The sequence below is a fragment of the Burkholderia sola genome (genome assembly GCF_905400185.1).
Classification (GTDB): Bacteria; Pseudomonadota; Gammaproteobacteria; order Burkholderiales; family Burkholderiaceae; genus Burkholderia; species Burkholderia sola.
This window is the reverse complement of sequence record NZ_FR989677.1, coordinates 514715-572385: the sequence shown is the minus strand read 5'-3', so window position 1 is coordinate 572385 and position 57671 is coordinate 514715. Positions and strand designations below refer to the sequence as shown.

Here is a 57671-nt window from a genome sequence, read left to right as displayed (position 1 = left end):
CCGGCCGAACACGGTCTGCGTCGCGATCCACGAGAACACGCCGAGCAGCACGAGCAGCAGCAGCACGGGCACCGGAATGCCGCCGTAACGGTCGAGCGTCGCGACGAACGCGAACAGCACGGCGCCCGCGCCGACGATCTTCGCGACGTCCTGCCACAACGGCGCGACCGAAAGCCGGTAGCGCCGCCGCGTGCCGCGCTGCCGCACCACCAGCAGCGTCGCGACCACGAACAGCAGCACCGCGAGGCCGTCCCCGGCGAGACGCGGTAGATAACCCTGCCCGATGAACACGAAGCCGTCCGACACGGGCGCGATCGTCGAGCCGCCCGTCACGCCGAGCAGGATGCCGCGAAACGCGAGCATCCCGCCGAGCCCGACGATGAACGACGGCACGCGCCGATAGGTCGACCACCAGCCGTTGAAGAGTCCGATCAGCACGCCGAGCGCGAGCACGGCCGGGACCGTCGCCGCAACCGGCCAGTGGCGGTTGACGTCGAGGATCGCGGCGACGCCGCCGAGCAGCCCGAGCAGCGAGCCGACCGACAGGTCGATCTCGCCCGCGATGATGACGAACACCATCCCGCACGCGAGCATGCCGGTGATCGACATCTGCCGCAGCAGGTTCGATACGTTGCGCGGCGTGACGAACGCGCCGTCCGTCAGCACCGAGAAGAACGCCCAGATCGCGACGACCGCGAACAGCAGCGCGAGCACCTTGTAGCGCGTGAAGACGTGGCGCAATGGCAGCCGCGGCGCGCGGCCGGCGCCTGCATCCGGCGTCGCCGGGGTCGAGGAAGAAAGTTCGGAATTCATGTCGCACTCGCTGCGGTGGGTTCGGCCGGCAGCCGCGCGGGCTTCAGCGCGGCGCCGAGAATCTGTTCCTGCGTGAGGCCCTGGTTGACGAAATCGCCGCGCAATTCGCCTTCGCCGATCACCAGCACGCGATCGGCGAGGCCGAGCACTTCCGGCAGTTCCGACGACACGACGATCAGCGCGACGCCGCGCTTTGCGAGCGCAAAGATCAGCCGGTAGATCTCGGCCTTCGCGCCCACGTCGACGCCGCGCGTCGGTTCGTCGAGGATCAGCACCTGCGGCTCGGTCAGCAGCATCTTCGCGAGCACCGCCTTCTGCTGGTTGCCGCCCGACAGGCTCGCGATCGACAGGAACGGGTGGGCGGCGCGCACCGACAGCCGCTGCATCTCGGTGCGGATCGCGTCGAGCTCGGCGGCCGCGTCGATCCGCCCGCGCGCCGCGAAGCGCTGCAGCACCGCGAGCGTGATGTTGTGGCCGACGCCGAGCTGCGGCACGATGCCGTGGCGCTTGCGGTCCTCGGGCACCATCGCGATGCCGGCGCGGATCGCGTCGGCCGGCGAGCGGATCGACAGCGGCCGGCCGTTCATCGTCACCGTCGCCGTGCACGCGCCCGGATACGCGCCGAAGATCGCCTGCATCAACTCGGTGCGCCCAGCGCCGACGAGCCCGGCCACGCCGACGATCTCGCCGCGCCGCACGCTGAACGACACGTCGTCGACGCGCTTGCGGCGCGCGTTCGTCACGTCGCGGCACGTCACGTGGCGTACGTCGAGCACGACGTCGCCGATCTCGTGCGGCTCGCGCGGATACAGGTCGCGGATCTCGCGGCCGACCATCATCGCGATGATCCGGTCGGTGGTCAGCGCGGCCATCGGTTCGGTCGCGACATGGCGGCCGTCGCGGATCACGGTGACCGTGTCGCACACGGCCGCCACCTCGTCGAGCTTGTGCGAGATGTACACGCACGCCACGCCGCGCCGCTTCAGGTCGCGCACGATGTCGAGCAGGATCCGCGTTTCCGACGCGCTCAGCGACGACGACGGTTCGTCGAGGATCAGCAGCTTCGCGCGCTTGTTCAGCGCCTTCGCGATCTCGATCAGCTGCTGGTGGCCGCCGCCGTAGTTCATCACCGGCTGCGCGACGTTGATCGAGTCGATCCGTAATTCCTGCAGCAGTTCCTCCGCGCGCTGGACCATCGCCGCGAAGTGCATGCGCCCGCCCGGCAGCGTGATCTCGTTGCCGAGGAAGATGTTCTCGGCCACCGACAGTTCGGGCACGAGCATCAGTTCCTGATGGATGATCGCGATGCCCGCGCGCTCGGTGTCGCGCACGCCGGACGCCACGAGCGGCGCGCCTTCCCAGCGGATCTCGCCGTCCCACGTGCCGTGCGGGTACACGCCCGACAGCACCTTCATCAGCGTCGACTTGCCGGCGCCGTTCTCGCCGCACAGCCCGACGCATTCGCCGGGGCGCACGGTCAGGTCGATACCGTCGAGCGCCTTCACGCCGTCGAATGCCTTGACGATGCCACGCATCGTCAGCAAGGGTTCCGTCATTCGTTCATTGCCTCGCAGTAAGCGGCCGCCGTCGCGGCGGCCGCGCGTCGCGTCCGTCGTACGCTTACTGGCTCGCCAGCTGGGCCTGGGTATAGAAGCCGTCCTTCACGACGACGTCGACGTTGCGCTTGGTCAGCAGCGTCGGCTGCAGCAGCACCGTGTCGACCTTCTTCTTGCCGTTGTCGTACTGCGCGTTGAACGCGGGCTTCGTGCCCTTCGCGAGATCGACCGCCAGCTTCGCGGCTTCGCTCGCGATCAGCTTCAGCGGCTTGTAGACGGTCATCGTCTGCGTGCCGGCGATCACCCGCTTGACCGCGGCCAGATCCGCATCCTGCCCGGACACCGGCACCTTGCCGGCCAGATGCTGCGCGGCGAGCGCCTGAATCGCGCCGCCGGCCGTGCCGTCGTTCGACGCGACGATCGCGTCGATCTTGTTATTGTTCGCGGTCAGCGCGTCCTCGACGATCCGCAGCGCGGTCGACGCGCTCCATTCGGGCACCCACTGCTGGCCGACGACCTTGATGTCGCCGCGGTCGATCGCGGGCTTCAGCACCTTCAGTTGTCCTTCGCGCAGCATCTTCGCGTTGTTGTCGGTCGGCGCGCCGCCCAACAGGAAGTAGTTGCCCTTCGGCTTCGCGTCGAACACGCCCTGCGCCTGCAGCTCGCCGACCTTCTCGTTGTCGAACGAGATATACGCGTCGACGTCCGCGTCGAGAATCAGGCGGTCGTACGACACGACCTTGATGCCGGCCTTGCGCGCTTCGGCGACGACGTTGCCGAGCGTCTTCGAGTTGAACGGCACGATGACGATCACGTCGACGCCGCGCGAGATCAGGTTCTCGATCTGCGAAATCTGCCGCGCCTCGCTTGCGTCGGCCGACTGCACCGACACCTTCGCGCCGAGTTTGGTTGCGGCTGCAACGAAATAGTCGCGATCGCGCGACCAGCGCTCGACGCGCAGGTCGTCGATGCAGAAACCGATCTCGGGCTTGTCCTTGCTCGCATGGGCGAGCGGCGAGCCCAGTGCGAGGATCGCCAGCGCGGCGGCGCCGGCAAGCGAACTCAATACGGTACGACGCGTCACGGATTTCATGTCTCCACTCCTTGTTATGGAACCACTCACGAACCGCGGGCGGCCGCCGGATTGCACCGCCCGCATCGATTCACTGCAACGTGCGTGTCAAGCGCCCGTCGCAAACACCGGTTCGAGCGCCCGATACAGCGCGCGAAACGTCGGCCGGCGCACGTCGCGATACCACGCGTGCCGCTCGGGATCGGGCTCGCGCACCGCGACGACGGGCGGTTGCGGGCACACGTCGTCGAGCCGCGCACGCGGTTCGACCGCGAGGTGCGCGAGGCGCGCGGCGCCGAGCGCCGGCCCCACTTCGCCGCCTTCGCGCAGCGTCAGCGCGCGGCCGCTCAGGTCGGCGAGCATCTGCGTCCAGTACGCGCTGCGCGAGCCGCCGCCGATCACGGTGATGCTGTCGGGGGCGAGCCCGGCCGCATGCAGCGCGTCGATGCCGTCGAGCAGCGCGAAGCCGACGCCTTCGAGCGTCGCGTTCGCGAGATCGGTACGGCGCGTGTCGGGCGTGAGCCCGTAGAACACGCCCTTCGCGTTCACGTCGTTGTGCGGCGTACGCTCGCCGCTCAGGTACGGCAGGAACCACGGGCGGCTCGCGCGGGCGTTCGTCTCGGCATCGTCGAGCAGCGCCGCGACGCCGTCGTAGCCGGCCAGTTGCGCGGTGAAGTCGACGCAGCCGGCCGCGTTCAGCATCACGGACATCAGGTGCCACGTATCGGGCAGCGCATGACAGAAGCTGTGCACCGCCGATTCCGGATTCGCGCGAAACCCGTCCGACACCGCGAAATACACGCCCGACGTGCCGAGCGACAGCAGCGCATCGCCGGGCCGCACGATCCCGACGCCCACCGCGCCGGCCGCGTTGTCGCCGCCGCCCGCCACCACCGGAATCTCGCGCAGGCCCAGCGCCCGTGCGACGGCCGGCAGCAGCGTGCCGGTGATTTGGTTGCCCTCGAAGACGGCCGGCATCTGCGTGCGCGACAGCCCGCAGGCGGCGAGCAGCGTGTCGTCGTAATCGCGCTTCGCGACGTCGAGCCACAGCGTGCCGGCGGCATCCGACGAATCGGTCGCGAACGCGCCGGTCAGCCGGTAGCGCAGATAATCCTTCGGCAGCAGCACGTAGGCGATGCGCGCGAACACGTCGGGCTCGTGACGCCGCACCCACAGCAGCTTCGGCGCGGTGAAGCCCGGCATCGCGATGTTGCCGGCCACCGTGCGCAGCGCGGGCGCGAGCCGTTCGAGTTCGTCGCACTCCGCGTCGGCCCGGCCGTCGTTCCACAAAATCGCGGGGCGCAGCACGTCGCCGTGCGCATCGAGCAGCGTCGCGCCGTGCATCTGGCCGGTCAACCCGAGCGCGTCGATGTCGCGCGGATCGATGCCGGCCGTACGCGCCTCCGCCACGAGTGCGGCGAGCGCGTCGCAGGCGGCCTCCCACCAGTCGCGCGGCGCCTGCTCGGACCAGCGCGGCTGCGGCCGGCTCACGGTGAGCGGACGGCTCGCGCTCGCGCGCACCGCGCCGTCACGGTCGAGCAGCACCGCCTTCATGCCCGACGTGCCGAGATCGAGTCCGATGTACATGGCGTCAGCGCAGCCCGTAGATCGCCTGGTTCACGATGTTCTCCAGCCGCTCCTGCGCGCCGCTCGCATGCCGCGGGTCCACACCGCGCGCGAGCGCATCGGCCGCCAGCGACTCCAGCGTGTAGCCACCCGACAGGATCTTGCGGCCGAATTCATCGTCCCACTGCGCATAACGCTGCCGGCGCAGCGCGTCGAGCCGGTCGTTCTCGACCAGCACCGCCGCGCGTTCGAGCGCGAGCGCGAGCACGTCGATCGCGCCGACGTGGCCGTAGAACAGGTCTTCCGGATCGATGCTCTGGCGACGCACCTTCGCGTCGAAGTTCATCCCGCCGGTCGTGAAGCCGCCGTGGCGCAGGATCTCGTAGAACGCGAGCGTCAGCTCCTCGACGCTGTTCGGGAACTGGTCGGTGTCCCAGCCGTTCTGCGGATCGCCGCGGTTCGCGTCGACGCTGCCGAACACGCCGAGCGCGAACGCGTTCGCGATCTCGTGATGGAACGAATGGCCGGCGAGCGTCGCGTGGTTCGCCTCGATGTTCACGCGGATCTCGTCCTGCAGCCCGTACTGCACGAGAAAGCCGTGCACGGTCGCGACGTCGTAGTCGTACTGGTGCTTGGTCGGCTCCTGCGGCTTCGGCTCGATCAGCAGCGCGCCCTTGAAGCCGATCCGGTGCTTGTGCTCGACGACCATCGACAGGAAGCGGGCGAACTGGTCGCGCTCGCGCTTCAGGTCGGTATTGAGCAGCGTCTCGTAGCCTTCGCGTCCGCCCCACAGCACGTAGTTTTCGCCGCCGAGCCGGTGGGTCGCGTCGAGCGCATGGCACACCTGGGTCGCGGCCCAGGCGAACACGTCGGGGTTCGGGTTCGTCGCGGCGCCGGCCGCGAAGCGCGGGTGCGAGAACAGGTTCGCGGTACCCCACAGGAGCCGCACGCCGCTCGCCTGCTGGCGCTCGCCGAGATAGTCGACCATCCGCGCGAAATTGCCCGCGTATTCGCGCAGGCTGTCGCCTTCCGGTGCGACGTCGGTGTCATGGAACGTGTAGAACGGCGTGCCGAGCTTCGTGAAGAATTCGAATGCGGCATCGGCCTTCATTCGCGCGCGTTCGAGCGCGTCGCCGGGCTGGTGCCACGGCCGCTGGAATGCGGCCTGCCCGAAGATGTCGTTGCCCGGCCACACGAACGTGTGCCAATAGCAGACCGCGATCCGCAGATGCTCGGCAAGCGTCTTGCCGAGCACGCGCTTCTCGGGGTCGTAATGGTGATACGCAAGCGGATTGTCCGACTGCGGGCCTTCGTAGCGAATGGCGGGAATGTGTTCGAAATACGACATGGCGTCTCCGTGCAGGTTCTTGTTGCAGCGCAACGCGCGTCGCGGCGACGCACGCGGCCGAATTCGGTTGGCTGGATCGTGCCCCCGCGCCTGCCGGCCGGCAATTGCGAAATTGCGCAGCGCGCTTGATGTTTCTTGCCAGTCGTACGCGTGCGGCCTGCGTTCCGTCCTACAATCGCCGTACACCAGACAACCGCGCGCCGCCGTCGAGCGCGCCCCGGAGACAACGGCACGGCGCCCCGACGCGCTCACCCGACACCGAGATGACACGCGCCCCATCCGCCCAGACACCGCACCGCATCGCGCTGCTGTTCAACGCGAACAAGGTCTACGACCGCGAGATCATCAGCGGCATCGGCCAGTACCTGCACACGACGCGCGTCGTGTGGGACCTGTTCCTCGAAGACGATTTCCGCTGCCGGCTCACCGGAATCGAGCGTTTCGACGGCGACGGCATCATCGCGGACTTCGACGACCCGGCCGTCGCCGACGCGCTCGCCGGTTCGCCGCTGCCGATCGTCGCGATCGGATCGTCGTACGAGGACCCGGCGCAGTACCCGGACGATGTCCCATATATTGCGACGGACAACCCGAAGCTCGTGTCGCTCGCCTATACGCACCTGATCGGGGCCGGCCTCGCGCATTTCGCGATGTACAGCCTGCCGGTCGCGCAGGAAAACCGCTGGGCGCAGCAGCGCGAGCTGGCGTTCGACCGGCTCGCGCGCGCGGACGGGCTCGACGCGCCGATCTATCGTGGGCTGTCGACCAGCGCGTCGGGCTGGAATCACGCGATCGAGCAATTGATCGACTGGCTGCATGCGCTGCCGAAGCCGGTCGGCGTGATCGCGGTGACCGATGCGCGCGCGCGGCATCTGCTGCAGGCGTGCCTGATCGCCGGCATCGCGGTGCCGGAACAGGTCGCGATCATCGGCATCGACAACGATCCGCTCACGCGCACGCTGACGCGCATTCCGCTGTCGTCGGTGATCCAGGGCACCGAGGAAATGGGCCGCACCGCCGCGCACCTGCTGCACCGGATGCTGCGCGGCGCGCGCTTTCCCGGGCAGCGCATTCTCGTGCCGCCGGTCGGCATCAACGTGCTCGAATCGACGCGCCACCAGCCGCTGGCGAGCCCGCACGTGATGCGCGCCCGGCATTTCATCCGCCAGTACGCGTGCCAGGGGATCAAGACCGAACAGGTCGCCGACTATGTCGGCGTGTCGCGCTCGCTGCTCGAGGAGCACTTCCGGCGCGAACTACAGCGCACCGTGCACCAGGAGATCCTGCGTCACAAACTCGAGGCCGCGCAGGCGCTGCTCGCCAGCCGGCAGGCGTCGAGCGCCGAAGTCGCGATCCGTTGCGGGTTCACGTCGCTTCAATACATGTACGCGGTGTTCCGGCGCGAACTCGGCTGCACGCCGCGCGAATATCAGGAACGCGCGGCCGCCACGAACTGACGCCCGCCGCCCATTCGACATCCACTCATGCACATCGATACCGATTCCTCACCTCTGACACCCGGCGTGGCACGCGTGCTGGCCGAGCCGTGGGGCGCGTTGCCCGACGGCGAGCCCGTGCGGCGCTATACGCTGCGCAACGCGCACGGGATGCGCGTCGTCGTCAGCGATCTCGGCGCGACCGTCGTGTCGTGGCTCGCGCCCGACCGCACGGGGCGCCTGGCCGATATCGTGCTCGCGCACGACACGCCGGCCGAGTACCTCGAATCCGGCGCCTATCTCGGCGCGACGGTCGGCCGCTGGGCGAACCGGATCGCCGGCGCGCGCTTCACGCTCGACGGCGTCGACTACCTGCTCGACCGCAACGAGAACGGCAACCTGCTGCACGGCGGCGCGAACGGCTTTCATCGCGCACGGTGGGACGTGGTCGACGACAGCGGCGGGCTGACGCTGCGGCTCGATTCGCCGGAAGGCGATGCGGGATTCCCCGGCAACGTGAGCGTGCAGGTGCGCTACACGCTCGACGACGACGGCACGCTGACGATCTACTATTCGGGGTGGACCGATGCGCCGACGCCGCTGAACCTGACGAACCACAGCTACTTCAACCTGAACGGGCGCGCGGGCAGCGACGTGCGCGGCCATCTGCTGCACATCGACGCTGACGCATTCCTCGAAGTGGACGACGCGCTGATCCCGACCGGCACGGCCGACGTGACGGGCACGGCGTTCGATTTCCGGCACAGCGCGCCGATCGGCGCGCGCCTCGACTGGCCGCATGCGCAACTGGCGCGGGCGCGCGGTTTCGATCACTGCTACGTCGTCGGCAACGGCGCGCGCGAGGTCCGGCCCGTCGCGCGGATCTACGATCCGGAAAGCGGCCGCGAGTTGATCGTGTCGACCGATCAGCGCGGGCTGCAGCTCTATACGGGCAACTATCTCGACGGCCTGCGCGTAAGCGGCGGCACGCGCTGCGTGCAGCACGCGGCGCTGTGCGTCGAGGCGGGCGGGTTTCCGGACCAGGTCAACATGGACGGCCTGCGCGACGACGTGATCGTTCGTCCGGGCGACGTCTATCGGCAAACCACGCGGTATCGGGTCGCGGTTCACGCATAGCGTGCGGGCGTGAGGCATCGCCGGCACGCGAGCCGCGCCGGCGTCGACCGTAAGCGGAACATCGGCTGACGCGAATTACCGCTGCCTGTCAACCGAGGCCGCCCTCGACCCGCATTCCCGCCGCAGTGATTCAGATCAAGGGGGCGCGCGGCAATCGTCGGATATAAGTGAACCCGAAGCGGCGTCGCCACGAGCGCGGCGCCATCCCGTGTTCGTGTAGCCGATGAGGAACCCCATGCGCGCCGTCGCGCTTCCGCCGCTGTTTCAGCCTGCCGCCGCGCGGCGCGTTCGTCTCGTTGCGCTGGCAGCCTGTGCGGGCCTGCTGTCGGGATGCCTGTCGCTCGCGCCACCCGACGAACGTCCCGCCGCGCCGATCCCCGCCGCGTTCCCCGATCCTGCCGCCCGCAGCGCCGCCATTGCGCAGGCGCCGCCCGCCTGGCAAGACTACTTCGTCGACGGACGTCTGCGTGCGTTGATCGAGCAGGCGCTCGCCAACAACCGGGATCTGCGCGCAGCGGTTGCACGCGTCGAACAGGCGCGCGCCGTCTATGGCATCCGCAGCGCGGATCAGTGGCCGACGATCGGCGCCGGCGCGGCCTACGCGCGGTTTCGCACACCGGGCGGCTTCCTGACGCCGACGCCGGTCATCGGCCAGGTCTACCAGGTCCAGCTGGCGGAGACGCAATGGGAGATCGATTTCTGGGGCCGCGTGCGCAACCTGAAAGCGTCGGCGCTGCAGCGCTATCTCGCGAGCGATGCGGCCCGGCAAGCGGTGACGCTGAGCGTGATCACCGGCGTGGCGGACGCCTATCTGACCCTGTGCGAGATCGATGAACGGATCGCGCTGACGCGCGCGACGATCGACACGCGACGCGAATCGCTGCGGATTTTCCGGCTGCGTCACGCGGCCGGCGCGATCTCGCGGCTGGACCTGACGCAATCGGAGATTCTGCTGCAGCAGGCCGAGTCGCTTGGCATCCAGTTGCAGCAGGCGCGTGCATCGGCGGCCGATGCGCTGGCATTGCTCGTCGGTGCGACGCCGGCGCTGGCCGACGCGCCGCTGACGCTCGACGACGGCGCCGTGATGCCGTCGCTCGCGCCGGGCCTACCGTCGTCGCCGCTCGCGCGGCGTCCGGACGTAATCGCGGCCGAGCACGAACTGCAGGCCACGCGCGCGAACATCGGCGCGGCGCGCGCGGCGTTTTTCCCGCGTATCGCATTGACGAGCGCGATCGGTTCGGGGAGCACCGCACTGCGCGACCTGCTGTCGTCCGGAACGGGCGTGTGGTCGGTGATTCCGAACGTCACGCTGCCGCTCGTCGACGGCGGCCGCAATCGGTCGAATCTCGCCCTCGCGCACGCCCAGCGCGACGAGGCGCTCGCCCAGTACGAGAAGACCATGCAGCGCGCGTTTCGCGACGTGTCCGATGCACTCGCCGCACGCTACTGGCTCGCCGACCAGGTCGCGATCGAACGAGCGACGCTCGCGTCCCAGGCCGAGCGCGCACGTCTGGCGAAACTGCGCTACGACAGCGGCGCCACCCGCTTCCTGGAAGTACTCGATGCGCAACGGGACCTGATGAACGCCGAGCAGCAATGGGTGATGACGCGTCGTGCGCTGCTATCGAGCCGCGTCGCGCTGTACGGCGCGCTCGGCGGCGGGACCACCGATACCGACAGCGCCGCCGCGGCATCGAACCACCTTTCCATCGATTCGGGTTCCAGACCATGAAGACCATCAAGCGCCCTCTTCTGATCGGTGCCGGTGCGGCCGTGCTCGCGATCGGCCTCCTTTACTACGGCTGGACGCGCTGGCGTGACGCACAGACGGACGCCGGGCTCGTCAGCGGCAACGGCCGCATCGAGGCGACCGAGATCGACGTCGCGACCAAGCTGCCGGGGCGCGTCACCGCCATGCTCGTCGACGAAGGCGATTTCGTGAGTGCCGGTCAGCCGCTCGCCCGCATGGACGTCGTCGTCCTGCGGGCGCAGCTCGACGAGGCGCAGGCCCGGGAACAACAGGCGGTGAACACCGCGGCGAGCATCGACGCGCAGGTGGCCCAGCGTCGCAGCGACAAGGCCGCGGCGGCCGCGCTCGTCGTGCAGCGGGAAAGCGAGCTCGACGCGGCCACGCGCCGGCTGGCGCGCTCCGAAACGCTGTCGCGGGACGGCGCGTCGTCGCTGCAGGAACTCGACGACGACCGCGCGCGCGCCGGCAGCCTGCGGGCGACCGTGAACGCCGCGCGCGCCCAGGTCGAAGCCGCGCAGGCCGGAATCGACGCCACCCGGGCCCAGCTCGTCGCCGCCCGCTCGGCGGTGACGGCCGCGCAAGCGACCGTCGCGCGCGTGCAGGCCGATATCTCGGACAGCGAGCTGACGTCGCCGCGCGACGGGCGGGTCCAGTATCGCATCGCCGAATCGGGCGAAGTCCTGCCGGCAGGCGGCAAGGTGCTCAATGTCGTCGATCTGTCCGACGTCTACATGACGTTCTTCCTGCCCGAAACGGTTGTCGGCAGAGTCCCGCTCGGCGCCGACGTGCGGATCGTGCTCGATGCGGCGCCGGAATACGTGATTCCGGCACGCGTGTCCTACGTGTCGAGCACGGCGCAATTCACGCCGAAAACGGTCGAGACGGCCACCGAACGGCAGAAACTGATGTTTCGGGTCAAGGCGCGCATCGACCGCGATCTGCTGCAGCGCCATCTGAAGCTCGTCAAGACCGGCCTGCCGGGTGTCGCGTGGCTGAAGACCGATCCGAACGCGGGCTGGCCGGCGCGCCTCGCGATCAAGGTGCCGCAATGAACGCGACGTTGCCCGTCGCTAGCGGTGCCGGTGCGGGCGAAGGTCCGCCCGCATCCGTTGAATCGGGCGTGGTCGCCCGGCTGTCGGGCGTCTCGTTGCGCTACGGCGATACCTGCGCGCTCGACGACGTGACGCTCGATATCCCGGCCGGCCGCATGGTCGGGCTGATCGGACCGGACGGCGTCGGCAAGTCGAGCCTGCTCGCGCTCGTGTCCGGCGCACGGGCGATCCAGCTGGGCCGCGTATGGGCGCTCGATGGCGACCTGTCGTCGCGCGGCCACCGCGCACGCGTATGCCGGCGCATCGCCTACATGCCGCAAGGGTTGGGTCGGAACCTGTACGCGACGCTGTCGGTCGAGGAAAACCTGCAGTTCTTCGCCCGACTGTTCGGCCACGATGCGGCCGAGCGACGCCGCCGCATCGACGCGCTCACGCACAGCACCGGGCTGCATGCGTTTCTCGACCGCCCCGCCGGCAAACTGTCCGGCGGGATGAAGCAGAAACTCGGCCTGTGCTGCGCATTGATCCACGATCCCGACCTGCTGATCCTGGACGAACCGACGACCGGCGTGGATCCGCTGTCGCGCGCCCAGTTCTGGGAACTGATCGACCGTATTCGCACCGCGCGTCCGGCGATGAGCGTGCTCGTTGCGACCGCGTACATGGACGAGGCCCGGCGTTTCGACTGGCTGATCGCGATGGACGCCGGCCGCGTGCTCGCGACGGGCAGCCCCGGCGACCTGCTCGCCCGCACCGGCTGCGACACGCTGGAAGCCGCGTTCATCGCGTTGCTGCCGGAAGCGCGCCGGCACGGGCACCAGCCGATCCGGATCACGCCGTTCCAGCCCGACGCGACCGACGGCTACGCGATCGAGGCCGACGGCCTGACGATGCGGTTCGGCGATTTCGTCGCGGTCGACCATGTGAGCCTGAAGATCCGCCGCGGCGAAATCTTCGGCTTTCTCGGCTCCAACGGCTGCGGCAAATCGACGACCATGAAGATGCTCACGGGCCTGCTCGCCGCGTCCGAAGGCACGGCGACGCTGTTCGGCCGGCCGGTCGCCGCGAACGACATCGATACGCGCAGGCGCGTCGGCTACATGTCGCAAGGGTTTTCGCTGTACGGCGAACTGACCGTCCGGCAGAACCTCGTGCTGCATGCGCGCCTGTTCGGCGTGCCGGAACCAGACCTGCCCGCGCGCATCGACGAAATGGTCGGGCGCTTCGGTCTCGCGGACGTACTCGATGCGCTGCCCGAACGCCTGCCGCTCGGCATGCGGCAGCGGCTGTCCCTTGCCGTCGCGATGGTGCACAAGCCCGAACTGCTGATCCTCGACGAACCGACGTCGGGCGTGGACCCGGTTGCGCGCGACGACTTCTGGCGATTGATGATCGAGCTCGCGCGCAACGACCGCGTCACGATTTTCATTTCGACGCACTTCATGAACGAGGCCGCCCGCTGCGACCGCATCTCGCTGATGCATGCGGGCCGCGTGCTGGCGAGCGCCGCGCCGGACGAACTGGTTCGCCTGCGCGGCGCCGCCACGCTCGAGGACGCGTTCATCGGCTACCTGACCGACGCGCAACGCGGCGACAGCGCACCGACGGACACGTCACCTGGCGCCGGCTGGCTCGCCGCGTCGCTCGACGCGAGCGACGCCGGCCGCGGCGCCGCCTGGTTCAGCCCGGCGCGCGCCGGCAGCTACCTGTGGCGCGAAGTGCTGGAGCTGCGCCGCGACCCGCTGCGCGCGACGCTGGCGCTGTTCGGTTCGCTCGTGTTGATGTGCGTGATCAGCATCGGCATCAGTCTGGATGTGGACAACCTGACGTTCGCCGTGCTCGATCGCGATCAATCGATGCTGAGCCAGGACTACGCGCAGCATCTCGCGGGCTCCCGCTACTTCGTGCCGCGCGCCCAGCTTGCCGATGACCGCGATATCGATCGCCGCATGCGCAACGGCCAGCTGTCGCTCGCGATCGAGATCCCGCCCGGCTTCGCACGCGACGTCGCCCGCGGCCGGCACGTGGAGATCGGCGCGTGGGTCGACGGCGCGATGCCGATGCGCGCGGAAACGATTCGCGGCTACGTGGCCGGCATGCACGAGAACTGGCTGCGCGATCAGGCGAAGCGCCGGCTCGGCGTGTCGCTCGTCCCGGCAGTCGACGTCGCGATCCGCTATCGGTACAACCCGGACGTCAAGAGCCTGCCCGCGATGATTCCCGCGATCATGCCGATGCTGCTGCTGATGCTGCCCGCGATGCTGACGGCGCTCGCCGTCGTCCGGGAACGCGAGCTCGGATCGATCGTCAACCTGTACGTGACGCCCGTGACCCGCGCCGAATTCCTGCTCGGCAAGCAGGCGCCGTACGTGATGCTGGCCATGCTGAATTTCCTGCTGATGGTCGTGCTAGCCGACGTCGTGTTCGGCGTGCGGATCAAGGGCAGCTTCGCGACGCTGGCCGCCGCGGTGCTGATCTTCAATGTCGTCGCCACCGGCATCGGGTTGTTTGCGTCGACGTTCACGCGCAGCCAGATCGCCGCGATCTTCATGACGATCGTCGGCACGCTGATCCCCGTCGTGCAGTTCTCGGGCCTGCTCACGCCGCTGTCGTCGCTCGAAGGCAGCGGCAAGTGGATCGGTACGATCTATCCGGCCACCTACATGCTCGCGATCAGCCGCGGCGTCTACAACAAGGCGCTCGGGCTCGCCGACCTGTCGTCCCAGTTCTGGCCGCTGCTCGCCGCCGTGCCGGTCATCATGGTGACGACCGGCGTCCTGCTGCGCAAACAGGAGCGCTGACCATGTCGCGCGTGCTCGCCATCTACCGGCTCGGGATCAAGGAACTGTGGAGCCTCGCCCGCGACCCGATCCTGCTCGCGCTCATCGTGTATACGTTCAGCGCGTCGATCTACGTCGCCGCGACCGCACGCCCCGAAACGCTGCACAAGGTGCCGATCGCGCTCGTCGACGAAGACGCGTCGCCGCTGTCGGCACGGATCGCGGCGGCGTTCTTTCCGCCGCAGTTCGCGCCGCCCCCGGTCGTCGACGCCGGCGCGGCCGATCGCGGGCTCGACAACGGCGACTACACGTTCTCGCTCGACATTCCGCCGAACTTCCAGCGCGACGTGCTGGCCGGCCGTCATGCGACGATCCAGCTCAACGTCGATGCGACACGCATGACGCAAGCCTTCACCGGCAGCACCTACATCCAGCAGATCGTGTCGGGCGAGATCGACGCGTTCGTGCGGCGCTATCGCGGCACGCCGCCACCGCCGGTCGATCTCGCGCTGCGGATGCGCTTCAACCCGAATCTCGACGAAGTCTGGTTCGGCGCGCTGATGGAACTGATCAACAACGTGACGATGCTGTCGATGATCCTCACCGGCGCCGCGCTGATTCGCGAGCGCGAACACGGCACGATCGAGCATCTGCTCGTGATGCCGGTGACCGCAGCGGAGATCATGCTCGCGAAGGTCTGGTCGATGGGGCTCGTCGTCACGGTGGCGGCCGTCGCGTCGCTGACGTGCGTCGTTGGCGGCGCGCTGCACGTGCCGATTCCCGGCTCCATCCCGCTGTTCGTGGCCGGGATGGCGTTGCACCTGTTCGCCACGACGTCGATGGGGATCTTTCTCGCGACGCTCGTGCGCAGCATGCCGCAGTTCGGCATGTTGCTCGTGCTCGTGCTGCTGCCGCTGCAACTGCTGTCGGGCGGACTGACGCCGCGCGAAAGCATGCCGCCGGCCGTGCGGGACATCATGCTCGCCGCGCCGACCACCCATTTCGTCGAACTCGCGCAACGCATCCTGTACCGGGGCGCCGGCTTCGATGCGGTGTGGCCGCAGTTCGCGGCGCTGTTCGCGATCGGGGGCGCGCTGTTCCTGCTGTCGCTGATGCGGTTCCGCAAGACCATTGGTCAGATGACTTGATCGCCCCACTGCCTGATTGCCCGATTGCGCGCGAGGCCGGGATTCGCCGGTTGATACAGATCAACCGCGCCGGAAGCCGGTACGCGATCATGACGCCATAGCTTGCGAAATCGCAAACTGCCGCTGCGTGCCAACGCGGACGAACACCGGCCGCTCCACGGGAGAACGTCATGATTCGCCATTCGTACCGGACCACGCTCGCCACGCTGGGCGTGTTCGTCGCGCTCGCGTCGCTACTGGGCGTCGTGCACGCGATGCTGGTCGACGCGCACGTGCTGCCGTACGCGATCGTCGCGCTGGTGTCGGGCGGCGTCGCGTTCGTCGCGCAGCTCGATCCCGCGCCGAGCGAGCGCTAGCGAAACCGCCGGACGCGCCGCATTCGACATCATGCTTGATGCGGGAATCGCTGATTTCCGTCAATCGCCGCGCGCCGCTTCGCGATGTAATCGACGCACCGAACCCCTCGACTTCCAGTGAGACGAGCGATGAAACTGACTTTTCTCGGTGCGACCGAAACCGTGACCGGCTCGAAGTATCTGGTCGAGCACGGCGGCCGGCGCGTGCTGATCGATTGCGGCCTGTTCCAGGGCACGAAAAACCTGCGCTTGCGCAACTGGAGCCCGCTGCCGCTCGCACCCGACTCGCTCGACGCGGTCGTGCTCACGCATGCGCATCTCGACCATACCGGCTATCTGCCGGTGCTGGCGCGCGAAGGCTATCGCGGCCCGGTGTACTGCACGGCGGCCACGGCCGAACTCTGCGACATCATGCTGCGCGACAGCGCACGGCTGCAGGAGGAAGAAGCCGACTTCGCGAACCGGCACGGCTACTCGAAGCATCATCCGGCGCAACCGCTCTATACGCTCGACGATGCGCAGCGCGCGCTGCGGCTGCTGAAGCCCGTCGCCTTCGACGAATGCACGGCGCTCGGCGATGGCCTCGCGTTCCGCCTGCTGCCGGCCGGGCACATCCTCGGCGCGGCGAGCGTCGTGATGCACTGGGATCACAAGGTGCTCGCGTTCTCGGGCGACCTCGGCCGCTATCACGACCCGATCATGCAGCCGCCGCGGCCGCCGGCGCATGCCGACTATCTCGTCGTCGAATCGACCTACGGCGACCGGCTGCATCCGGATTCGGATCCCGAGAACGAGTTGGCCACGTTGTTCGACACGACGTTCGCGCGCGGCGGAGTGGTCGTGATGCCCTGCTTCACCGTCGGCCGCGCGCAGGAGATCCTGCACTACATCGCGCGGCTGAAGGCGTCCGGCCGCATGGCGCGCGTGCCCGTGTTCGTCGACAGCCCGATGGCGACCGACGTGACCGACATCTATCGCCACCACATCCTCGAACACCGGCTGACGCTTTCCGAAGCAAACGCGCTCGGCCACGCGGCGACGATGATCCGGTCGGTCGAGCAGTCGAAGGCGATTGCGGAACACCACGGCCCGATGGTCATCATCGCCGGCAGCGGCATGGCCACGGGTGGCCGCGTGCTCCATCACCTGAGCCGCTACGCGCCCGACGCGCGCAACACGATCGCGCTGGTCGGCTATCAGGCGGCCGGTACACGCGGCGCGGCGCTGGCCGCGCACGAACCGACGGTCAAGATTCACGGCGAATACGTGCGCGTGCGCGCGCAGGTCGAGTCGATCGCCGCGCTGTCCGCGCATGCCGACTACGAGGAGATTCTCCGGTGGCTCGGCACGATGCAGCCCGCGCCCGCACGGACCTTCATCACGCACGGCGAACCTGCATCGGCGGACGCACTGCGGCGGCGCATTTCGGAGCGATTGCACTGGCCGTGCGAAGTCCCGACCTACGCGAAGACCGTCGATCTCGACGCAGTCGAATCGGACGATGCGCGCGAGCCGGCCGGCGTTTCGTCCTGACTACGGCGCCGGCGAAACGCCGGTAGACACCGGTCGGGCGCGGCAAGAACCGGGCGACGTTGCGTACCGGCCTCCGTCACGCGCCACCGGCCCGTCAGCCGACTTCGATGATGACCTTCAGCGCATGGGTCTGCGCCGCGCGACCGAACGTGTCGTACGCACGCTCGACGTCGTCGAGCGAAAACCGGTGCGTGATCAGGCGTGTCGGATCGAGACGCCCGGCGCGCACGGTCTTCAGCAGCATCGGCGTGCTGACCGTGTCGACGAGCCGCGTCGTGATCGAGATGTTGCGATCCCACAGCTTCTCGAGGTGCAGGTCGGCCTTCACGCCATGCACGCCGACGTTCGCGACCGAGCACCCGGGCTGCACCTTGCCGTTCAATACCCCGCATTCGAACCCGGTCGGCAGGATATCAGACAGCATCACGAGCGCGTCCTCGTCGGCGCCGCCCGGAATCCGGTACAGGCTGGTCGCCGCATGCGGGATACGCACGTACTCGGCCTGCGTGCCGTCGATCCGGTTGCCGAGAATCCAGCCGCCGGTCGTGCAATGCGAATACAGGCCGCGGCGGCAGTATTCGCAGCGGCCGCACGACGAGATGCACGAAATGAGCACGCGATCGCCCGGCTTCAGCGAATCGACCGCGGCGCCGACCTGCTCGACGACGCCGACGCCCTCGTGGCCGAGAATGCGGCCCGGTTCGCAGGTCGGTACGTCGCCCTTGAGGATATGCAGATCGGTGCCGCAGATCGTCGTGCGCGTCACGCGGACGATCGCGTCGGTGGGCGACTGCAGTTCCGGCCTGGGCCGTTCCTCGAGCGCCTTGCGCCCCGGCCCGTGGTAGACGAGTGCTTTCATTGTGGTTTCTCCATTCATGTTTCGAGTACGTAGGCGCCGGGCGCCGCCGCGAAGCCGTCGGGCGGCGTACGGGCCGGCACGTCGCCCGACGAGCGCGCGTGCAACCAGTCGCGCCAGCCTGTCCACCACGATCCGTCGACCGCCGGCGTATCGCGCACGAAGTCGTGCGGGCTGCGGTAAGCCACCCCGGGTTCGCGCGTCGCGCACCGATAGTGGCGTCCCGGATGGCCCGGTTCGGACACGATGCCCGCGTTGTGCCCGCCCGACGTCAGCACAAAGGTCAGCGCATGGTGCGTGAGCAGATGGAGCTTGTAGACGGACCGCCAGGGCGACACGTGATCGCGCTCGGTGCCGACCACGAACGTCGGCACGTCGATATCCGACAGCGCGACAGGCCGCCCGTCGACGCAGTAGCGGCCGGCCGCCAGATCGTTGTCGAGAAAAAGTCGCGTCAGGTATTCCGAATGCATGCGGTACGGCATGCGCGTGGTATCCGCATTCCACGACATCAGGTCGTTGGGCTTCGTGCGCGTGCCGAGCAGGTATTCGCTCATCATCCGCGACCAGATCAGGTCGCGCGCGTTCAGCAGTTCGAACGCGGCGGACATTTGCGCACCGTCCAGGTAGCCTTGCCGCCACATCAGCGCGTCGAGCGCGGACAGCTCGCTCGCATCGATGAACAGGCCGAGTTCGCCGGGTTCGCTGAAATCGGTCTGGGCCGCGAGCAACGTGACCGAGCGCAGCGCGTCGTACTGCTTGCCGTCGCGCGCCAGCGCCGCCGCGGCGATCGCCAGCAGCGTGCCGCCCAGACAATAGCCGACCGCGTGGACCGCTTCGCCGCCGATCGACCGGGCGGCGTCGAGCGCCGCGATGCAGCCGTCGCGCAGATAGTCGTCGAGCCCGAGGTCGCGCGATTCCGCGCCGGGGTTGCGCCACGACACCGCGAACACCGTATAGCCCGCATCGACCAGGAAGCGGATCAGCGAATTGTGCGGCTGCAGATCGAGGATGTAGTACTTCATGATCCACGACGGCACGATCAGGATCGGCTCGCGCGCCACGCGGGCCGTCGTCGGCGCGTATTGCAGTAGCTCGCACAGCGCGTTGCGCCAGACGACGCGACCCGGCGTGATCGCCACGTCGCGACCCGGCAGGTAGGTGCGCGCATCGTGGGCCTGCGTGCCGCTCGCCCGCTCGACGAACGCGTTCGCGTCGTCCAGCCAATGCCGCAAGCCCGCCGCGAGGTTCGCGCCGCCGCTGCGCATCGTCGCGTCGAGCACGACCGGATTGGTCGCCAGGAAATTGCCCGGCGAACAGGCGTCGAGCCACTGGCGGGCGGCGAATCCGACCAGTTCCTCATGATGGCGTTCGACGCCCGGCACACCGCGGGTCGCGTCGCGCCACCAGCGCTGGATCGACAGGAAGCCGTCTCGATACGCGCGAAACGGCCAGCCGCCCCATGCGGGCGCGGCGAAGCGCGGATCGGCGCCCCCGGCGTGCACGGCCAGGCCGCTCGACTCCGCATCGTCGGCCTCGCCGTCGCGCCCGCTTGCCGTCGGCGCCACGGCGCCCAACCACGCCTGTGCGGCGAGCTCGAAGCCTTTGCCCGGCGCCACCGCCAGATGCGCGCCCCAGTCGAGCATCGCCAGCGCCAGCGACACCGGCGACAGCCCGAACGTCAGCGCGGCCACGTTCGCGTGCGCGGCACGGTTCCACTGTTCGGCAGCGCTCATCGGGGAAGGCGCGCATCGCGTCGCCGCCGGCGCATGCCCGTCGTCGCCCGGCGTCGGCAGCGATGCCGGCGCGAGCGCCGCGCGCAGCACGGACGCGTTCATCGCAGGTACATTCCGCCGTTGACGTCGAATTCCGCGCCGGTGGCGAACGCACCGGCGTCGGAGCACAGGAGCGCGACGAACGCGGCGATCTCGTCGGGGTCGCCGAGCCGCCCGGCCGGAATCTGCGGCAGGATCTTCGCGTCGAGCACCGCCTTCGGCACCGACTCGAGCATCGCGGTCGCCAGATAGCCGGGCGACACCGTGTTGACCGTCACGCCATGCCGCGCGAGTTCGAGCGCGAGCGTTTTCGTGAAGCCGTGGATGCCGGCCTTCGCGGCCGCGTAGTTGGCTTGCCCGTACGCGCCTCTCGAACCGTTGACGGAGCCGATGTTCACGATCCGCCCGAAACCGGCGTCGATCATGCCCGGCACGAACGGCTTCGTCATGTTGAACATGCTGTCGAGATTAGTGCGCAGCACCGCGTCCCACATGCTCTTCGTCATCTTCACGAAGGTGGCGTCGTGCGTGATGCCGGCGTTGTTCACGAGCACATCGACGCGCCCGAATTCGGCGAGCACGCGTGCCGCGCAGTGCTGGCACGAATCGTAGTCGGCCACGTCCACTTCGAACGCATGAAACGTGCGGCCCGCGTCGCGCTCGTGCGCGAGCCACGTCGCGACGTGGTCGTTGTGTTCCGTGTACGACACCGCCACCGTCATGCCGGCGTCGTGCAGGCGACGGCCGATCGCGGCGCCGAGCCCGCCCATCCCGCCGGTGACGAACGCGACGCGCTTAGCGGACATGATCGTGCTCCCGTTCGCCTGCGATGCCGTTCAGGCGGCGCGCCGCGAGCGCCCCGTTCGTCGCGCCGCCCGCTTCCTCGATCCCGCGCTCCAGCGCGGCCATCCAGTCGGCCCACGGCATGCTGGCTTCGTTGACCACCGCGAGTCGCTCGAGGTCAGGCAACCAGTCGGTCTGATAACGCGTCAGCGCGCCCGAGCCGTATTCGCGCAACCAGGTACGCCACGCACTGGCATGCTCGAATTGCGCACGCATGCACAGCTCGGCGGCGTCCTGCCAGATCTCGACGCTCGCGATCGCGTAGTCGCTCGTCACCTGCCGGCCGGCCTCGGCGAAGGCCGTCCACTCGTTCGTTTCCGCCAGCGCCTGCTGCAGGCGGCGCACCGCGGTGCGGTCGCGCTCGATGCGCCGCCCTGCCAGCGCATGCCATTCGTGTTGCCAGTCGCGGTTCAGCGCGACCATGCGCAACGCGAGATCGCAGCTCGCGCGCCAAGCGCCGTTCGGTGTCGTCAAAGCATCGCTACTCATCGGCTTCCCCTTTCGATCGGATCAATGGGTTCGCATCCGCGTCGCGCCGCCTGCCCGGCCTCGGCGTCTCGACCGCTTCACTGTGCGGGTATCGCGCACGGCCCCCGTTGATCTGAGTCAACCGCGTGGAAACCCTGCTTCGTAGACTGGATTGCACTGGCGGATCACCCGTCGATGGAGCGATTCCGATGAGCTACAAAAGCATGGTCGTGCACCTCGATACGAGCACCCGCGCGCATTCGCGTCTCGAGTTCGCGTTGCGTCTCGCCCGGCGCTTCGGTGCGCATCTCACCGGGCTGTTCGCGATCTACACGCCCGAGCCGCATTCGTTCTACGTGATGGCCGGTTCCGCCGACTATTTCCGCGCGCACCGCGAACGGCGCGACGAGCGGATGGCCGCGCTGGAACGTCTGTTCCATGCGGAAACGGCGCGCGCCAAGGTGCCGGCAACCTGGATTCGCACCGACGAGCGCGCGAACGTGGCCGTCCCGCGCGCCGCCCGTCTCGCCGATCTGGTGATTGCCGGCCAGAGCGACCCGAACGATCCCGAGACCTATATCGACGACCAGTTTCCGGAAAATCTCGTGTTGACCGCCGGCCGCCCGGTGCTGTTCTGGCCGTACACCGGAGAATTCCCGTCGGTCGGCGAACGGGTCTTCGTCGCATGGGACGGCAGCCGCGAAGCGTCCCGCGCCGCGCACGACGCGCTGCCCTTTCTCGAACACGCGAAACGCACGACGGTCGTCGCCGTGGTCGACGGCCATTCGGAGGCCGCGGCCACGCGGATTCCAGCCGCCGATGCCGCGCTGATGCTGGCGCGCCATGCGCACGACGTGAACGTGCTCGACATCGACGCCGGCGCCGGCTCGTCCGTCGGCGACACGCTGCTGTCGCGCACGTATGACACGGGTTCCGACCTGCTCGTCATGGGCGCGTACGGCCATCCGCGCTGGCGCGAGCTGTTGATGGGCGGGGCCACGCGCACGGTGCTCGCGTCGATGACGCTGCCGGTGCTGATGTCGCACTGAGCCGCCCGACGCGCATCGACCAACGACGCGTGAATCGCACCGCGGCGGGCGGGCTGCGCGGCAACCGGGACGCTTGATCCAGATCAGCGCCATCGGCGTGCACGCGCCGATGATGGTTTCATCCACATCCGTTCAAGGGAAATGCCATGTACTCGAACATTCTGGTGGCACTCGACGGCAGCGACACGTCGTCCCGTGCACTCGACGCCGCGCTGGCGCTCGCGGCGGAAACGGGTGCGCGGCTGACACCCGTCTACGTCGTCGATTTCCTGGCGCCGGCCTACGACATGGTCGGATACGATCCGTCGATCCTGGTCGATTCGTTCCGTGAAGAAGGATTGCGCGTGACCGAGGACGCCGCGCGGCGCATGCAGGCGCGCGACGTGGCCGGCACGCCGCAGATTTCCAACGTCGCGCCGGCAGGCGAAGACATCCCGCACCGGATCGTCGGCGTCGCGGGCGAGATCGACGCCGATCTGATCGTGATGGGCACGCATGGCCGGCGCGGCTTTCGGCGCCTGTTCCTCGGCAGCGTGGCCGAACGCGTGCTGCGCCTGGCCAGATGCCCGGTCCTGATGATTCCGGCGAGCTGCGCGGCGAAGGCATCCGCCGACGTCACGGCCGCTTCCACCGAAAAGGAGCCATCTTGACGTCCTCTTCTCCCTAAAGGGAGAGGATTCCCACACCTGGCGATGCACGTCCGCATCGGAGAATGTTCAACGCAGCGTTGGTATCTCGATCATGCTCGGCACCACAGTCACTGCAGGCCCATTCTCTTATTCGCAGTCCCGCGATACCTTTCGGCCGCGTCGTGCTGGCTTGCGACCCGCACGCCGAACAGGACTGGGTAGAACCGCTTTCGTCGACTTCCTCGAGCGTGGCCCCGTGCGCGATCGCTTTGTAACGAAGCTTGTCCCGGAAGGACGACCAGGATGCATCGTAGACGCTCTTCGCCATCCTGGTCCTGGCGAGCTTCGCGGCCGACACGTTGCCGACCGCGATGTAATCGAAACGCCGCACCAGATCGAGCGCGAGCTTGTGCTGGAAGTCGGCACGGGCATTGGCGATCTTCGCGTGCAGCTTCGCGATATGCCGCTTGTGCTTTCGCGCTCGTTGCGCTTTCGCGAGCTTTTCCGCCGCGCGTCGACCGAACGGGTCATTGGGCAGCTTCTCGCCGGTCGAAAGTGCGGCGAAGTCTTTCAGGCCGAGATCGATGCCCACACCGGAACGGATAGGTCGGGCCGGAACATCCGGCATCTCGATCACAATGTTGAGAAACCAGTTGCCGCGTGCATCCTGCGCAAAGTTGGTCCCATCCTTGATCTTGCCTTCGGGAAGCGGCCGGCTGTTGAACACGCGAAACATGTTGCCGGCGAAACGGAACGCGTCACCCTCGCGCTTCAGGTCACGGCCCTTCAGCGGCACCCAGCCGAGCGATTTCCTGCCGCGATAGCGCACGTAAGGCCGACGGTGCTGACTGCGCGACTTCGCGTATTGCTCGCACGTCGCGTTGACCGTGCCGGAGTGAATACCGAGTTTCTTGCTGCTGCCGGTCGTCAATACGTTCAGGTCGAATCCTGTCGGCCACTTCTTGCCCCACTTGAGCGCGTGCTTCTGCGTGTCGTTGCAGAAATTCCAGACGTAGTTCACCGCGCGGCTCTGCTTGTTGAGCAGTCCGTTGAGCGATTTCACCCGGTAGCGGTAGACAAGGATCATGCAGGTGATCCTAACCCCTGGGAAAAGCTGCCTGTCAACAGCAATCCTTTCCTCCCCGTCCTGAAGGACGGGGTTTCTCGGAGCAACTGATGAGCTACAAGACCCTGCTTGTTCATCTCGACGACAGCGATCGCTGCGCGACGCGCGTCGACCTCGCGCTCCAGCTCGCGGGACGCTGGAACGCGCATTTGATCGGCCTCTACCTGGTCTGCCAGGATCTCCTCGAACCATTGCGCCGGCCCGACGAACCGCTGAAGCTGGCCGTCTACGAGCGCCTGTGCGAGCAGCGGCGCAAGGAGGCGGAAGAACGCTTCCTGACGGCCGCCGAACGCGCCGGACGCAGCGTCGAATGGCAGGCGCCGGCCGGCAATGCGATCGATGCCGCGATCCTGCACGCCCGTCACGCCGATCTGCTGGTGCTCGGCCAGGAGGATCCCGACGACCGCATGACCTACGTGGCGCGCCATTTCGTCGAGGATGTCGTGATCGGCAGCGGCCGTCCGGCGATCGTCGTGCCGTATGCCGGCGACGTGCGCACGTTCGGCGAGAACGTGCTGATCGGCTGGGACGGCGGGCGCGAGGCCGCGCGCGCGATGGCCGACGCGCTGCCGCTGCTCGCCCGCGCACGCTTCGTCAACGTCGAGACGGTCGTCCGCGGGCAACCCGATCCGGACCGGACGCCGGCCGGCGTCGACGTCGCCGCGTATCTCGAACGACACGGCGTTCGCGCGTCGTTCTCGACGACGCCGCGCGAGCGGTCGGTCGGCGTGGGCGGGACGCTGCTGAACCGGGTGACCGACGTGCATGCGGACCTGCTCGTCATGGGCCTGTACAGCCATACCCGCGCCCACGAGCGCGTGCTGGGCGGCGCGACGCGCACGATCCTCGAGACGATGACGGTGCCGGTGCTGCTGTCTCACTGAACCGGCGAGGTTCGGGCTGCCTGGTTACGGCTGCCCGCCTCGTCACGAGACGGCCGCATCAGCGTTCTGCCCGTAGGCCCGACGCATATCGTCCGGCCGACGCCAGTCAAGCCTGCGATGCAGCACGCGTCCGCATCCGGCCCGATTGGCGAATACCGGCGAAACGCGCACAATTGCGGCGCATCGGAGACGCTTTTGATGCGACCCTTTGAAGAGACATCGTCCGTTCATCGACGGCAGTCATCATGTCCACCGTTCAGAATCGGGCGATTGCAACATTCCGGTCGGAGCCGGATCGACGAACGCCGGCGGGCGCGTGCCCCGCGCAAACCGGCAAAGGATGCACGCCATGATCCGGGTACTCATTGCTGACGATCACACGCTCGTCAGGGACGGCCTGCGGCACATCCTGCAGAACGCCCACGATTTCGTCGTGGCGGGAGAAGCAAGCGACAGTGCATCGACGATCGCGCTGACGCGCGGCACCGAGGCCGAGGTGCTGGTGCTCGACCTGTCGATGCCCGGCCGCAACGGCATCGAACTCATCAAGCAGATCAAGGACGAGAAACCGGCCCTGCACATCCTGGTGTTGACGATGCACGCCGAGCAGCAATATGCGGTGCGCGCGTTCCGCGCCGGCGCATCGGGCTACATGACCAAGGAAAGCGCGAGCGCGGAGCTGGTGGCCGCGCTGACGAAAATTGCCGGCGGCGGCGTGTACGTCAGCCTGTCGATGGCGGAGCAATTCGCGCAAAGCCTCAACGAGCCGACCGACCTGTTGCCGCATCAACGCTTGTCCGACCGCGAGTTCGACGTGTTCCGACGCGTGACGTCCGGCGAGTCCATTTCCGAGATCGCGCAGGCGTTGTGCGTCAGCGTCAAGACCGTGAGCACCTACAAGACGCGAATCCTCGAGAAGATGCAGATGGCCAACGATACGGCGCTCGTCCGGTACGCGATGCGCCACCGGCTGTTCGACGACCCGGACGAACTCTGACCGCGACAACCTGCCGCACCCTTGTAGGAATCGTCCTACAAACCTTCCCTAACACCTACCGCATCTTCAATTTCCGCTGATTTCAATCAAGCGCTCGGCTGTCCATACTCCGATCAACAACAACACACCGGCGTGCCTTCCGGAGCTGCCCGGCCTTGCCGTCCCGTCGCGACGGCTGCCGGCCCGCCGATCCGATGGGCGCCGATTCGACCAACCAGGCGGCGACGTTCGTGTCCGCCTGTACGACGGCCAGCGCAACCGCGACGGTGCGACCCGCTGCCGCCCCAACCGGAGCAGATCATGCAGAGCCATGCCGACATCCCGACGACGGCGCCGTCGCGCCCGTTCATTCCGCTGCATCCCGTCACGCGGACGGACCAGCCGAAGCGCACGTCGTCGCGCTGCTCGTCCTGCACGCTGCGCACCGTTTGCATGCCGCGGGAAATGACGCCCGACGAGTTCGCCCGGGTGGACGCGATGATCTGCACGACGCGCCACGTCAAACGCGGTGAAACGCTGTTTCGCGCGGACGACGCGTTCCACAGCATCTATGCGGTCAGAACCGGGTCGTTCAAGACCGTGATGATGCATCGCGACGGCGACGAGCAGATCACCGGCTTCCAGATCGTCGGCGAAGCGCTCGGGCTCGACGGCGTGCACACCGGGCGGCACAACGGCGACGCGATCGCGCTCGAGGACAGCACGGTCTGCATCATCCCGTTCGGCCAGCTCGAGCAGATGTGTCGCGAAGTGCGGCCGATGCAGCATCACGTCTATCAGATGATGAGCGGCGAAATCGTCCGCGAATCGGCGCAGATGGTGCTGCTCGGCACGATGACCGCCGAGCAGCGCGTGGCCGCCTTCCTGCTGAACCTTTCCACCCGCTTCAAGGCGCGCGGTTACTCGGCCGCCGAATTCGTGCTGCGGATGACGCGCGACGAGATCGGCGAATATCTCGGGATGAAGCTCGAAACGGTCAGCCGGATGCTGTCGAAGTTCCAACGCAACGGGCTCGTCGCCGCGCAAGGCAAGCAGATCCGCATCGTGGATCCGGAAGGCCTCGGGCGCATCTGAGCAGAACGCGCGGATACCGGGCGGGATCAATCGCGCATGCCGAGCACGGCGGCGCCGGACACGCGCCCGCTGCGCAGATCGTCGAGTGCGCGATTCGCATCGGTCAGCGCGTAGCGCACGGCTTCGACCCGCAGCGGCATCGCAGCGGCGATCCGCATGAATTCGGCCGCATCCGCACGCGTCAGGTTGGCGACCGACGCGATCCGGCGCTCGCCCCACAGCCACGCGTACGGAAAGCTCGGGATATCGCTCATGTGAATGCCGCCGCATACGACGATCCCGCCTTTGCCCACGGCGCGCAGCGCGGCCGGCACCAGCGCGCCCGCGGGCGCAAAAATGAGCGCGGCGTCGAGTGTTTCCGGCGGCGTTTCGTCGCTGCCGCCGGCCCACGCGGCGCCGAGCGACAGCGCGAGCTGCTGGGCCGCGGTATCGCCGGGCTTCGTCAGCGCGAACACCTTGCGCCCCTCGAAACGCGCGACCTGCGCGACGAGATGAGCGGCCGCGCCGAAACCGTAGATGCCGATGCGACGCGCATCGCCGGCCATGCGCAAGGTTCGATAGCCGATCAGGCCGGCGCACAGCAGCGGCGCGGCCTCGAGATCTGAATAGCGTTGCGGCAGGTGCACGCAATACCGGTGGTCGGCGACCGCGCACTCGGCGTAGCCGCCGTCGATCGTATAGCCCGTGAAACCCGGGCTGTCGCACAGGTTCTCGCGGCCCGACGTGCAATACGCGCAATGCCCGCATGTCGAACCGAGCCAGGGAACCCCCACCCGGTCGCCGACGGAGAACCCCGTCACGCCATCGCCGAGCACGCGCACCGTTCCGACGATTTCGTGCCCCGGCACCAGCGGCAGCTTCGGGTGCGCGAGCTCGCCGTCGACGACGTGCAGATCGGTTCGACAGACACCGCATGCATGCACGTCGATCAACAACTGGCCCGGCGCCGGCCGCGGATCCGGCACGCGCGCCTCGCGCAAATGCGGTGTCGTGCCGTCAAACATCATCGCAAGCATGCTCACCTCCCGGCCGATCGTCTTCGTGCTTCGCTGTCCAAGACTAACCCCGGCGCATCGCGCGTGCATGGCCCGGTGACGGGCGCTTGATGTGGGTCAACGGCTGCCGGACGGTTGCTGACACGATGAGATGGCATGACGTCGCCCGCGCGGCGTGCCAGGAGATGATCAATGATGTCCGTTCCCCCGCTTGCCGCAAGCGCCCATGTCGACGATCAATTGAAGTCGCTGTTGGCGTACGCGGTGCTGGCCCCGTCCAGCCACAATTCCCAGCCGTGGCGGTTCATCGTCAACGGCGCCACGATCGCCGTCTGCGCGGACCGGGTCCGCGCATTGCCCGTGGTCGATCCGTTCGACCGCGAACTGATCATCAGTTGCGGCGCGGCATTGCTCAATCTGCGCGTCGCGCTCGATCACGCCGGCCTCGCCCACACGATCAGCACGTTTCCGTCCGAGGTCGACCCCGATCTCCTTGCGCTGGTCCGGGTCTGCGACGACGGCTATTCCGATCGGTCTCTCGGCGGGCTGTTCGACGCAATCCAGGCGCGCGTCACGACGCGCGCGCCGTTCGAATCCACCGCGGTGCCCGACGAGATTCAGCGCGAGCTGATCGCGGCCGGCGTCGCGGAAGGCGCCGAGGTCGCGTGCATCGACTCGATCGCGCATCGCGCACGGGTCGCCGAACTGGTTGCGCAGGCCGACCAGCAGCAGTTCGCCGATCCGCGCTTCCGGCGCGAACTGGCGAGCTGGATCGATCCGCGCCGGCGCGTCGACGGCATGCCGGCATTCGCGGCCGGCGTACCGACGCTGCTGGACTTCGCGGCGCCTGTCGTGACGATGGCGGTGCGGACGTTCGATCTCGGCAACGGGCTGGCCGCGCTCCATCACCAGCTCGTCGGCGCGTCGCCGTTGATCGTCTGCCTGTCGACCGTGCGCGACGATCGCGAAGCGTGGCTGGCCGCGGGCCAGGCGCTGGAGCGAATCCTGCTCGTCGCGGCGCGCGCGGGCTATACGGCGTCGTACCTGAACCAGCCGATCGAGACGGCCGCGCTGCGTGCCGACCTCGGCCGGACGCTCGGGCTGCGCGGCGAGCCGCAGTTGCTGCTGCGAGTCGGCCGCGGCCCGCACACGCCGCATTCGCCCCGTCGCCCGCTCGGCGAAGTGATCTCGTGAGTGATCGCCTGAGCGCAACCGGCGGCGCGCTGCGCGCCTGCCGATCCGGACGAGAAAAACCATGAACATCACGCGTTGCTTCGCTTTCCTTCTGATCGCGGCCATTGCCGGCACGGCGGCCGCGCAAACGACCGTGCCCGAACCGACCGAGCTCGTCAACGCGCAGCACTGCATGTTCTGCCACACGCCCGACATGACGTTCCTCGGGCCGTCGTTCCACGATATCGCCACGCGCTACCGCGGCGATCCGCACGCGGCCGCCGAGCTGGAGCGCAAGTTGCGCGTCGGCGGCCCCACGCATTGGGGCGACACGCCGATGCCGTCCGCCATCGATCGCGGCGGGCCGCTCTCTGCCGACGACGCCCATCAGCTCGTCCAATGGGTGCTGAGTCAGTGACCGTGCCACTGCCTTCCCGCTCATGCCCACGATAGTCAAACGCGTTCCCGCCGGCACCGCGCGCGGCGGCGCGCACGGCAAGCGGATACGCGTCCGGCCCGAAGCGACCGCCAGCCTCGACGACATCCCGCGGCCGTCTCGTCGGGCGCGGCATCTCGCCAGCCATCCGAACTGCACGCCCGGCGACGCGGACACGACGTTGCTGCAACGCGCGACCATGCGCGGGATCCGGCTGCAACTCGACTACTGGAAAGCCGAGGCGCGCCTGCAACATGAGCGAATCGGCCATGCCGTCGTGATCTACGGCAGCACGCGCATCGTCGCCCCCGCTGTCGCGAACGCTCGGCTCGACGAAGCGAACCGCCTGCTCGCGCTGCGCCCGCGTGACCCGGGCCGGCGTCGGGCCGTCGCGGTCGCCAGCCGTCTTGTCGAGCACAGCGCGTACTACCGGGTCGCACGCGAATTCGGCCGTATCGTCGGCCATGCCGACCGGCGCACGCGTACCGCGCGCCTCGCGATCGTCACGGGCGGCGGCCCCGGCATCATGGAGGCCGCCAATCGCGGCGCCTATGAGCGCGGCGCGCCGAGCATCGGCTTCAATATCGAGCTGCCGCGCGAACAGGCGCCGAATCCGTACATCACGCCGGATCTGTGCTTCCGGTTCCACTACTTCGCGATTCGCAAGCTTCACCTGCTCGAGCGCGCCAAGGCCGCCGTGTTTTTCCCCGGCGGATACGGCACGTTCGACGAACTGTTCGAAGTACTGACGCTGCTGCAGACACGCAAGATCGCGCCGCTGCCGGTCGTCCTGGTCGGCGAAGCGTACTGGCGGCGCGCCGTCGATCTGGCGTTTCTCGCGGACGAAGGGATGATCGACCGCCGCGACCTCGAACTGTTCACCTACTGCGAATCGGCCGCCGACATCTGGCATGCGATCGGATCGTGGTACGCACGGTGCCGCGCCAAGCGGCCGGCCCGACGAAGCCCTTCACCGAAGCCGTCCGCCGTGTAGGAATCCGCCGACGGCCGCCGCTCGATTCCTACTACAACTTCGGGACACGCCGATTGAATCGCGCATGCGCGCCGACGATACTGAAATCACGGATCACGGCTCCCGGCACACCGATCGCGGGCCATCAGGAGAGACGTCATGTCACACGCTACCCAGCTTGCCGATTCAGGCAATCCGTCCGGTCGGTCCGATGCAGCCGCGCTCGACACGCTGGCATTGGTCGCCCTCGCCCGCGACGCCGGCATGCTCGTGATCCTCGACGGCCAGATCGGACGGGAGCGGTACGAAAGCGTGACGGGATCGATCGCCACGCTGGCCCGTTTCGCGCAGGCGCTCCAACTTTCGGCGCTCAAGGCTGCATGAAGCCGGGCGCGGTCGTTTCCGTGCCGCGCGCTGCACCCATGCCGATGAACCTGCACCTGTCGGATCGATCAGTTCCTTTTTACCGGATATCCGCTGGATGAAGCGGCGATGAACCTGCCCCGTTCCGGACGCATCGCACGCATGTTCCCGGGTGTGGCGCTGCTCGCGAACTACCGGCGTGCATGGTTACCGCGCGATCTCTATGCGGGCATCGCGCTTTCCGCCGTGCTGGTTCCGGTCGGCATGAGCTACGCGCAGGCGGCCGGCCTGCCGGCCGTCACCGGACTGTATGCGTCGATCGCGGCATTGCTCGCCTATGCGGTACTCGGCCCGAGCCGCATCCTCGTCCTGGGCCCCGATTCGGCATTGGCCGCGCTGATCGCCGGCGCGATCGCGCCGCTCGCCGGCCATGATCCGCAGCGGGCCATCGCGCTTGCCGGCGCACTGGCGCTGGCGGCCGGTACGATCTGCGTCCTGCTCGGTACGCTCGGCCTCGGCTTCGTCACCGACCTGCTGTCGCGCCCGATCCAGTACGGGTATCTGAACGGCATTGCGATCACGCTCGCCATCGGCCGCCTGCCCGAGCTGTTCGGCATGACCGCATCGGGCGGCGACGTGTTCGCCAGCGTCCCGTACATCGTGCATGCCCTCGTCGACCGCCGGTTTTCACCCACTGCCTGCCTGCTCGGTGTCGGTGTTCTGGCGGCCATTTTCCTGATGAAGCGCGTGATACCTCGCTGGCCCGGCGTATTGATCGCCGTGCTCGCGGCGACCCTGGCCGCACGCGTGTTGCCGTTGCACGGCATCGCCACGGTCGGCGCCTTGCCGGCCGGTGCGCCCACCCCGCACCTTCCGGCTGTCTCGCTCGCCGACCTGAGCGCGCTCGCGTCCGGTGCGATCGCCGTGGCGCTGGTGTCGTTCGCCGACATCAGCATGCTGTCGCGTGCGCTTTCCGTGCGTGCGGGCGACACGCCGGACCGCAACCAGGAACTGATCGCATTGGGCGCGGCGAATCTGCTGGCGGGCGTGACGCAGGGCTGCGCGGTCAGCAGCAGCGCGTCCCGCACGCCGGTGGCGATCGCCGCCGGCGCGCAGAGCCAGGTCGCCCATCTCGTCGCGGCCGCATGCATCGCGATACTGCTCATTGCCGCGCCGACGCTGCTGACGGTCGTCCCGCGCGCGGCGCTGGCCGGAGTCGTGATCTACGCGGCGTTCGGCATCGCCGACGTCCGCAGCGTCGTCCGGCTGTACCGGATGCGCCGCGGCGAATGCCTGATTTCGGTCCTGTGCCTTGCCGGCGTGATCAGCGTGGGTGTCGTTCCCGGCATCCTGCTCGCCAGCGCGCTGTCGCTGCTGTCGTTCGTGTGGCGTGCCTGGCACCCGTACGATGCCGTGCTTGGTCGGCTGTCAGGCGTGCGCGGCTATCACGACATCACACGCCATCCGGACGCCGTGCAAATCCCGGGCCTCGTGCTGTTCCGCTGGGACGCACCGCTCTTCTATGCGAACGTCGAGATCTTCTGCGAGCATCTGCACGCGGCAATCGCGCGCTCGGCATGCCCGGTCGCGCGTATCGTCGTCGCCGCGGAGCCCGTCACCGATATCGACGTCAGCGCGGCAGACCGGCTCGTCGCGCTGTGCGAAGAACTCCGCGAGCAACGCATCGCGTTGAACTTCGCGGAAATGAAGGGGCCGGTGAAGGATCGCCTGCGCGCCTACGGGCTGTTCGATGTGTTCGGTGCGGCCAGCTTCTTTCCGACCGTGACCGATGCCGTGGCGCATCACGTCCAGCGGAAAGGCGAGCACGCGGGCGCGGGCGAACACCGCATGCGCCCGGCGTCATCGCCGCCCGCGCGGAAAAGGAAGGGCGGCTAGACGCTTGAAGACGGGCGGCCGCCGCGCGTATCGCATCCGGCCGGGAGGAGCGGCCGACTTCAGTCCGCCGGCCTTACTCGACGACCAGGTCGTCGACGACGGCGCGCACGCCACGCGCCGACCACGCCGCGCCGCGCACGGCCTTGCGTTCGGAGAACGAGCCGACCTTGCCGGACAACCGAACGGTGCCGTCGCGCACCTCGACCGCGATGTGTTTCGCCTCGCGCTCCGCGTGGCGCATGATCGCGCGCTTGATGTTGCCGCCGATGTCGGCCGAGCCGACCGCCCCCTGCACGACGATGTGGTCGGTCACGCCGGTCACGCTGCGCATCTGCGAGATCGCGCGCACGGCCAGATGGCTCTGGTAGGCCCATTCGACCTTGCCGGACAGCGTGATCCAGCCGTGTTCGACCTGCACCTTGACCGCGTCGTCATGCAGCCCGACCGTCCAGTGCAGCACCGAGCGCACGGCATTCGCGATGTCCTCGTCGGTACGGATGTCGTCGTTCGGCAGATGCACGGTCATGTCGACGACGAGCGCCTTGACACCGGCCACGCGGTTCGCCGCGCGCTCGATCGCGAGTTTCTCCGCATAGCTCGGCGGGTGACCCGAAAGCGTCACGATCCGGTCGGAGACCTCGACACCGATTCGTGTCGCATCGATTGCCGGGTCGGATTCCAGTTCGTCCTGAACGTCCTGCTTCAACTGCTTGTCGGTTTTCATCATCTGTACTCCCGAGAGCCGCGGCGCGCTTGTCCGCCATACACGACCAGATTTGCACACACGCGGCCGCCCGTTGCTGATGCAGGTCAACGGATGCGTTGCAGTCGCCGCCGGGTTCGCACTTCGTCGAATGGCGGGCACGCGGCCCGCGCTTTCGTCCCGCCAGCGCGGCGCCCCGATGCGGATCGGACTCGCGCGACATCGCGTGTCGCACAACGGACGAAGGACGAAGGACGCTTCAGAAATCGGCGTATCCGCTCGCACCGTCACGCGCTTGATACGCGTCGACGACCCGGCGCGATCAGGTACAGAACCGGAAAAATCCGCTGTGAAGCAGGATCGGCCTGCCGTCCATCTCCTCGAGCAGGCAGCGCGCCGCGCGTTCGATCGCGGGGCGATGGCGTGCGAATGCATCGACGAGATCCTGTTCGCGCGACGATGCCGCCCGGAAGTGGTCTTCCAGCGCTTCCGCGGTGATCACGCAGCGCACGCGGCGGCCTTCGACCACGGCCGGAAAGGCCAGCGCCGGGTCCTGGCCGCAATACGTCGGCGGTTCGGAAGGAAAAGTTATCGGCATGACGATCCCTTGGGCAGATGGCGGGCCGACCCGGTATCGGGCGCGGCGACCCTAGGCTGCCGCGACGGCAGCAGGCGCGGCATCGTCGCCGCGTACGAGCAGGACCGGGCAACGCGATCCGCGCAGAAAGCGTTCGGCTACGCTGCCGAGGACCAGCCGACGGACGCCGCGCCGGCCGTGCGTGCCGACCACCGCGAGATCGATCGACCGTTCGACGACATAGCGTTGCAGCCGTTCAGCGATATCCTGGCCGGGTTCGGTCTCGACGATTTCGGTATCGCCGTTGACGGCCGCATGCGAGATGGCCCGTTCCGCGCTTCGCAGCACCGCCGCGCCATCGCGCCGGACTTCGTCGAGCAGCGCATCCGGGTTCATGCGTCCGGCGTACGTGATCAGAAGCGATTGGTCGACGACGAAAACGGCGAACACGCGCGCGCCGCAGGACCGGGCAACCTTCAGGCCCTCTTCAAGCGCCTGACTCGACGAAGGACTGCCGTCCACGGCGACCATGATGTTCGTGTACATACCTACCTCGCTGGATGACTGGACGCGCCGGTGACGTTCGGCGTTGTTTCATCATCAGCGCTCGCCGGAAACCTGCGTTGACCGAAGTCAACGGTTCGAAGCGGTATGCGCCGGCGCGGACGGCGCCGATTAGCGAGGGTCGACCGGCAGCGCCGGCGTGTCCGGCGGGCGCTCGTACGCCGCGAAGCCCCGCTCGATTTCAAGAATCTTCGACACGCATGCATCGTATTGCCAGCCGGGGCCGCCGTCGGTGCCGTACATGCCCTTGCACATCGCCTTGAGCCGAATCACCGCGCCGCCGTCGCCCGATGCCGTGCGCGATGCCCACAGATAGACTTCTCCGGCGAAATGCGGTTGCGCGGTTTCGATCCGGTCCTCACTGAATCGCGTGATACGGGTCGACGAACGTGCGTCGACGTAGCGCCGTGCGAGCTGCCATGCACGGTCGCATTCGGGTGCCGTCGAACAGTGCAGCGCTGCAGCCTCTCGTGCCGCCAGCAATTGCGTCTCGGTCGACCGGAACGCCGCCTCCTGGCTCATACCGGCGCAAGCGCCCAGCGCGAGCGCAGCCCCGATCGCCCACGTCGGATGTTTCATTGCCCATGCCTCATCACGCGGCGACTTGCGCGCGCCATCGGGCGCCGCGTCATGCAAGCGCCGGAGTCCACTGTATTGCCGGCGGCGCGAATGCGGTTGACCTGCGTCAATCGCCGTCGTGCGGTGCACATCGCGGACGTCGCCTTCGTCGCCACGAGAACATACTTTTGACGATCCGCTGGCTTGAGCGGCGCGGCGCAGCCCGTGGCATGGGCGCGTCACCGATCCTCGGCGCCCGCCTCGCTTGCCGCGGACTGTTCAATTCCACGCATGCCGCGCCGGGCGCGCGCCGTTCAGGTAGTAATTGCCGACGAGGTGATATTTCCAGCGCACCGGGTCGTGCAGCGTATGCGTGCGCGCATTGCGCCAATGCCGGTCGAGGTTGTGCTCGGCGAGCGTCGACTGCGTGCCGGCCAGCTCGAACAGCTTCTCGCCGGCGAGCAACGCGACCTCGGTCGTCAGCACCTTCGCTTCGCCGACCGCGACGGACGCCCGCGCGACGTCGTCTTCGGTCACGTCACCCTTTGCCGCGATCTCGTCGAGCGTGCGCGCCGCGCGTTCGAGCAACGCGTCGGCCGCATGCAGCTGGATATGCAGCCGGCCGATTTCGCGGATCGTCAGCGGATCGTCCACCGCCCGCTCGACGCCACTGTCGACCCACGGCCGCGTGCGGGTCCGCACGAACGCGAGCGTATCGTCGATCGCCGCCTTCGCGATGCCCGCGTCGATCGCCGCCTGGATGATCTGCGACAGCGGGCCGTTGAGCGTCGGCACGTCCGACACGCGCTGCGCGGGCAGCACGTGCGACGCGGGGATGCGCACCGCGTCGAGCACGACCGTGCCGCTCGCGGTCGTGCGCTGCCCGAATCCCGACCAGTCGTCGATCACGGTCAGCCCCGGCGTCGGTTGCGGCACGTACGCGAGCCAGGCCTGCTGCGCGTCGTCGAGCCCGAGCACCGGCACGTAGTGCGCGAACAGCGCGCCGGTCGAATAGAACTTCGTGCCGTCGACCACATAGTCGTCGCCGTCGCGCCGCACGCGCGTCTTCAGGTCGAGCACGTGCTTCGTGCCCTTCTCCGAGAATCCGTTGCCGAACCGCTTGCCGCTCAGCACTTCGGCGAAGAAATGACGCTTCTGCGCGTCGGTGCCGACGAGCGTGATCACGTCGATCAGCCCGAAATGATTCTGCGGAAGCTGCCCGAGCGACGCATCGGCCGCGGCGACGATCTTGATCACCTCGGTGAGCGTCACGTGCGACACGCCTGCGCCGCCGTACGCCTTCGGCACCGTGATCGCCCACAGCCCCGACTGCGAGAACCATTCGATTTCCTCACGCGGCAGCCGGCGTTCTCGATCGCGCTCGGCGGCCCCTTGCGCGAGACGTTGCGCCAGCGCATGCGCGACCGCGATCGCTTCCGCATCATCCGCAATCACACGGGCCAGCTGTGGTTGTGCTTCGGCCGGCCGATCCTGAATCGTCGCGCTCGTGTCTGACATCGGGTTCTCCTGTCGAATGGCGAAAGCAGTCAATCTAGCAGCGCCGCGCGGACCGGAAAACCGAGCGATTCTCGAAACGATATTCCTTTGGAGAACAAACGACGTCGCAATGGATGCAGGTGAATCGGCGCTTCGACGTCGCAATGGACGCGAGAACGTCGATACGTCCCCGCGCGGGTCTCGGTAATACGCAGCGACGATAACGATCCGAGAATCCGTTATTGGAACGCTTGCATCGCGCTTCCTATACTGGGCTCCCGGCGCACACGGCCCCGCCCTTCGAGGAAATCCGCATGACTTCGTCGCACGCAGCTCCCGACCTTTCCACCGGTACCGATTACGACGCGCTCGCGAGCCGGTTCCGGCCGATCTTCGAGCGTATCGCCGCCGGCGCCGCCGAGCGCGAACGCAACCGCGAACTACCCCACGAGGCGATCGGCTGGCTGAAGTCGGCAGGCTTTGGCGCGATCCGGCTGCCGGCAAGCGCCGGCGGCGCAGGCGCATCGCTGCCGCAGTTGTTCCGGCTGCTGACCGAGCTCGCCGCCGCCGATTCCAATTTGCCGCAGGCGTTACGCGGGCATTTCGCGTTCGTCGAGGACTGGCTGAACGCGACGCCCGGGCCGCAGCGCACGACCTGGTTCGACCGCTTCGCGAGCGGCCAGCTCGTCGGCAATGCGTGGTCGGAAGCCGGCGACGTACCGCTCGGCCAGACCGTCACGAAGGTGTCGGAGCAGAACGGCCGGCTCGTGCTGAACGGCCGGAAGTTCTACAGCACCGGCAGCCTGTTCGCCGACTGGATCGACGTGTTCGCGCAGCGCGCGCACGACGGCAGCGACGTGATCGTCGCCGTCGCGACCGCGCAGCCCGGCGTGATCCGCGACGACGACTGGGACGGCTTCGGCCAGACCACCACCGGCAGCGGCACGACGCGTTTCGAGAATGCGGCGGTCGACGCGGACAACGTGATCGATTTCGCACGCCGCTTCAAATACCAGACCGCGTTCTACCAGTTGTTCCACGTCGCGACGCTGGCCGGTATCGGCCACGCGATCGTGCACGATGCGGGCGAGCTCGTGCGCAACCGCACGCGCGTCTACAGCCACGGCAATGCGCAGCGTGCCGGCGACGACGCCCAGCTGCAGCAGGTGATCGGCGAGATCGCGTCATGGGCATACGCGGCCGACGCGCTCGCGCTGCGCGCCGCGCAGCCGCTTCAGCACGCGTACGAAGCGCGCTTCGGCGTCGACGAAGCGGCCGAGCAGGCCGCGAACGTCGCGGCCGAAATCGAATCCGCGCAGAGCCAGCTCGTCGTGTCCGAACTCGTGCTGCGCGCGGCGACGCGCCTGTTCGACGCGCTCGGCGCATCCGCGACCCGCAGCACGACCGCGCTCGATCGCCACTGGCGCAACGCGCGCACGGTGTCGTCGCACAACCCGCTCGTGTACAAGGCGCGCATCGTCGGCGACTGGATCATCAACGGCCGTACGCCGCCGTTCGTCTGGCGCGTGGGCAGCGGTGCGGGCGCCAATACCGACGCCGCAGCGGAAACGAGGGTCGCGCAATGAGCAAGACCATTCGCTTCAACGCATTCGAGATGAATTGCGTGGGCCATCAATCTCCCGGCCTGTGGGCGCATCCGCGCGACCGCTCGTGGCAGTACAAGGATCTCGACTACTGGACCGACCTCGCGCGCGTGCTCGAACGCGGGATCTTCGATGCGATCTTCATCGCGGACGTGATCGGCTATTACGACGTGTACAAGGGCAGCAACTATCACGCGCTGCACCAGGCCGCGCAGATCCCGGTCAACGATCCGCTGCAACTGGCCGCGCCGATCGCGATGGCGACCGAGCATCTCGGCATCGGCATCACCGCGTCGACGACGTTCGAGCACCCATACACGTTCGCGCGCCGGCTGTCGACCGCCGACCATCACACGAAGGGCCGGCTCGCGTGGAATATCGTCACGTCGTACCTGGAGAGCGGCGCGAAGAACGTCGGCGATCACGGGCTGCGCACGCACGACGACCGCTATGCGGTCGCGGCCGAATACGTCGAGGTGCTGTACAAGCTGTTCGAGGGCAGCTGGGAAGATGGCGCGGTGGTGCGCGATCGCGACGGCCGTGTGTTCACGCATCCGGAGAAAGTGCACGAGATCGGCCACAAGGGCCGCTTCTTCGACGTGCCCGGCTATCACCTGTGCGAGCCGTCGCCGCAGCGCACGCCGGTGCTGTTCCAGGCCGGCGCGTCGGGCCCCGGCAAGGCGTTCGCCGCGCAGCACGCCGAATGCGTGTTCGTCGCCGCGCCGACCCGCGACCAGCTCGCGCGCTACGTGGCCGACGTGCGTGCACAGGCCGCGGCAGCCGGGCGCGATCCGGCGAAGGTGCTGATCTACAACCTCGTCACGGTGATCGTCGACGAGACCGACGAGAAGGCGCAGGCCAAGTTCGACGAGTATCGCCGCTATGTGTCGTACGACGGCTCGCTGGTGTTCATGTCGGGCTGGACCGGCATCGACTTCGGCCAGTACGCGCCGACCGATCCCGTCAGGCGCGTCGAAACGAATGCAATCGTGTCCGCGGTCGAACACCTGTCGGGCGGCGACACCGCGTGGACGATCGAGGCGCTGGCGGCGTGGGGCGGCATCGGCGGGATGGGCCCGGTGTTCGTCGGGTCGGCGGCGACCGTCGCGGACATCCTGCAGGAATGGGTCGCCGCGACCGACGTGGACGGCTTCAATCTCGCGTATGCGGTCGCGCATGAAACCTTCGAGGACGTCGTGCGCTATCTCGTGCCCGAACTGCAGCGCCGTGGCGCGTATCCGACCGCGTATGCGCCGGGCACGCTGCGCGAAAAACTGTTCGGCGGCTCGGCGCGGTTGCCGGACGAACATCCGGCCGCGCAGTTTCGCGATATCGAACAGGTCAAGCGCGCGGCCGAGCGGGAAGCGGTCAGCGCTTGACGCGTCATATATCGAAGCCGGTCTGTCCGCATTCGCGCGGCGACCGGCTTCAGTACAAACGGCTTCGTGCGATTCGACGAAGCCGTTCGTGTTTTCCGAGGGGGCGGTAAACGCCCCCTCGGCGCTTACGCCACGCTTTCGTCGTCGACGTCATGCGCCGTCGGTTCGTACCGCACGATCAGCAGAAACACGATCGGCGTGACCGCACTGATCGCGACGACCCAGAACATGTCGGTGCCGAGACGGGCCTGCAGGATCGGCAGCACGAACAGCGCCAGCGCCTGGCCGATGCCGCACAACGACCGCCCGAAGCCGACGCCGGTGCCGCGAATCGCGGCCGGATACGACAGCGTCGGATAGATCATCATCTGTGCGCCGGGGCCGAAGCCTTCGGCGAACAACCACGTACCGAGCATCAGCAACACGACGCCGACCGCGATCGCCCCGTGCGGATGGCCTGCGAGCGCCAGCGCGACGAGCGCGACCGTTTGCAGCGCGAACCCCGCGATCGCGACATGACGCGACGCATACCGATATGCGAGACGCATGCCGAGCAAGCCGCCGGTGAACGCGAACAGCACGTTCAATGCGAGCGATGCCGCGATCGTCTCGAACACGCCCGCACCGAGGAATTGCGACAGGATCGACGGCAGGAAGAACGCGATCGCCGTGTATTCGAACGGGATGCACAGGTTCATCACGCTGGCGACGATCGTGCGCCCCAGATACGGACGCTGGAACAGCACGCGAATCCGCACGGGCGGCGGGCTCGGCTCGCGTCGCGCATCGTCCGCTTCATGCGCGTGGATGCCGTACGACTCGCGCAGGATGCGCGCGGCATTGGCCAGGTCGCCCTGATTCGCGGCCCACAGCGGCGACTCGTTCATGAAGCGGTTGCGGAACAGGATGATGACGAGCGCCGGCACCGCGCCGAAAATCAGCGATGCGCGCCACAGCCAGCCCGCATGCTCGGCCGGCAGCAGGAAATACAGGCCGAAGATCAACAGGAAGCACACCGACGACGCGACGTACCACATCGGGCACCACGCAGCGAGCCGCGACGCCTTGTTGCCGCGGCCGTTGAACTTCGAGAATTCGGCAAGAAACGCCATCGCGACGGGCAGGTCGATGCCGACGCCGAGCCCCATCACGAAGCGCGCGGCGATCAGCACCCAGACATTCGGCGCGAGCCCGGCCGCGATCGCCGCGACCACGAAGAACAGCATGTCGGCCATGAACACCTGGTAGCGGCCGATCCGGTCGGTCAGCCAGCCGCCGATCAGGCTGCCGAAGATCGTGCCGATCATGATCGCCGAACCGACCAGCCCGGTCAGCGCGGGCGTCAGCCCGAATTCGCGCGCGACGTCGTCGATGCCGTACGACAGCGTCGTCAGGTCGTACGCGTCGAGAAACACGCCGCCGAGCGCCAGCAGCACGATCATCCGTGCGTGGCTGACCGAACTGTCCACCGTATTGATCAGGCGCGCGACGTCGCTGGCCGAGCGGATGGGAGAAGAAACCGGCGTGACCGGGCTCAGATCGATCGAACTCATCGGATTCCTTAGTTTGATGCCGAATGCATGGCAAGGTCGTCGTGAAGCCGGGAACCGGGCAAGTGCCTGCGCGACCATCGCGGCGTCGAACGAACGCGGCGCCGCTGTCGCCGGGTTCCGGCAGCGGAAATTCTGTTCCTCCGGTCCGGCAATCCCAAGCGATATAAACCGATAAATTAATCGGCGTGCGTCATAAAGTTGCGCGGGCGGCGCTTGGCAGCGGCACGCATGTGCAATCGCGAATGCCTTCGCTAACGGATCGTCCCGCGCTTCGTTACATTAGCCGGTCACGCCGGCCCCGCCTCGCCGGCCCGCGCGGCACACGACTTCATTGCGCAGACGCCGACCGCACGAACGCGGCCAGATCGCGATTGAACCGCTCGGCTTCCTCGATGAACGGCGCGTGCCCCGACTCCGCGTACACCTTGCTGGCAATGCGCGGATTCAACTCGGCCGCGCGAGCCAGCGTCGCGTGCGTATCGACCAGCGCGTCGCGGCCGCCGTAGATGAAGAGCAGCGGCACACGCGCATTGCCGAGCCCCGCGGCGGCGAACACCGACATCGTCGGAATCGTCTTTTGCATGTCCCACGACGCCATCGCTGCGTTCGCGAGCAAGCGCTCGAACGTCACGGCATCCGGCCGACGGTTGAAGCACAGACCGACGAACGTACGCTCGCCATCGAGATGCGTTTTCAGGTCCGGCGCATTCATGTCCCGGTACACGTCCGGATGATCGACGATCTGGCCCGGCGCAAGCTCGACCACGCCATCGACATACACGGCGCCCGCGATCGCGCGATCGCCGTATTTGGCGAGGTAGTTCGAGATCACCACGCCGCCGAGCGACCAGCCGACCACGACGGGTTTGCGCGCATGCGCGCCGTCGATGACAGCGGCGAGATCGTCGCCCCAGCGGGTTCCGTCGCGATACGGTTGCGCGCCGAGCGGCTTGTCCGACAGCCCGTGGCCGCGCAGGTCGTACGTGATGATCCGGAATCCGCGCAGGTCGGGGCTCCGGACCTGCGCGTCCCAGTTCAGCCGGCTGCCGAGCAGGCCGTGGATCAGGATGACCGGCACGCCGTCGGGGTCGCCGCTTTCCTGCACGGCCAGCTTCACGCCATCCGCAGACGTCACGGTATAGCTCAGCGGCGCGGCGGCCGCGTCGTACGCCAGGGCGAACGGCGTCGCCCACCAGATCACGGCCATCAGCCAGCGGATCAGCACTCGGGTCGTCACGATTTTTCCTCCAGGCATGAACGGACGCCCAGTCTCAACCCTCACACTGGTGTGAGAGTCAAGCGGATCGTGCTAACCTGCTTTCCATGAAAAACCCGCCTACCCAGCCCCTGCTGACCATCGGCAAACTCGCGCAGCTCACCGGCGCGAGCGTGCGCTCGATCCGGCACTACGACGAGCACGGCCTGCTCGCGTCGGTGCGCGCGGCCAACGGCTATCGCCTGTTCGCCGACAACGCGGCGACGCAGGTCAAGCAGATTCAGCGCATGATCGCGACCGGCTTCACCCTCGACGACATTCGCGGCTTTCCGGACTGCATGCTGCTGATCGACGGCGCGCGGTCGTGCGACCAGATCACCGACGTCCAGCGCGCACGCCTCGAAGCGATCGACCGCCAGATCGCCGATCTCGAAAAGCGGCGCGCGCGGCTCGTCAAGATGTTGCGCGATGGCGCGGTGCCGCCGCTCGATTGACGCGCGGTTCGCCAGCCCGGCTCGGGCGCCGCCTCACCCGTCGGCCCCCCCACACCGAGATCGCGCGAGGATACGCGGCCGCCGCACCACCACAAAAAACGCGCCTATTCAATGACGGTCGATTACAAACGCTTTTTATAAGCGCATCCTTGACATGCCGAATCGCGTGGTATTTACTCCCATTGCACTCGACGCAATACGCAATCGCAGCACGAAAAAACAACAGGACTGAGAGTTGCATTTGCATCGGCATGCAAGAAATGCGCGTCGGCGAAATGCAAGACGAAGAAGTAAAACAGACGTGATCCGAACGGGGGCCACATCCATGTCCGCTACCAGCAAACCGCCGCCTGGCGGTTGATTCCCGTCATTCAGCCATCCGACCACGCAGGTCCGCCGACGGTTTTTCGATAGAACCGGGGCGGCATCGTCACGTGCGTCGTCCGCCCGCATCGCGTCGCGCATGCGTCGGGTTTCAATGCGAGACGGCATGTTCGCGGAATACTCATTTCAAAAATCCGGTGAGTCCCGAATTTCACCGGTCGCGCAATATAAATTCGGGATTTCTTTAAAAAAGATGTGCCTCGATATTTCACATATTGATGAAGGAATGAAAATGAGTACCACGACGATCGAAAATGCCGGTTACGGGGTCTACAACTCGACCATCGATGTCACGACCCAGGTGGCGGCGGCCTACAAGAACGGCCAGCGCGTATTCACCGCCAGCAATCAATGGGGCGATCCGGCGCCGGGCGAGCGCAAGTACCTGTACATCTTCTGGACCCGCAACAGCGAATGGCAGTCGGGCGTGACCGGCGAGAACGATTCTCACGGCGTGACGCTGCCCTGAACCGTATTCCGCGCGCGGGACGGGTCGCCGCGTCGCGGCAGCGTGCAGTCGCCGTACGGCCCGTGCGCGTCATCCCGCGCGCAGCGTGTTTCCCCACCCTACCGATCGACAGGAGTCTTTCATGCCGTCCATCTACGTGCAGAACATCTCGATTCCCGTGAGCACCGCCACGCCGTCCGACTCGGGCGTCATCACGGCCCAGACCACCTACAGCTTCCCGACCAACGTGATTGCGGCCGGCGCGTCGGTGGCCAGTTACTCGGCCTCGTTCGGCAGCACCGACCACCACCTGCGCACGGTAGGCGCGAGCGTGCAGGTCCAGACGCAGAACAATTCGCCGACGGTGACCATCACGGGCTCGCTCCAACTGATCGACAACAGCAATAACGAACTCAACCCGAGCAGTTGCTCGTTGACCGCGTCGGTCATTGCCTGGGCGCAATAAGCGACGTTCGCCGCCGCATCGCCACGATGCGCGGCGTCGTTCCATTGTCCGGTTTGCAGTCGTGCCTTTCATGGTCCTCCGCCCGCCGTTCGGGCCGAGGACCATTTTCTCGAGGAGTCGCCATGTCCACCAGCGCCAGCCAGCAAGCCGACATCCCCGCCCTGGGCGTGCTCCAGTTCGACGCCGGCAGCTTCGGTTCCGCCGTGAACCTGTTCCGCGGCAATCTCGCCTTTCCGCTCAAGCTGCTGACGCTGCCGGCACGTGGCGGGCTGGCGTTCGACCTGACCCTGCTGTACCAGAGCAACGTCGCGGACCAGGTCTCGCAATGGAACCTCACGAACCCGAGCGGCGCGCTCGGCGTGGGCTGGAGCATGCCGCTCGAACGCATCGTCGCGGAAACGCAGGGTACGGGCAGCCCGCTCGACGTCCAGTATTACCTGATGAGCCAGGGCCAGGCGATGCAGCTCGTGCCGATCCCGACGGCGTGGAGCCGCGGCACGCTGCCCGCCGACGCGTTCGACGACGCCGCGACCGCGGCGCTGTTCGCGAGCGACCGCGTGCCGGCGCCGCTCGCGTCCGCGCTGGAACGACACGGCTGGCGCCCGTCCGGCGACGCGCGGATCGCGTCCACCGGCCGCCCCGACGAGTGGCGTCTCGACGATGCGCCGCTGCGCCGCTCGCACCTGTTGCGCCGGCAACCGGACGGCACGATCACCGTGACCACCGACGGCCAGTCCTATGAAACGGCGCCCTACCAGTTCTGGCAGATCACGCACTACCCGGCTTGGGACAGCTGGGAAGTCGTCCGCCCGGACGGCACGGTCGCCACTTACGGCGGCTCGGATGCGGCCGCCGCCGCGCGCAACCTGATCCAGTGGGGCATCCGCTGGGGCAACTGGGTCGGCCCGAGCCGCCGCGCGGAAAACCAGCAGCGCTACGCGCTCGCGTGGAATCTCGCGCAGTTGCGCAATACGCTCGGGCACTGGATCGAATTTTCGTACAGCACGATCGAGCAGGCGGTCGGCGACGGCACGTTGACTTACACGCGCGAATGCCAGATCGCGAGCATGGAAAACGATCTCGGCTGGTCGTGCCGGTTCGCGTGGCAGCCGATGACCTACGACACCCGCTCGCTCGACGCGCCGAAGGAATACCTGGCCGCGCACGGCGACCCTGCCCAGGCGCCGGGCGACCAGCCGAACGCATGGCAGGACCGTTACGAGACGCGCTATCTCGACCACGTCGACGTGATCGACGGCTCGGGCGCGCAGCAGACCCGGCTCGATTTCGACTGGTACGACCTGACCCTGCTCGCGCCGCGCGACGCAGCCAATCCGCTCGCCACCGGCGCCTGCTACAAACGCTATCTGAAAGGGGTGACCGATACCTTCAGCGGCGGCGCGGCCCGCCCCGGCATCGCATTCGACTACAACTTCGATGCCGACGGCGCGCCGAACCCGGGCGCGATGACGTCGATGACGCTGCCCACCGGCGGCGTGCTGCGCTACACGTACGCCGAGATCGACGTGGGCGCGGACGAGAACGTCGATCCGGGCTCGCGCAACCTCACCGTCGACAATCCGTTCGGCGCCAGCCGGCCGGGCGCGCCGCGCATCTGGTACGGCGCCGACTACGTGGTCGTCGCCTGGTACGAGGCCAGCGAGAACGCGCTGCTGGTGAACGTCTACACGTGGCTGGGCCGCTGGATTTCGGCCTGGACGGACTGGCAGCGCTTCGACGGCGCGCTCGATCTCGATCGGACGGTAGCCACGACCAGCGCCGACAGCTTCATGCTGCTGCTGGCCAACCTCGACGACACGCAATCGACGCTCTATCTCGCGTCGCGCCGGCCGGTCGCGAACGCGGACTGGCATTTCGCGGGCGAGCCCGGCTCGCCCACGCCGTACCGCTACGACAGCACGCAACTGCGGATCGCCAACGGCGCCGACTTCTTCGTCGTGATCGACGACGACGATCGCCGCGTCGACCGCTACGCGCTGAACTGGCAGACGCGCGACTGGGACGTCGCGCCCGCGCTCGCGAGCGGCACGTGCTGCCCGTCCGGCAGCGTCAATACGCAATCGTACGTGGCGGCGACCACCAATCACTATCTGGTGTTCTGCTATGACGAGGACACGGCGCGCGGCCGCTTCAGCCTGATGGTCCGCGATGCGGCGACGCTGGCGTGGCGGCTCGGCAGCACGCTGGACACCGACGCGATCACGATTCCGGCGGTCGGCGCCACGTCGTATTTCCAGCTGTCGATGGGCCAGGGCTTCGCGGCCGCCGCGTGGATCGACCGCTATGCGTCGTCGGGCGGCGTGGTGCAGGCTTTCGACTACCGCCTGGCCGTGCTCGCGTGGGACGACGACTACGGCAACCTCGCGTTGCGCCCGCTGCCCGACGTATTCGACGGCCCGGGCTTCACGAACCTGTCGCCGGCCTTCATGCAGACGCTCGGCCCGGTGATCACCGGCAACAGCCTGATCGGCTCGGGCCCGAACGTGCTGGTGTTCGACGGCGTGAGCTGGTCCTACCACTTCGCCGGCATCCAGTACGCGCCCGGCAGCGACGCGAACCGCCAGTTCTACTGGTACGCGTGGGATCAGCTCGGCGTGCTGAAGACGGAGAACACGACGTCGGCGCTCTACGCCGCGCTCGACAGTTTCGATCCCGACGCCGACACGCCGTGGGTCACCCAGGTGCTGCAGGACCAGGACCCGGCGCCCGCGGACCGCGAGACGCAGGGCTTCCCGACGCTGGCCGGCACGTTCCTGTCGCAGAACCGCGACCTCTACGGCCGGTCGGTCTGGCCCGCGTGGAACCCGCTCGCCGGCTTCCGGCTGGGCGAGATCACCGTCGATCGCTTCGACAGCACGACCGTCATCAACCAGGCGCCGGACTTCCTCGCGTTCATGACGCTCGACGCCGACGGTGCGCCGCTCGACACGCAGGTGCGCTTCTTCTGCAACGGCGGGCTGCTGCGCGACGCGCAAGGCGAGCCGGTGGTCGAGCGTTTTCCCGGGCAGCAGATGTTCCGCCTGCTCAACAGCACGCTGCACTACGAGACGGCCATTTCGGGCAAGCTGCCGGCGATTCCGTCGGGGTTCGTGACCTTCCCGTCGGGCAACGAGATCGACGCATCGACCCACATCACGCTGCACCGCTATGCGAATCACTCGCTGCATGCGCCGCTCGCGGCCTTCGTCGTGACCGCGCTCGCGATGGACAGCGGCTACGACACGATGCTGCGCTGCTACGCGTACGCGGACGTGTCGGCCAACACCGATCCGTCGGGCAGCATCGTGCAATTCTCGACGGTGTCCGAATACCAGGCGTGCGAGACGCCTCAGGCGCAGCGCTACGGCTGGACCACGAGCCATTTCTACAACGGCCTGCCCGCGCGGACGCTGCAGTTGCCGGACGATTGCCGCATCCGCGCCGGCGTACGCGGGACGGCCGCGCCCGTCGACGACGCGTACTCGCTGGCGGCCGGCCTGCTGCTGTCGAGTTCGGTGTACGACCGCGACGGCACGCTGCTGTCGTCCACCACCAGCGACTGGACCTACACCGACCAGGTCGCGAGCGACGCGAACGGCGCCACGCTGCGCAATCTCTACGACGCCGTGCCGCAGATCGCGACGTCGGTCGAGAGCCTGCAGGGCGTCGCGCGCACCATGACCTATGCGTACAACGCGGCGTCGGGCTATCCGACTACGGTCCAGACTGCCTATTACGACAGCCGGGGCGAGCTCAACGTCACGCAGCGCACGTCGCTGTTCGGTTTCGAGGTCTACCCGGCGATGTGGAGCGCGCACATCCTCGCGCCGGTGGCCAGCGCATCGACGCGGGTGCAGGCGAACGGCGGCTGGCTGTTGCAGGCCGCGAAGGCGCAGACCTTCCGCAACTGGGCGCACGACGACGGCACCACCTATCTCGCGGAAGCCGACAGCTGGGTCGCGGTCGACGAGAACGCGCCGCCGTTCGCCGCGTGGAACGGCGGTCAGCCCGGCGCGGGCTGGCTGCTGGAGGAGCGTATCGACACGCGCGACGGCGAGGGCAACGTGCTGCTCTCGCACGACGTCACCGGCCGGCCGATGGCTTCGCTGTTCGACGATGCAGCACGCTTTCGCATCGCCGGCTTCGTCAATTCGGCGGGCGGCAATGCGTACGACAGTTTCGAGGATTACCAGCGGCCGACCTGGAGCCTGCCGGCCGGCGCCGCCGTCTATCGCGACGACGCGGCCAGCGGCACCGCCTGCCTGCAGATCACCGCGTCGGCGACGCTCACCCGTGCCGTGACGCTGACCGACGGCCGCGCGCGGCAGTTGTTCGGCCTCTGGTTCAAGAGCCCGCCCGGCGCGACCGCGAGCGACTTCACCGTGACGTTGACGCTCACCGCGCCGGGCGGCGCGCAGTTGAGCCGGCGCCTCGCGCCCACCGCCGGCCAGTGGCAACCGCAGCAATGGACCGTCGATCCGTCGTCGCTCGGCCTCGGCGCGAACGCCACCGTCACGCTCGGCATTCGGGCCGAACTGCCGGCGGGCGGCGCGGCGTGGCTGCGGCTCGACGACGTGTTCTTCACGCCGCTCGACTGCCAGTTCCAGTCGATCGCCTACGACGGCGCACGGCTGCGCACGCTCGGCACCACCGCGCCGAACGGCGTGCGCTCGCGCACGCTCTACAACCCGTTCGCCGAGCCGTCCGTGACGGTCGGCCCCTGGGACAATCCGAGCCTGATCAGCATGACCTGGTTCGCCGCGCAGGACACGACGATCGGACCGGCCGCGCCGTTTCCGCGCGCCACGCCGAACGCGGCGATCAACGTCAACGGCCAGGGGATCGGCATATACGACGGTTTCTGCAACGGCGCGCTGGCGTTCTACACGGCCGCGTCGGGCAATGCGGCCGACTGGAGCACGGGCGGCGGGCTGCTCAGCTATCACGGCGAAGCGGCCGGGCCGCTCGGCGCGCGGCTCGAACGCACCGGTTTCGCGGCGGCGAGCATCGCCGCGCGCGTACTGGTCGACCGCGCCAGCCTCGGCGACGCGGTGCTCGGCACCGGCACCTGGTTCGTCGGCTTCAGCCCGGCGCAGGGCTGGCGTCTGTGGCGGCTCGACGGCGCGAACCCCGTGCTGCTGCAATCCGACAGCGGCGCGCCGGCCGCACGGGAATGGCTGCTGGTGGCCGTGGCGGGCCGCGTGCTGTTCTTCGCCGACGGGCTCAAGGTGTTCGAATATGCGGACGCCGCGGTCGCCGCCCCGTTCGGCGTCCAGCTCGGCATGACGCAGCCCGGCAGCTTCTCGGCGCTGGCCGTGGCCGAGGACGTCGGCCTGAGCGTCGAGTATCGGGATGGCCTCGCGCGCAGCCTGCAGACGCTGAAGCTCGAATCGGCCGATAGCGCGGTGCTCGACACCGGCGTGTACGACGATCGCGGCAACACCGCGATCCGGGCACTCACGAGCCGTGTCACGGTGTCCGGCGCACAGGCGTTGTTCGTCTATCAGGACGGGCTGGTGACCAACGGCGGCGCCGACGGCAGCCTCTGGCAAGGCGCGCCGCTCGAGGGCGCGCTCGCCGCGTGGCATCCCGACGCCGGCGGCTATCCGTTCGCGCGCACGGTCTACGAAAACGCCCCGCTCGGCCGGCCGGTGGCGTTCGGTCAGCCCGGCTACGACTATGCGATCCGGCCCGGCAGCACGCATTACGCGACGCGCGGCTACGGCGTCAACGCCGACGCGGGGCGCTTCGCCTATCCGCTGCCGATCGGCGAGTATCACCTGACCACGGACGTCGATCCCAACGGCGCGGTCACGCAAAGCTGGTCGGACACGGCCGAGCACCTGATCGGCCGCGTCGTGCAGAACGCGCTCACCGACGACAGCCTCGACTGGCGCATGAGCCAGATTTACGACGCGCAGGGCCGCACCATCGCGTCGGTGCCGCCCGCGTCGTACGCGGCAGGCGGCGCCGGCACGAAAGCCGTGCCGGCCGGCAGCAGCACCGCCGACTACGACTTCGCCGGGCACCGGCTCAGCTCGACCGATCCCGACAGCGGCACCACGCAGATCGTCTACAGCAGCGCCGGGCTGATGCGCTTCCTCGCCGACGGCAATGCATTGAACGGCGGCTACATCGCCTACCGGAAATACGACACGCTGAGCCGCGTGATCGAGGAAGGCACCTGTGCCGTCGCGTGGGACCGCGCGCAGCTTCAGCAGCATGCCGACGACCCGGAGTGGCCGCCGTCGTCGCCCACCTGGAGCGTGCGCCGCCACTACGACGGCGACGGATCGGATGCGACCCAGGACGACCATCTCGCCGGCCGGCTCTGGAAGGTGGAGGTCAACCAGGGCGACGCCGGGCAGGCCGGCTTGACCGAGACGGTCGCGTACGACCGGGCCGGGCGCGTGCTCGCGCGGCGCCGGCAATTCGCCGGGACGCCCGCGGGCGACTGCGTCATCGCGAATACGTGGTCGGCCGGCGGCAATCTGCTGTCGAGCACGGATTCGACCACGGGGCTCGTCAGCCTGCGCCGTTACGACGCGCTCGGCCGCGTGCTCGAGGTCGCGGCCGACACCGGCGGCACGACGACGGTGCTGATCGCGCACGAGTACGAGCCGAACGGCAAACCGGCGCTCACCCGCCTGTTGCCCGACGGCAAAGGCGCGTCGATGCTGTCCCGACGCTTCGCGTACACGCCGCCCGGCTGGCCCACAGTCAGCGATGCCGGGGGCGTGCTCAGGGAAACGCTCGCCTACGACACCGGCGCCTGTGAGGGCGGCGGCTATTACAACGGCGAAATCGCACGACAGACCGTCACGTCGGACGTGCCCGGCGGGTCGGTCGGGCCGGCCTGCACCACGATGGATTCGCTCGGCCAGCTGACCGCGTTCGGTTCCGGCGCCGACGCGCAACGCTGGGAGATCGACCTGAACGGCAACTTCGAGCGGCACACGCGCGGCGCCGATTCGGCCGGCTACACGTATGCGGCCGGCACCAACCGCCTGACCGGCTACACGGCCGCGCAGGACACCACCACGTTCGCGTACGACCATGCGGGCGGCATCGTCGGCGCGAGCGACGGCGCGGGTGCGACGTGCTGGCAGATCGGCTATGACGCCGGTACCGGGCGGCCCGTCAGCTACGCCGGCCCCGGTGCGTCGCTATCGATCCTGCGCGACGCGGACGGCAATCGCGCGGCGCTGACCCGGACGAGCGGCGGCGCGACGTCGCAGCGCTTCCAGACGTCGATGCCCGACGGCGAACTCATGGTCGACGCGGCGAATGGCGCGAGCGCGCCGACCCGCTTCATCGCCGCGCTCGACGTCCAGGTGGCATGGCACGACGGGCGCTTCTACTTCGCGCTGCTCGACCATCTCGGCAGCGTGCGCGTGCTGCTCGACGCGAGCGGCGAGACCGTCGGCGCGTGGCAGTACGACGTGTACGGCCAGCCCACCGTGCTGGTGGCCGCGCCGTTCGCGTGGCCGCGCCTGTTCACCGGCCACAACTACGACGCGGATTCCGGTTTCTACGACTGCAACGCGCGCTTCTACCACCCGGGCTACGGCCGCTACCTCAGCGTCGATCCGATGCTGGAAACGCCGTCGCCGTACGTCTATGTCGGCAACAACCCGCTCGTCTTCACCGATCCGAGCGGCATGAACGTGTGGGGCATCATCGTCGGCGCGCTGGTCACGCTGGCGGTGGGTGTGGCCGGCGTGCTGCTGCTCGGCACCGGCATCGGCGCGGCGATCCTGGTGGGCGTCGTGGCCGGCGCGGTCGGGTCGATGGCCGGCGACCTCATGAGCATGGCCACCGGCGACCAGATCAGCTGGAAACAGTTCGGCATCGATGCGCTGGCCGGTGCGGCGGCCGGCGCGGCCGGCGCGCTCGCGGGCGGCGGCGCCGGCGCACTGACCGCGCGCGCGGCGCTCGGCCTGAGCGCGGGCAAGGTAGCCACCACGCTGTCGGTGTCGCTCGTCTCCGGCATCGCGGGCGGCGTGGCCGGCGGCGCGGCCGGGGCCGGCGTGACGGCCGGCATGACCGGGCAGCCGTTCTTCAGCCGCGCGACCGCGCTGAACATCGCGATCGGCGCGGTGGCGGGCGGCGGCGCCGGGCTGATGGCGGCGGGCGCGCACCTCACCTTCTTCACCGGCAAGGCGTCGGTCGGCGTGAACCCGACGCCCCTGGAGAACGCCGGCGAAATCCCGAACTATCCGCCGCCGAACGCGCCCGGCTTGCCGAGCGAACCCGGCCAGAGCGGCCTGGTCGGCAAGGTGCGGATCCTGATGCCGAACGATCCGGTCACGGCCAGCGTGAAAGCCCGGTGGGACGCGTTCACCACCGATCTGCAGCGGCAGCAGTTCGCGGAGAATCTCACGCGGGTCGGCAACCTCGACGTCGACGTCGTCGCGACGCACGGTATTTCGCGCAGCGCGATGGTCGAGTGGACGGCCAAGAACGGCGTGCCGATCAACCGGCCGACCTCCGCGTCCACGCTGGCGCGGTTCCTGCGCGCGCAGGGCTATGGCGCGGCCGATACGAACTTTCCCGCCGCGTCGGGCAGGCCGATCAAGCTCGTCACCTGCTTCGCCGGGATGGCCGGCCGCTTCAGTTTCGCGCAGGCGCTGGCCAACGAGCTGCAAGTCGACGTGTACGCGCACTGGTGGGTCGTCTATCCGACCAACAATGCGACGCCATGGATCCGCTTTCAGCCGCGCTGACGGCGCGGCGCATCGCGACAGGCGACGACGGCCGCGTGGCGGCCGTCGCGCATCGGGCACGCTACGCGGCTCTATTCTTATGCCCGTGGGGTGGATTTCCCCGATCCGTTTGTTCCGACGTCAATCGTCGAAGGTGCCCTGATATTCCGGCGCGGCGTCCGCGCGCGTGTTCAGTTCGAACATCACGCCACCCGGCGCGCGGCAAAAGAAGCGCGAGCCGCGCCCGTTGTTGAAGACGTCCGTCTCCATCGCGACGCCCTCCTCCTTGAAGCGCGCGAACAACGCTTGCACGGCCTCGAGGCTCGGCAGTTCGAAGCCGACGTGGAAATGGGTCGGCCACGCGGGCACGCCGTCGCCGACGTGATCGATCACGACGTCGAAGCCCGGGCGTTTGAGAATCCACGATTTGTCCCAGCTTCCCGCGATCGTGAAGCCGAGGTATCGCTCGAAGAATCGGGCCGTCGCCAGCGTGTCGGCAGAGGGGAAGCTCAGGTGGTTGAGTTTCATCGTGTGGGTCGTGTCGGTCATGGTCGCGCGCTCTGATGCGGTGAAGGGCGAAGGCTCCATGCCATGCCGCCCGAGGACTTCAGAATACGAGCGCGGGCTCGCATTCCACAACTCGCATTGGACGTTCCGCCGGATGCGCGTGGAACCCTTGCCGCGCCGTCGGTTGCGGGATGGCGACGATCGCGGCGGATAGTGTGACTCGCATTCGCGACGGCATCGTCGATGCGCGGTGCCCGATCGACTGGCGACATCAAACGACGACGGCCCGGGATTCGCGAACGAACCCCGGGCCCTCGATCGACAGCGGATGGTGCCGGGCTGAGTATCCATTGCCCGGCACCGCGCGTCGCTCAACGCGACGCGGCCTGCATCAGAACTGATAACCCGCGCCGACCACCGCACCGAAGTCCGACCGCGTGTTGCCCGTCACCGATGCCTTGACGACCCAGCGGTTGCTCTCCGTCACGTACGAGTAGCCGGCCGCGAAGCCCTGCTGGCCGTGATAGTTCGACGTCGCCGCCGACACCATCGAACGCCCCGCGCCGGTCGGCTGCGGCAAGCCCGCCACCGCCATCGCCGACGCGACGCCGCCGTACATGTCCTTCTTCAGGTCGTTGAACGAGTTGTACACCTGCCCGATGCGCTGGTCGGTATAGCCCTTCGCCTGCGTCGACGCGGTCGCGAGGTTGTCGTTCAGCTGCTGCACGTTCACCGCGTCGGTCGGCGCCGTGCCGGCCGCGACGTTCGTGACCTGGCGCTCGCTGCCCTTCGCGCCGACCGAGAACGAATTGTCGCGATCGGCGACCGAACCCTGGCCGACCGCCACCGCGTTCTTGCCGGTTGCGGTCGCCGTCGACCCGATCGCACCCGCATCGGCGCGCGCGATCCACGTGGTGTTCGCATCGGTCGCGGTCGCACGGATCCGGTCGTTGACCGCGACATTCTGCAGCGCGGCGTTGAACTGGCCCATGTTGACCGCGTCGTTGGCGTTCACGCCCGCCGCCACGCCGGTCAGCACGCGATCGCCCGCCGTGCCGGAGAAGTTCACGCTCGTACCGGCAGACGCCTTGCCGACCGTGATCGCGCCGTTCGGGTCCTGCTGCTGCACGAGGCCGGCCTTGCCGTTCGCGATGTTGGTCACGCTCCCTTGCAGGCTCGAGATGTCGGTGGTGTTCTTCGACACCTGCTGATTGGTCGCGTAGAGCTGCGAGCCGTTCACCGCGTCGGTGCTGGTCGCGCCGAGCGTGCCGGCCTGCACGTTGGTGATGCGCGTGCCGCCCGCGCCGCCGAGCGTGATCGTGCTCTTCGAGCTGTCGTCGTACTGCACCGCGAGCGCGCCGAGCTGGTTCAGGTTCGACTGCACGTCCTTCAGCTGCTTCACGTTCACCGCGTCGGTATCGCTGGTGCCGGCCGCGACGTTCTTCAGCACGACGGCCGACGTGGCGTCGCCGCCGACGAGCGACACCGAATTCAGCCGGTTGCCGCTCGGGTCGACGTCGTACTTGACGACGTTCTTCACCGCTTCGCCGGCCTGGTTCGACACGTTCGTGATCTGCTGTTCGAGCGCGGTCTTCACGCCCGACAACTGGCCGCCGTTGACCGCGTCCGTGCTGCCCGCGGCGAGGTTGCCGTCGGCCACGTTCGTCAGCTTCGTCGGCGCACCGCCGCGCGCGGCGTTGAACGCGCCGAGCGTCGGGTCGAATTGCAGCGCATCCTGCTGCAGCCCGGCAATCGCGGCCGTGTTGTTCGTGATATTGGTTTCGGCGTTGCCGAGGCGCGTTTCGTGATTCGCGAGCGTCGTCGTGTTGCTGCCGACGCGGCCGTCGAGGTTCGTCAATGCGTCGCCGACGTTGTTATACGCGCTGCCGCCGATCTTGTAGTTCGGTGCGCCGATCGAGCCGTCCGGGTTCGCCGTCGCGCCGCCGCCGAGCGCGGTCGCGGCGCCGTCGGTCGCGCGACGCAGTTGCGCGCCGTTCACCGCATCGGTGCTGCCGGCCGCCACGTTGCCTTCCGCGACGTTGGTCACGCGCACCGGATTCCCGCCGTTGCCTGCGCCGAGCGACACCTGCTGCTTGCTCGCATCGTCGTATTTGACGGCGAGCGCGTCGAGCTGGCTCGTCCCGTCGTGAATCGCCGCGGTCAGCTGATCGACGTTGACCGCGTCCGTTCCGCTCTTGCCGGCCGCGACGTTGCTGATCAGCTGCGGGCCGTGGCCGCCGTGGCTTGCATCGTATGCACCGAGGCCCGGGTTCCACTGCAGCGCGTCCTGCTGAAGCGCCGCGATGTTGCCGGTGTTCGTCGTCACCTGGTTGCCGACGGCCGTGATCGACTGGTTCAGCGTGTCGGTCGCCTTGCCGAGCTGGCCGACGTTCACCGCGTCGTTCGCGGCCACGCCGTCCGCGACGTTGTGCAGGCCGACCGGCGCCGTTGCACCCGTGCCGCCCAGCGTAACGCCGCCGTGCGCATCGTCGTCGTACTGCACCGCGTTCTTCGTCGCGTTGCCGATCTGGCTCGTGATCGACGTGCTCAGGTTGCCGAGCGTCGTGCTGAGGTTGTTCGTCACGCTCGTGCTCAGCGATGCAAGGCCGCCCGTCAATTGGCCGACGTTCACGGCGTCGTGCGTATCCTTGCCGTCCGCGACGTTGTGCAGCGTCGTGCCGTTGGGGCCGGCGAACGTCACCGAGTCGAAGCCGCTCGCGCCGTCGTACTTGACGTTGCGCGTATCGGCCGCCTGCAGGTTGACGATGTTCGACGCCGCGGTGCTCAACGATCCGTTGATGCCGGTCACGCTGTTCTGCAGGTTCGTGATGTTCGACGCCGCCGTCGACAGGGACGTCTGCAACGGCGCGACGCTGCCCTTCAACTGGCCGACGTTGACCGCATCGGTATCGGCGACGCCCGCAGCCACGCCGCCGATCGTCGTGCCGGTCGCGCCGTCGAGCGCGATCGCCGCATGCGAGTCGTCGGTGTATTTGACGACGTTCTGCGTCGCCGTGACGATGCTCGTGCTCAAGCTGTTGCCGACGCTGGTCACGCGCTGGTCGACGTTCGAGATCGTGGTCGACAGCGAATTGCCCACCGACGTCACGCGTGCGTCGACATTGCCGATGCCCGTGCTCAGCGTGTTGTTCACGTTCTTCAGCTGCTGGACGTTGACCGCATCGGTATCGGCCGCGCCCGCCGCGACGTTCTTGAGCTGGCGTTCGCTGCCGAGCGCGCCGAACGATACCGCGCCGCCGACCGGTGCGGCCGTGCCGCCGAATACCGGCGTACCGCCGTTGTTCGCGCCGACGCTGCCCGAGCCGATCGCCACCTGGTTGTTGTCGTTCGTCTGCGCGCCGGCGCCGATCGCCACCGACTGGGTGCCGGCGGCACGCGTCTGCGTGACCGCGTCGTACGATGCGCCGGCCGATACGCCGTCGCTCGACGTCGGGTTCGCGCCGCCGATCGCGACCGAGCGGTCGCCGCTGGCGAGCGCCGAGTGTCCGAGCGCGATCGAGCTCGTGCCGTGCGCGTCCGCGACGTTGCCGAGCGCCATCGAGAAATCGCCGACCGCCGCCGACTGGCGGCCGATCGCCAGCGCCGTGTTGCCCTGTGCGACCGCGACCGTGCCGATCGCGGTGGCCGAGTTCGCCAACGCCTGCGAGCCGACCCCGATCGCAATCGCGCCGCCGCTGCCGCTACCGCCCTTGCTGCTCGCATTCGACTGGTCGCCGATCGCGATGCCGCTGGCGCCGGCCTTCGCATTGGTTCCTTGCGTCACGTTGGTGGTGCTGACTGCCACGTAGCTGCCGTTCTTGGTCGCCACGCACAGCGGGTTGGTGCCGTCGATGCACTGGCCGTTCAATGCATTGTCCGGGTTGCCGCGGTCGACGAAATTGTCCGCGTGGGCGGCGCCGGCGATCAGCACA

The 57671-nt window shown here is 68.1% G+C and carries 44 protein-coding genes (2 of these 44 running past the window's edge); 24 read left to right on the top strand and 20 right to left on the bottom strand.

Annotated elements, in window-relative coordinates:
- The 5 genes from KR541_RS32610 to xylA all read right to left on the bottom strand — a co-directional run.
- On the bottom strand, positions 1–813 hold the 5' portion of the coding sequence (locus KR541_RS32610) for a sugar ABC transporter permease (protein ID WP_050016755.1). The gene continues 387 nt to the left of window position 1, outside the view; 813 of the gene's 1200 nt are visible here — the first part of the coding sequence; the start codon lies at positions 811–813; its stop codon lies off the left edge, out of view.
- Complete coding sequence (gene xylG, locus KR541_RS32605; protein WP_050016753.1) at positions 810–2369, bottom strand: D-xylose ABC transporter ATP-binding protein; 1560 nt, start codon at positions 2367–2369, stop codon at positions 810–812. Before xylG ends, KR541_RS32610 begins: the two co-directional genes overlap by 4 nt.
- A gap of 64 nt (positions 2370–2433) precedes the next feature.
- A complete protein-coding gene (xylF, locus tag KR541_RS32600) occupies positions 2434–3462 on the bottom strand; it encodes a D-xylose ABC transporter substrate-binding protein (RefSeq protein ID WP_050016752.1) in 1029 nt (342 codons plus the stop codon).
- An 87-nt stretch (positions 3463–3549) separates the two neighbouring features.
- Entirely contained in the window at positions 3550–5028 is a 1479-nt protein-coding gene (gene xylB, locus KR541_RS32595) for a xylulokinase (RefSeq protein ID WP_050016750.1), read from the bottom strand.
- 4 nt (positions 5029–5032) lie between these two features.
- Complete coding sequence (gene xylA / locus KR541_RS32590) at positions 5033–6355, bottom strand: xylose isomerase (RefSeq protein WP_050016749.1); 1323 nt, start codon at positions 6353–6355, stop codon at positions 5033–5035.
- Between the two features lie 263 nt (positions 6356–6618).
- Here xylA and KR541_RS32585 point away from each other — a divergent pair, with 263 nt between their 5' ends.
- From KR541_RS32585 to KR541_RS32550, 8 genes are all read left to right on the top strand, one after another.
- Positions 6619–7812, top strand: a complete 1194-nt coding sequence (locus tag KR541_RS32585) for a XylR family transcriptional regulator (RefSeq protein WP_050016747.1) — start codon at positions 6619–6621, stop codon at positions 7810–7812.
- Positions 7813–7839: 27 nt separating this feature from the next.
- Positions 7840–8928, top strand: a complete 1089-nt coding sequence (locus KR541_RS32580; RefSeq protein WP_050016746.1) for an aldose epimerase family protein — start codon at positions 7840–7842, stop codon at positions 8926–8928.
- A 235-nt stretch (positions 8929–9163) separates the two neighbouring features.
- Positions 9164–10660, top strand: coding sequence for an efflux transporter outer membrane subunit (locus KR541_RS32575; protein ID WP_216090086.1), 1497 nt, complete (start codon positions 9164–9166; stop codon positions 10658–10660).
- Positions 10657–11730, top strand: a complete 1074-nt coding sequence (locus tag KR541_RS32570) for an HlyD family secretion protein (protein WP_050016742.1) — start codon at positions 10657–10659, stop codon at positions 11728–11730. The genes KR541_RS32575 and KR541_RS32570 overlap by 4 nt, the downstream gene beginning before the upstream one ends.
- Positions 11727–14531, top strand: a complete 2805-nt coding sequence (gene rbbA, locus KR541_RS32565; RefSeq protein ID WP_089490452.1) for a ribosome-associated ATPase/putative transporter RbbA — start codon at positions 11727–11729, stop codon at positions 14529–14531. Before KR541_RS32570 ends, rbbA begins: the two co-directional genes overlap by 4 nt.
- Positions 14532–14533: 2 nt before the next feature.
- Positions 14534–15658, top strand: a complete 1125-nt coding sequence (locus KR541_RS32560) for an ABC transporter permease (protein WP_050016739.1) — start codon at positions 14534–14536, stop codon at positions 15656–15658.
- Positions 15659–15828: 170 nt separating this feature from the next.
- Positions 15829–16014, top strand: a complete 186-nt coding sequence (locus KR541_RS32555) for a DUF2964 family protein (protein WP_050016736.1) — start codon at positions 15829–15831, stop codon at positions 16012–16014.
- Positions 16015–16143: 129 nt separating this feature from the next.
- Positions 16144–17547, top strand: coding sequence for an MBL fold metallo-hydrolase RNA specificity domain-containing protein (locus KR541_RS32550; protein ID WP_216090085.1), 1404 nt, complete (start codon positions 16144–16146; stop codon positions 17545–17547).
- Between the two features lie 94 nt (positions 17548–17641).
- Here KR541_RS32550 and KR541_RS32545 read toward each other — a convergent pair whose 3' ends face one another.
- From KR541_RS32545 to KR541_RS32530, 4 genes are read right to left on the bottom strand one after another with little or no spacing between them, the layout of a single operon-like run.
- Entirely contained in the window at positions 17642–18406 is a 765-nt protein-coding gene (locus tag KR541_RS32545) for an alcohol dehydrogenase catalytic domain-containing protein (RefSeq protein WP_216090084.1), read from the bottom strand.
- A gap of 14 nt (positions 18407–18420) precedes the next feature.
- Positions 18421–20241, bottom strand: a complete 1821-nt coding sequence (locus KR541_RS32540) for a PHA/PHB synthase family protein (RefSeq protein ID WP_216090083.1) — start codon at positions 20239–20241, stop codon at positions 18421–18423.
- Positions 20238–20984, bottom strand: a complete 747-nt coding sequence (locus tag KR541_RS32535) for a beta-ketoacyl-ACP reductase (protein ID WP_050016729.1) — start codon at positions 20982–20984, stop codon at positions 20238–20240. Before KR541_RS32535 ends, KR541_RS32540 begins: the two co-directional genes overlap by 4 nt.
- Positions 20974–21510, bottom strand: coding sequence for a hypothetical protein (locus KR541_RS32530; RefSeq protein WP_050016727.1), 537 nt, complete (start codon positions 21508–21510; stop codon positions 20974–20976). Before KR541_RS32530 ends, KR541_RS32535 begins: the two co-directional genes overlap by 11 nt.
- A gap of 188 nt (positions 21511–21698) precedes the next feature.
- Between KR541_RS32530 and KR541_RS32525 the strand changes: the two genes are divergently transcribed.
- Together KR541_RS32525 and KR541_RS32520 are read left to right on the top strand one after the other, a co-directional pair.
- Complete coding sequence (locus KR541_RS32525) at positions 21699–22538, top strand: universal stress protein (RefSeq protein ID WP_050016725.1); 840 nt, start codon at positions 21699–21701, stop codon at positions 22536–22538.
- 146 nt (positions 22539–22684) lie between these two features.
- Complete coding sequence (locus KR541_RS32520; RefSeq protein WP_050016723.1) at positions 22685–23188, top strand: universal stress protein; 504 nt, start codon at positions 22685–22687, stop codon at positions 23186–23188.
- Between the two features lie 13 nt (positions 23189–23201).
- On the opposite strand, the gene KR541_RS32515 is transcribed toward KR541_RS32520, so the two are convergent.
- Complete coding sequence (locus tag KR541_RS32515) at positions 23202–24254, bottom strand: RNA-guided endonuclease InsQ/TnpB family protein (protein WP_216090082.1); 1053 nt, start codon at positions 24252–24254, stop codon at positions 23202–23204.
- A gap of 89 nt (positions 24255–24343) precedes the next feature.
- Between KR541_RS32515 and KR541_RS32510 the strand changes: the two genes are divergently transcribed.
- The 3 genes from KR541_RS32510 (at position 24344) to fnr (ending at position 27248) form a co-directional block, all read left to right on the top strand.
- Entirely contained in the window at positions 24344–25177 is an 834-nt protein-coding gene (locus tag KR541_RS32510) for a universal stress protein (RefSeq protein ID WP_124714479.1), read from the top strand.
- Positions 25178–25526: 349 nt separating this feature from the next.
- Positions 25527–26174 (top strand): response regulator, encoded by a 648-nt coding sequence (locus tag KR541_RS32505; RefSeq protein WP_089490178.1) that lies wholly within the window; start codon positions 25527–25529, stop codon positions 26172–26174.
- 300 nt (positions 26175–26474) lie between these two features.
- Entirely contained in the window at positions 26475–27248 is a 774-nt protein-coding gene (gene fnr, locus KR541_RS32500) for a fumarate/nitrate reduction transcriptional regulator Fnr (protein WP_050015252.1), read from the top strand.
- A gap of 26 nt (positions 27249–27274) precedes the next feature.
- Here the strand turns inward: fnr and KR541_RS32495 are convergent, their stop codons facing one another.
- The gene (locus KR541_RS32495) at positions 27275–28264 is read right to left on the bottom strand and encodes a zinc-dependent alcohol dehydrogenase family protein (RefSeq protein ID WP_050015254.1); all 990 of its coding nucleotides are present in this window, start codon (positions 28262–28264) and stop codon (positions 27275–27277) included.
- Positions 28265–28435: 171 nt separating this feature from the next.
- Here KR541_RS32495 and KR541_RS32490 point away from each other — a divergent pair, with 171 nt between their 5' ends.
- The 5 genes from KR541_RS32490 (at position 28436) to KR541_RS32470 (ending at position 33084) form a co-directional block, all read left to right on the top strand.
- Entirely contained in the window at positions 28436–29437 is a 1002-nt protein-coding gene (locus KR541_RS32490; RefSeq protein ID WP_050015256.1) for an Acg family FMN-binding oxidoreductase, read from the top strand.
- A 61-nt stretch (positions 29438–29498) separates the two neighbouring features.
- Positions 29499–29834: a c-type cytochrome gene (locus tag KR541_RS32485; RefSeq protein WP_050015257.1), complete on the top strand. Its 336-nt coding sequence runs from the start codon at positions 29499–29501 to the stop codon at positions 29832–29834.
- Positions 29835–29856: 22 nt separating this feature from the next.
- Positions 29857–30846: an LOG family protein gene (locus KR541_RS32480; RefSeq protein WP_050015259.1), complete on the top strand. Its 990-nt coding sequence runs from the start codon at positions 29857–29859 to the stop codon at positions 30844–30846.
- 138 nt (positions 30847–30984) lie between these two features.
- Entirely contained in the window at positions 30985–31209 is a 225-nt protein-coding gene (locus KR541_RS32475; RefSeq protein ID WP_050015261.1) for a hypothetical protein, read from the top strand.
- 108 nt (positions 31210–31317) lie between these two features.
- Positions 31318–33084 (top strand): SulP family inorganic anion transporter, encoded by a 1767-nt coding sequence (locus KR541_RS32470; protein ID WP_089490031.1) that lies wholly within the window; start codon positions 31318–31320, stop codon positions 33082–33084.
- A 73-nt stretch (positions 33085–33157) separates the two neighbouring features.
- On the opposite strand, the gene KR541_RS32465 is transcribed toward KR541_RS32470, so the two are convergent.
- The 5 genes from KR541_RS32465 to KR541_RS32445 form a co-directional block, all read right to left on the bottom strand.
- On the bottom strand, positions 33158–33808 hold the full coding sequence (locus tag KR541_RS32465; RefSeq protein ID WP_050015409.1) for a BON domain-containing protein: 651 nt from the start codon (positions 33806–33808) through the stop codon (positions 33158–33160).
- Positions 33809–34109: 301 nt separating this feature from the next.
- On the bottom strand, positions 34110–34385 hold the full coding sequence (locus tag KR541_RS32460; RefSeq protein ID WP_050015265.1) for a DUF1488 family protein: 276 nt from the start codon (positions 34383–34385) through the stop codon (positions 34110–34112).
- Between the two features lie 51 nt (positions 34386–34436).
- Complete coding sequence (locus tag KR541_RS32455; RefSeq protein ID WP_050015267.1) at positions 34437–34910, bottom strand: universal stress protein; 474 nt, start codon at positions 34908–34910, stop codon at positions 34437–34439.
- Between the two features lie 129 nt (positions 34911–35039).
- Entirely contained in the window at positions 35040–35507 is a 468-nt protein-coding gene (locus KR541_RS32450) for a hypothetical protein (protein WP_050015269.1), read from the bottom strand.
- Between the two features lie 258 nt (positions 35508–35765).
- Complete coding sequence (locus KR541_RS32445; protein ID WP_050015271.1) at positions 35766–37004, bottom strand: SfnB family sulfur acquisition oxidoreductase; 1239 nt, start codon at positions 37002–37004, stop codon at positions 35766–35768.
- Between the two features lie 293 nt (positions 37005–37297).
- Here KR541_RS32445 and KR541_RS32440 point away from each other — a divergent pair, with 293 nt between their 5' ends.
- Together KR541_RS32440 and KR541_RS32435 are read left to right on the top strand one after the other, a co-directional pair.
- Positions 37298–38569 carry an acyl-CoA dehydrogenase family protein gene (locus tag KR541_RS32440; RefSeq protein ID WP_050015272.1) on the top strand — a complete coding sequence of 424 codons (1272 nt, stop codon included), beginning with the start codon at positions 37298–37300 and terminating at the stop codon, positions 38567–38569.
- The gene (locus KR541_RS32435) at positions 38566–39966 is read left to right on the top strand and encodes an LLM class flavin-dependent oxidoreductase (RefSeq protein ID WP_089490034.1); all 1401 of its coding nucleotides are present in this window, start codon (positions 38566–38568) and stop codon (positions 39964–39966) included. Before KR541_RS32440 ends, KR541_RS32435 begins: the two co-directional genes overlap by 4 nt.
- A gap of 125 nt (positions 39967–40091) precedes the next feature.
- On the opposite strand, the gene KR541_RS32430 is transcribed toward KR541_RS32435, so the two are convergent.
- Together KR541_RS32430 and KR541_RS32425 are read right to left on the bottom strand one after the other, a co-directional pair.
- Entirely contained in the window at positions 40092–41519 is a 1428-nt protein-coding gene (locus KR541_RS32430) for an MFS transporter (RefSeq protein WP_089490035.1), read from the bottom strand.
- A 328-nt stretch (positions 41520–41847) separates the two neighbouring features.
- Entirely contained in the window at positions 41848–42756 is a 909-nt protein-coding gene (locus tag KR541_RS32425) for an alpha/beta fold hydrolase (RefSeq protein ID WP_089490036.1), read from the bottom strand.
- A gap of 86 nt (positions 42757–42842) precedes the next feature.
- Here KR541_RS32425 and KR541_RS32420 point away from each other — a divergent pair, with 86 nt between their 5' ends.
- The 4 genes from KR541_RS32420 (at position 42843) to KR541_RS32405 (ending at position 53253) form a co-directional block, all read left to right on the top strand.
- A complete protein-coding gene (locus tag KR541_RS32420; RefSeq protein WP_216090081.1) occupies positions 42843–43229 on the top strand; it encodes a MerR family transcriptional regulator in 387 nt (128 codons plus the stop codon).
- Between the two features lie 490 nt (positions 43230–43719).
- Positions 43720–44082, top strand: coding sequence for a DnaJ-like protein C-terminal domain-containing protein (locus tag KR541_RS32415; RefSeq protein WP_124630135.1), 363 nt, complete (start codon positions 43720–43722; stop codon positions 44080–44082).
- 121 nt (positions 44083–44203) lie between these two features.
- Complete coding sequence (locus KR541_RS32410) at positions 44204–44527, top strand: hypothetical protein (RefSeq protein ID WP_050015283.1); 324 nt, start codon at positions 44204–44206, stop codon at positions 44525–44527.
- 122 nt (positions 44528–44649) lie between these two features.
- Entirely contained in the window at positions 44650–53253 is an 8604-nt protein-coding gene (locus tag KR541_RS32405; RefSeq protein WP_216090080.1) for an RHS repeat domain-containing protein, read from the top strand.
- Between the two features lie 120 nt (positions 53254–53373).
- On the opposite strand, the gene KR541_RS32400 is transcribed toward KR541_RS32405, so the two are convergent.
- Positions 53374–53781 (bottom strand): VOC family protein, encoded by a 408-nt coding sequence (locus KR541_RS32400; protein ID WP_176015925.1) that lies wholly within the window; start codon positions 53779–53781, stop codon positions 53374–53376.
- A 349-nt stretch (positions 53782–54130) separates the two neighbouring features.
- Positions 54131–57671, bottom strand: partial view of a YadA family autotransporter adhesin gene (locus KR541_RS32395; RefSeq protein WP_050015287.1) — the 3' portion only. The gene runs 53 nt beyond the window's last position; only the last 3541 of its 3594 coding nucleotides appear in the window; its start codon lies beyond the right edge, outside the window; it ends in the stop codon at positions 54131–54133.

Excerpts from the sequence above, each read along its gene's own strand:
- xylG (WP_050016753.1), bottom strand. The coding sequence starts at position 2,369 with ATGACGGAACCCTTGCTGACGATGCGTGGCATCGTCAAGGCATTCGAC.
- xylF (WP_050016752.1), bottom strand. The coding sequence starts at position 3,462 with ATGAAATCCGTGACGCGTCGTACCGTATTGAGTTCGCTTGCCGGCGCC.
- xylB (WP_050016750.1), bottom strand. The coding sequence starts at position 5,028 with ATGTACATCGGACTCGATCTCGGCACGTCGGGCATGAAGGCGGTGCTG.
- xylA (WP_050016749.1), bottom strand. The coding sequence starts at position 6,355 with ATGTCGTATTTCGAACACATTCCCGCCATTCGCTACGAAGGCCCGCAG.
- KR541_RS32585 (WP_050016747.1), top strand. The coding sequence starts at position 6,619 with ATGACACGCGCCCCATCCGCCCAGACACCGCACCGCATCGCGCTGCTG.
- KR541_RS32580 (WP_050016746.1), top strand. The coding sequence starts at position 7,840 with ATGCACATCGATACCGATTCCTCACCTCTGACACCCGGCGTGGCACGC.
- KR541_RS32575 (WP_216090086.1), top strand. The coding sequence starts at position 9,164 with ATGCGCGCCGTCGCGCTTCCGCCGCTGTTTCAGCCTGCCGCCGCGCGG.
- KR541_RS32570 (WP_050016742.1), top strand. The coding sequence starts at position 10,657 with ATGAAGACCATCAAGCGCCCTCTTCTGATCGGTGCCGGTGCGGCCGTG.
- rbbA (WP_089490452.1), top strand. The coding sequence starts at position 11,727 with ATGAACGCGACGTTGCCCGTCGCTAGCGGTGCCGGTGCGGGCGAAGGT.
- KR541_RS32560 (WP_050016739.1), top strand. The coding sequence starts at position 14,534 with ATGTCGCGCGTGCTCGCCATCTACCGGCTCGGGATCAAGGAACTGTGG.
- KR541_RS32555 (WP_050016736.1), top strand. The coding sequence starts at position 15,829 with ATGATTCGCCATTCGTACCGGACCACGCTCGCCACGCTGGGCGTGTTC.
- KR541_RS32550 (WP_216090085.1), top strand. The coding sequence starts at position 16,144 with ATGAAACTGACTTTTCTCGGTGCGACCGAAACCGTGACCGGCTCGAAG.
- KR541_RS32545 (WP_216090084.1), bottom strand. The coding sequence starts at position 18,406 with ATGAAAGCACTCGTCTACCACGGGCCGGGGCGCAAGGCGCTCGAGGAA.
- KR541_RS32540 (WP_216090083.1), bottom strand. The coding sequence starts at position 20,241 with ATGAACGCGTCCGTGCTGCGCGCGGCGCTCGCGCCGGCATCGCTGCCG.
- KR541_RS32535 (WP_050016729.1), bottom strand. The coding sequence starts at position 20,984 with ATGTCCGCTAAGCGCGTCGCGTTCGTCACCGGCGGGATGGGCGGGCTC.
- KR541_RS32530 (WP_050016727.1), bottom strand. The coding sequence starts at position 21,510 with ATGAGTAGCGATGCTTTGACGACACCGAACGGCGCTTGGCGCGCGAGC.
- KR541_RS32525 (WP_050016725.1), top strand. The coding sequence starts at position 21,699 with ATGAGCTACAAAAGCATGGTCGTGCACCTCGATACGAGCACCCGCGCG.
- KR541_RS32520 (WP_050016723.1), top strand. The coding sequence starts at position 22,685 with ATGTACTCGAACATTCTGGTGGCACTCGACGGCAGCGACACGTCGTCC.
- KR541_RS32515 (WP_216090082.1), bottom strand. The coding sequence starts at position 24,254 with ATGATCCTTGTCTACCGCTACCGGGTGAAATCGCTCAACGGACTGCTC.
- KR541_RS32510 (WP_124714479.1), top strand. The coding sequence starts at position 24,344 with ATGAGCTACAAGACCCTGCTTGTTCATCTCGACGACAGCGATCGCTGC.
- KR541_RS32505 (WP_089490178.1), top strand. The coding sequence starts at position 25,527 with ATGATCCGGGTACTCATTGCTGACGATCACACGCTCGTCAGGGACGGC.
- fnr (WP_050015252.1), top strand. The coding sequence starts at position 26,475 with ATGCAGAGCCATGCCGACATCCCGACGACGGCGCCGTCGCGCCCGTTC.
- KR541_RS32495 (WP_050015254.1), bottom strand. The coding sequence starts at position 28,264 with ATGCTTGCGATGATGTTTGACGGCACGACACCGCATTTGCGCGAGGCG.
- KR541_RS32490 (WP_050015256.1), top strand. The coding sequence starts at position 28,436 with ATGATGTCCGTTCCCCCGCTTGCCGCAAGCGCCCATGTCGACGATCAA.
- KR541_RS32485 (WP_050015257.1), top strand. The coding sequence starts at position 29,499 with ATGAACATCACGCGTTGCTTCGCTTTCCTTCTGATCGCGGCCATTGCC.
- KR541_RS32480 (WP_050015259.1), top strand. The coding sequence starts at position 29,857 with ATGCCCACGATAGTCAAACGCGTTCCCGCCGGCACCGCGCGCGGCGGC.
- KR541_RS32475 (WP_050015261.1), top strand. The coding sequence starts at position 30,985 with ATGTCACACGCTACCCAGCTTGCCGATTCAGGCAATCCGTCCGGTCGG.
- KR541_RS32470 (WP_089490031.1), top strand. The coding sequence starts at position 31,318 with ATGAACCTGCCCCGTTCCGGACGCATCGCACGCATGTTCCCGGGTGTG.
- KR541_RS32465 (WP_050015409.1), bottom strand. The coding sequence starts at position 33,808 with ATGAAAACCGACAAGCAGTTGAAGCAGGACGTTCAGGACGAACTGGAA.
- KR541_RS32460 (WP_050015265.1), bottom strand. The coding sequence starts at position 34,385 with ATGCCGATAACTTTTCCTTCCGAACCGCCGACGTATTGCGGCCAGGAC.
- KR541_RS32455 (WP_050015267.1), bottom strand. The coding sequence starts at position 34,910 with ATGTACACGAACATCATGGTCGCCGTGGACGGCAGTCCTTCGTCGAGT.
- KR541_RS32450 (WP_050015269.1), bottom strand. The coding sequence starts at position 35,507 with ATGAAACATCCGACGTGGGCGATCGGGGCTGCGCTCGCGCTGGGCGCT.
- KR541_RS32445 (WP_050015271.1), bottom strand. The coding sequence starts at position 37,004 with ATGTCAGACACGAGCGCGACGATTCAGGATCGGCCGGCCGAAGCACAA.
- KR541_RS32440 (WP_050015272.1), top strand. The coding sequence starts at position 37,298 with ATGACTTCGTCGCACGCAGCTCCCGACCTTTCCACCGGTACCGATTAC.
- KR541_RS32435 (WP_089490034.1), top strand. The coding sequence starts at position 38,566 with ATGAGCAAGACCATTCGCTTCAACGCATTCGAGATGAATTGCGTGGGC.
- KR541_RS32430 (WP_089490035.1), bottom strand. The coding sequence starts at position 41,519 with ATGAGTTCGATCGATCTGAGCCCGGTCACGCCGGTTTCTTCTCCCATC.
- KR541_RS32420 (WP_216090081.1), top strand. The coding sequence starts at position 42,843 with ATGAAAAACCCGCCTACCCAGCCCCTGCTGACCATCGGCAAACTCGCG.
- KR541_RS32415 (WP_124630135.1), top strand. The coding sequence starts at position 43,720 with ATGTTCGCGGAATACTCATTTCAAAAATCCGGTGAGTCCCGAATTTCA.
- KR541_RS32410 (WP_050015283.1), top strand. The coding sequence starts at position 44,204 with ATGCCGTCCATCTACGTGCAGAACATCTCGATTCCCGTGAGCACCGCC.
- KR541_RS32405 (WP_216090080.1), top strand. The coding sequence starts at position 44,650 with ATGTCCACCAGCGCCAGCCAGCAAGCCGACATCCCCGCCCTGGGCGTG.
- KR541_RS32400 (WP_176015925.1), bottom strand. The coding sequence starts at position 53,781 with ATGACCGACACGACCCACACGATGAAACTCAACCACCTGAGCTTCCCC.